The organism is Glutamicibacter sp. NPDC087661 (assembly GCF_044743275.1).
Lineage (GTDB): Bacteria > Actinomycetota > Actinomycetes > Actinomycetales > Micrococcaceae > Glutamicibacter.
This window is the reverse complement of sequence record NZ_JBIUWE010000006.1, coordinates 227861-272636: the sequence shown is the minus strand read 5'-3', so window position 1 is coordinate 272636 and position 44776 is coordinate 227861. Positions and strand designations below refer to the sequence as shown.

General features: G+C 59.5%; 39 protein-coding genes, 3 tRNA genes, 1 rRNA gene and 2 riboswitches (1 of these 45 only partly in view). Of the genes, 24 read left to right on the top strand and 19 right to left on the bottom strand.

The features are described from left to right. Window positions 1-323 precede the first annotated feature (323 nt). Both ACIOTN_RS16415 and rrf read left to right on the top strand, forming a co-directional pair. Complete coding sequence (locus tag ACIOTN_RS16415; protein ID WP_133835104.1) at window positions 324-1106, top strand: SDR family oxidoreductase; 783 nt, start codon at window positions 324-326, stop codon at window positions 1104-1106. Window positions 1107-1250: 144 nt separating this feature from the next. Continuing rightward, window positions 1251-1367 (top strand): 5S ribosomal RNA (gene rrf, locus ACIOTN_RS16410). Between the two features lie 128 nt (window positions 1368-1495). Here rrf and ACIOTN_RS16405 read toward each other — a convergent pair. The 3 genes from ACIOTN_RS16405 to ACIOTN_RS16395 all read right to left on the bottom strand — a co-directional run bounded on the left by ACIOTN_RS16405 (window position 1496) and on the right by ACIOTN_RS16395 (window position 4913). Continuing rightward, window positions 1496-2563, bottom strand: a complete 1068-nt coding sequence (locus tag ACIOTN_RS16405) for an ABC transporter ATP-binding protein (protein ID WP_402735731.1) — start codon at window positions 2561-2563, stop codon at window positions 1496-1498. Between the two features lie 65 nt (window positions 2564-2628). Beyond that, window positions 2629-3408, bottom strand: a complete 780-nt coding sequence (otsB, locus tag ACIOTN_RS16400; protein WP_146112911.1) for a trehalose-phosphatase — start codon at window positions 3406-3408, stop codon at window positions 2629-2631. A 41-nt stretch (window positions 3409-3449) separates the two neighbouring features. Beyond that, window positions 3450-4913, bottom strand: coding sequence for a trehalose-6-phosphate synthase (locus tag ACIOTN_RS16395; protein ID WP_388024933.1), 1464 nt, complete (start codon window positions 4911-4913; stop codon window positions 3450-3452). 400 nt (window positions 4914-5313) lie between these two features. Here ACIOTN_RS16395 and ACIOTN_RS16390 point away from each other — a divergent pair, with 400 nt between their 5' ends. From ACIOTN_RS16390 to ACIOTN_RS16370, 5 genes are all read left to right on the top strand, one after another. Continuing rightward, entirely contained in the window at window positions 5314-6180 is an 867-nt protein-coding gene (locus ACIOTN_RS16390) for a thioredoxin domain-containing protein (protein ID WP_332728156.1), read from the top strand. Window positions 6181-6351: 171 nt separating this feature from the next. After that, a tRNA-Thr gene (locus ACIOTN_RS16385) sits at window positions 6352-6425 on the top strand. A 163-nt stretch (window positions 6426-6588) separates the two neighbouring features. Beyond that, a complete protein-coding gene (locus ACIOTN_RS16380) occupies window positions 6589-7539 on the top strand; it encodes a DUF808 domain-containing protein (protein WP_402735730.1) in 951 nt (316 codons plus the stop codon). 110 nt (window positions 7540-7649) lie between these two features. Continuing rightward, the gene (locus tag ACIOTN_RS16375) at window positions 7650-9296 is read left to right on the top strand and encodes an N-6 DNA methylase (RefSeq protein ID WP_219844353.1); all 1647 of its coding nucleotides are present in this window, start codon (window positions 7650-7652) and stop codon (window positions 9294-9296) included. Continuing rightward, complete coding sequence (locus ACIOTN_RS16370; RefSeq protein WP_105661589.1) at window positions 9293-10225, top strand: hypothetical protein; 933 nt, start codon at window positions 9293-9295, stop codon at window positions 10223-10225. Before ACIOTN_RS16375 ends, ACIOTN_RS16370 begins: the two co-directional genes overlap by 4 nt. Window positions 10226-10229: 4 nt before the next feature. Here the strand turns inward: ACIOTN_RS16370 and ACIOTN_RS16365 are convergent, their stop codons facing one another. Beyond that, a complete protein-coding gene (locus ACIOTN_RS16365) occupies window positions 10230-10847 on the bottom strand; it encodes a GNAT family N-acetyltransferase (protein WP_332487736.1) in 618 nt (205 codons plus the stop codon). Between the two features lie 409 nt (window positions 10848-11256). Between ACIOTN_RS16365 and ACIOTN_RS16360 the strand changes: the two genes are divergently transcribed. Beyond that, window positions 11257-11333, top strand: a tRNA-Val gene (locus tag ACIOTN_RS16360). 56 nt (window positions 11334-11389) lie between these two features. Here ACIOTN_RS16360 and ACIOTN_RS16355 read toward each other — a convergent pair. Then, window positions 11390-12436, bottom strand: a complete 1047-nt coding sequence (locus ACIOTN_RS16355; protein WP_402735729.1) for an LLM class flavin-dependent oxidoreductase — start codon at window positions 12434-12436, stop codon at window positions 11390-11392. A gap of 201 nt (window positions 12437-12637) precedes the next feature. On the opposite strand from ACIOTN_RS16355, the gene ACIOTN_RS16350 reads away from it, so the two are divergent. Beyond that, window positions 12638-14308 carry a threonine/serine exporter ThrE family protein gene (locus tag ACIOTN_RS16350; RefSeq protein WP_105659118.1) on the top strand — a complete coding sequence of 557 codons (1671 nt, stop codon included), beginning with the start codon at window positions 12638-12640 and terminating at the stop codon, window positions 14306-14308. On the opposite strand, the gene ACIOTN_RS16345 is transcribed toward ACIOTN_RS16350, so the two are convergent. Beyond that, window positions 14305-15078, bottom strand: a complete 774-nt coding sequence (locus tag ACIOTN_RS16345; protein WP_105659119.1) for a uracil-DNA glycosylase — start codon at window positions 15076-15078, stop codon at window positions 14305-14307. The two genes, ACIOTN_RS16350 and ACIOTN_RS16345, sit on opposite strands and share 4 nt — an antisense overlap. A 156-nt stretch (window positions 15079-15234) precedes the next feature. Between ACIOTN_RS16345 and ACIOTN_RS16340 the strand changes: the two genes are divergently transcribed. From ACIOTN_RS16340 to groL, 3 genes are all read left to right on the top strand, one after another. Then, window positions 15235-15525 carry a DUF3263 domain-containing protein gene (locus tag ACIOTN_RS16340; protein ID WP_105659120.1) on the top strand — a complete coding sequence of 97 codons (291 nt, stop codon included), beginning with the start codon at window positions 15235-15237 and terminating at the stop codon, window positions 15523-15525. Window positions 15526-15567: 42 nt separating this feature from the next. Continuing rightward, window positions 15568-16173: a LytR C-terminal domain-containing protein gene (locus ACIOTN_RS16335; protein WP_105659121.1), complete on the top strand. Its 606-nt coding sequence runs from the start codon at window positions 15568-15570 to the stop codon at window positions 16171-16173. A 296-nt stretch (window positions 16174-16469) separates the two neighbouring features. Further along, the gene (groL, locus tag ACIOTN_RS16330) at window positions 16470-18107 is read left to right on the top strand and encodes a chaperonin GroEL (RefSeq protein ID WP_402735728.1); all 1638 of its coding nucleotides are present in this window, start codon (window positions 16470-16472) and stop codon (window positions 18105-18107) included. Window positions 18108-18217: 110 nt separating this feature from the next. On the opposite strand, the gene ACIOTN_RS16325 is transcribed toward groL, so the two are convergent. The 5 genes from ACIOTN_RS16325 to ACIOTN_RS16305 all read right to left on the bottom strand — a co-directional run bounded on the left by ACIOTN_RS16325 (window position 18218) and on the right by ACIOTN_RS16305 (window position 22129). Further along, window positions 18218-19108 carry a DUF4031 domain-containing protein gene (locus ACIOTN_RS16325; RefSeq protein ID WP_400343660.1) on the bottom strand — a complete coding sequence of 297 codons (891 nt, stop codon included), beginning with the start codon at window positions 19106-19108 and terminating at the stop codon, window positions 18218-18220. Window positions 19109-19151: 43 nt separating this feature from the next. Further along, window positions 19152-19442 (bottom strand): WXG100 family type VII secretion target, encoded by a 291-nt coding sequence (locus ACIOTN_RS16320; RefSeq protein WP_038990044.1) that lies wholly within the window; start codon window positions 19440-19442, stop codon window positions 19152-19154. Between the two features lie 111 nt (window positions 19443-19553). Beyond that, a complete protein-coding gene (locus ACIOTN_RS16315; RefSeq protein ID WP_105659124.1) occupies window positions 19554-21092 on the bottom strand; it encodes a HAMP domain-containing sensor histidine kinase in 1539 nt (512 codons plus the stop codon). Window positions 21093-21144: 52 nt separating this feature from the next. Beyond that, window positions 21145-21852 carry a response regulator transcription factor gene (locus ACIOTN_RS16310; protein WP_402735727.1) on the bottom strand — a complete coding sequence of 236 codons (708 nt, stop codon included), beginning with the start codon at window positions 21850-21852 and terminating at the stop codon, window positions 21145-21147. 58 nt (window positions 21853-21910) lie between these two features. After that, window positions 21911-22129, bottom strand: coding sequence for a hypothetical protein (locus tag ACIOTN_RS16305; protein WP_105659126.1), 219 nt, complete (start codon window positions 22127-22129; stop codon window positions 21911-21913). 254 nt (window positions 22130-22383) lie between these two features. Between ACIOTN_RS16305 and ACIOTN_RS16300 the strand changes: the two genes are divergently transcribed. Together ACIOTN_RS16300 and ACIOTN_RS16295 are read left to right on the top strand one after the other, a co-directional pair. Further along, a complete protein-coding gene (locus ACIOTN_RS16300) occupies window positions 22384-22767 on the top strand; it encodes a cold-shock protein (RefSeq protein WP_038990235.1) in 384 nt (127 codons plus the stop codon). Between the two features lie 3 nt (window positions 22768-22770). After that, window positions 22771-23379, top strand: a complete 609-nt coding sequence (locus tag ACIOTN_RS16295) for a DUF3027 domain-containing protein (RefSeq protein ID WP_332487716.1) — start codon at window positions 22771-22773, stop codon at window positions 23377-23379. A gap of 74 nt (window positions 23380-23453) precedes the next feature. On the opposite strand, the gene serC is transcribed toward ACIOTN_RS16295, so the two are convergent. After that, window positions 23454-24575 (bottom strand): phosphoserine transaminase, encoded by a 1122-nt coding sequence (gene serC / locus ACIOTN_RS16290; protein WP_402735726.1) that lies wholly within the window; start codon window positions 24573-24575, stop codon window positions 23454-23456. 260 nt (window positions 24576-24835) lie between these two features. On the opposite strand from serC, the gene ACIOTN_RS16285 reads away from it, so the two are divergent. From ACIOTN_RS16285 to ACIOTN_RS16270, 4 genes are all read left to right on the top strand, one after another. Further along, window positions 24836-25534: a metal-dependent transcriptional regulator gene (locus ACIOTN_RS16285; protein WP_105659129.1), complete on the top strand. Its 699-nt coding sequence runs from the start codon at window positions 24836-24838 to the stop codon at window positions 25532-25534. Window positions 25535-25638: 104 nt separating this feature from the next. After that, window positions 25639-25789, top strand: a riboswitch (cyclic di-AMP (ydaO/yuaA leader). A 4-nt stretch (window positions 25790-25793) separates the two neighbouring features. Continuing rightward, complete coding sequence (locus tag ACIOTN_RS16280) at window positions 25794-26840, top strand: M23 family metallopeptidase (protein ID WP_105661597.1); 1047 nt, start codon at window positions 25794-25796, stop codon at window positions 26838-26840. 123 nt (window positions 26841-26963) lie between these two features. Then, window positions 26964-27134: riboswitch (cyclic di-AMP (ydaO/yuaA leader) on the top strand. 3 nt (window positions 27135-27137) lie between these two features. Then, window positions 27138-27965: a C40 family peptidase gene (locus ACIOTN_RS16275; protein ID WP_105661598.1), complete on the top strand. Its 828-nt coding sequence runs from the start codon at window positions 27138-27140 to the stop codon at window positions 27963-27965. Between the two features lie 189 nt (window positions 27966-28154). Continuing rightward, complete coding sequence (locus ACIOTN_RS16270) at window positions 28155-28691, top strand: HNH endonuclease (RefSeq protein ID WP_400291495.1); 537 nt, start codon at window positions 28155-28157, stop codon at window positions 28689-28691. A 38-nt stretch (window positions 28692-28729) separates the two neighbouring features. On the opposite strand, the gene ACIOTN_RS16265 is transcribed toward ACIOTN_RS16270, so the two are convergent. Then, window positions 28730-29140, bottom strand: coding sequence for an NUDIX domain-containing protein (locus ACIOTN_RS16265; protein WP_105659133.1), 411 nt, complete (start codon window positions 29138-29140; stop codon window positions 28730-28732). A 187-nt stretch (window positions 29141-29327) separates the two neighbouring features. On the opposite strand from ACIOTN_RS16265, the gene ACIOTN_RS16260 reads away from it, so the two are divergent. Continuing rightward, window positions 29328-30557, top strand: coding sequence for an ROK family protein (locus tag ACIOTN_RS16260; RefSeq protein WP_402735725.1), 1230 nt, complete (start codon window positions 29328-29330; stop codon window positions 30555-30557). Window positions 30558-30678: 121 nt separating this feature from the next. On the opposite strand, the gene ACIOTN_RS16255 is transcribed toward ACIOTN_RS16260, so the two are convergent. Together ACIOTN_RS16255 and ACIOTN_RS16250 are read right to left on the bottom strand one after the other, a co-directional pair. Beyond that, a tRNA-Arg gene (locus ACIOTN_RS16255) sits at window positions 30679-30752 on the bottom strand. A gap of 67 nt (window positions 30753-30819) precedes the next feature. After that, window positions 30820-31482: a hypothetical protein gene (locus ACIOTN_RS16250; protein WP_402735724.1), complete on the bottom strand. Its 663-nt coding sequence runs from the start codon at window positions 31480-31482 to the stop codon at window positions 30820-30822. Window positions 31483-31565: 83 nt separating this feature from the next. Here ACIOTN_RS16250 and pcrA point away from each other — a divergent pair, with 83 nt between their 5' ends. From pcrA to ACIOTN_RS16230, 4 genes are all read left to right on the top strand, one after another. Further along, the gene (pcrA, locus tag ACIOTN_RS16245) at window positions 31566-33944 is read left to right on the top strand and encodes a DNA helicase PcrA (RefSeq protein ID WP_105661600.1); all 2379 of its coding nucleotides are present in this window, start codon (window positions 31566-31568) and stop codon (window positions 33942-33944) included. A 242-nt stretch (window positions 33945-34186) separates the two neighbouring features. Next, window positions 34187-35359: an ADP-forming succinate--CoA ligase subunit beta gene (gene sucC, locus ACIOTN_RS16240; RefSeq protein WP_105659137.1), complete on the top strand. Its 1173-nt coding sequence runs from the start codon at window positions 34187-34189 to the stop codon at window positions 35357-35359. Window positions 35360-35375: 16 nt separating this feature from the next. Beyond that, window positions 35376-36278, top strand: coding sequence for a succinate--CoA ligase subunit alpha (gene sucD / locus ACIOTN_RS16235; protein WP_105659138.1), 903 nt, complete (start codon window positions 35376-35378; stop codon window positions 36276-36278). A 280-nt stretch (window positions 36279-36558) separates the two neighbouring features. After that, window positions 36559-37062 carry a hypothetical protein gene (locus ACIOTN_RS16230; RefSeq protein WP_402735723.1) on the top strand — a complete coding sequence of 168 codons (504 nt, stop codon included), beginning with the start codon at window positions 36559-36561 and terminating at the stop codon, window positions 37060-37062. Between the two features lie 78 nt (window positions 37063-37140). Here ACIOTN_RS16230 and ACIOTN_RS16225 read toward each other — a convergent pair whose 3' ends face one another. The 3 genes from ACIOTN_RS16225 to ACIOTN_RS16215 all read right to left on the bottom strand — a co-directional run bounded on the left by ACIOTN_RS16225 (window position 37141) and on the right by ACIOTN_RS16215 (window position 43052). Beyond that, a complete protein-coding gene (locus tag ACIOTN_RS16225) occupies window positions 37141-38682 on the bottom strand; it encodes an MFS transporter (protein WP_402735722.1) in 1542 nt (513 codons plus the stop codon). 575 nt (window positions 38683-39257) lie between these two features. Next, complete coding sequence (locus tag ACIOTN_RS16220; RefSeq protein ID WP_146112257.1) at window positions 39258-39542, bottom strand: hypothetical protein; 285 nt, start codon at window positions 39540-39542, stop codon at window positions 39258-39260. Between the two features lie 162 nt (window positions 39543-39704). After that, complete coding sequence (locus ACIOTN_RS16215; RefSeq protein ID WP_402735721.1) at window positions 39705-43052, bottom strand: SNF2-related protein; 3348 nt, start codon at window positions 43050-43052, stop codon at window positions 39705-39707. Window positions 43053-43138: 86 nt separating this feature from the next. On the opposite strand from ACIOTN_RS16215, the gene ACIOTN_RS16210 reads away from it, so the two are divergent. After that, window positions 43139-44329, top strand: a complete 1191-nt coding sequence (locus ACIOTN_RS16210; protein ID WP_105657315.1) for an LOG family protein — start codon at window positions 43139-43141, stop codon at window positions 44327-44329. Between the two features lie 63 nt (window positions 44330-44392). Here ACIOTN_RS16210 and ACIOTN_RS16205 read toward each other — a convergent pair whose 3' ends face one another. Then, on the bottom strand, window positions 44393-44776 hold the end of the coding sequence (locus tag ACIOTN_RS16205; RefSeq protein ID WP_105657316.1) for a VIT1/CCC1 transporter family protein. 720 nt of this gene lie beyond the right edge of the window; 384 of the gene's 1104 nt are visible here — the last part of the coding sequence; the start codon falls outside the window, past its right edge; its stop codon occupies window positions 44393-44395.

The window sequence follows — 44776 nt, the reverse complement described above, 5'->3', positions numbered from 1 at the left end:
TGAGGGTGTGGGAGAGTAGGTCACCGCCGGACTTAACTTGAGTAGATGGTTTGAGGCCCTGGTACCGTTTGGTGCCGGGGCCTCACCTGTTTAACGAGAAGGGGAGGGGGAATTAGGCAGCTGGTGCTGCTTGGTTCCTCCTCCCCTCCTGCTTTAACCTCGATAGCTGCTAAGCGACTAAGGCAACCCCAAACACTTGACTTAGGCATCATTGTTCAAGGGGCCACTCGAAATGGGCATAGTGTGGGATATGAGCGAGGCTGCGACTGACTCATCGACGGTGACTCGACTCGTCTTCCAATTGCGAAAGAGGGAAACCGAACGTGAGAACTTATGTCGTTACTGGCGCTGCTTCCGGTATTGGCGCGGCCACTGCAGAATTGATTCGAGAACGTGGGCACAAGGTCATTGGAGTTGATCTACGCGATGCCGAGGTCACTGCTGACCTATCGACGCAGGCGGGCCGGCTAAGCGCCATCAGCCAGACCCTAGAGCATTCCGAAGGCAAGATTGACGCGGTCATCGCGGCCGCAGGCATCTCGGCTCCTAAGGCGATTACCGTCTCGGTAAACTATTTCGGCGTAACCAGGTATCTGGAAGGCCTGCTGCCTGCATTGGGACTCTCGCAGTCACCACGCGTGGCCGTGGTTTCCTCGATGGCCTCGATCCAGCAGAATTCCGCTGAACTCGTTGATGCGTTGCTTGCAGGCGACGAGGAAGCAGCCCTGGCCATTGGTGCAGCCTTGGAAGCCGCTGGCCCGCGATCCGGTTACCTGAATTACCCGTCCTCCAAGCGTGCGCTGAGCCGCTGGGTTCGCCGCGAGTGCATCTCGGAGAAGTGGGCCGGCGCAGGGATCCCATTGAACGCTGTGGCTCCTGGCACCGTGATCACCAACATGACTCGGGACCTATTGGCGACAGAAGAAGGCAAATCGATGGTTGACCAGAATGTGCCGATGCCATTGAACTACCACTCTGAAGCCGTGGTAATTGCCAAGCTACTGCTGTGGCTAACGAGTGCAGAAAATACTCACGTCACCGGGCAAACGATTTACTGCGATGGTGGTGCCGAGGCTACGCTCCGCGGGGACGATATCTGGAGCTAGCCCAATTAGCCGGGTATGGCGAAGGACACTATTGGTAACGCGTTCTGAAGTGGCGCATCCACTGCGTGCTTGATATAGTTATGGAGTTGTCGCAATCGCGAATGACACCGTAGTTTTCCCATGGCTAGCCATGAGGTATAGAGTTACGGCGATCATAGCGTGGGGGAAACGCCCAGATCCATGCCGAACCTGGAAGCTAAGACCCACAGCGCCGATGGTACTGCACTCGGGAGGGTGTGGGAGAGTAGGTCATCGCCGGGCATAATTTGCCGAAGGCCCCGAACTTTTGTTCGGGGCCTTCGATGTTTAACCGGACTCTCGTGCAGCGGACTTAAAGCCAATGGCGGCTTGGAGTTCAATTTCCAAGCCGCCATTGGCGCTAGCCAGTATTAGGCGTTGTCCAAGCGCAGACCGCTTTCCGTATCAAACAGGTGCGCGTGCTGCAGATTTGGTGCAATATTGATGCGCTGTCCACGTGCGGGAGGCGTACGGCCGTCAACACGAACCACGACTATCTGAGTTTGGCCGCCTAGCTCTGCCGAACCGTAGATGTAGGCATCTGCGCCGAGCTCTTCAACAACGTCGACAACAATCTCCACACCTTCGCCGGCACCGACAATCTCGATGTCCTCTGGACGGAAGCCCAAGGTGACTCCACCCTGTGCCCCAGGCGCATCGATAACAGCTGAACCGAAAGCAACCTGTCCATTGGCAGACTGCAACTGCACCAGGTTCATGGCAGGGGACCCGATGAAGCCTGCGACGAAGACATTGCGTGGGCGATCGTAGAGCTCACGAGGAGTGCCTACCTGCTGCAACTCGCCGTCCTTGAGTACGGCAACGCGGTCACCCATAGTCAAGGCTTCCACCTGGTCGTGGGTCACGTACACGGTCGTGACACCGAGTCGGCGGGTCAGCGACGCAATCTGGGTACGGGTCTGCACGCGCAGCTTTGCATCGAGGTTGGACAGCGGCTCGTCCATCAAGAACACCTGGGGTGAACGAACGATGGCGCGACCCATGGCCACACGCTGACGCTGGCCGCCAGACAAGGCCTTGGGCTTGCGGTCCAAGTACTTCTCCAGATCGAGAAGCTTGGCTGCTTCCAGCACGCGCTTCTTGCGTTCCTCCTTGTCGACGCCGGCGATCTTCAAGGCAAAGCCCATATTCTCGGCAACGGTCATGTGGGGGTACAGCGCGTAGTTCTGGAAGACCATGGCGATGTCGCGGTCCTTAGGCGGAACGTTGGTCACATCCTTATCGCCAATGAGAATACGACCGGAGTTTACTTCTTCCAAGCCCGCGAGCATGCGCAGGGTGGTGGACTTGCCGCAACCCGAGGGGCCGACCAGGACAAGGAATTCTCCATCTTGGATTTCCAAGTCGATAGCGTCGACGGAAGGCACAAGTGCGCCCGGGTAGATGCGGGTGGCCTTTTCAAAGGTCACAGTTGCCATGATGACAATCCTTTCACGGGCAGGTACGTGCCCGACGATCCGTAGTGAAAGTGAGTTGGGACACTTCAGTGTCGCATGGAAATCAGACTTTTCAAAAGGTGTGGTAATTCACTTGGCGAAAGGATATTATGCGCGGCCGCAGTTGGTCCAGGTCCCACCTTGATGCCCAGATCCGCTGCGCCAAGAACCTTGAATCCGTTCTCGTCGGTCACGTCATCACCGACAAAAAGGACCGCTTGGACGTCGAGTACTTCACGCAACCACTGCAGGCTCTGGCCCTTATCGCCGTGATGCACGGTGGCCTCTAGCACCGCTTTGCCTTCAAGCAGTTTGATGCCGTCCAAATCACGTAGCGCCTGCCGCGCCTGTGCCAGGGCCTTGGCGGCAACTTCAGGTGTTGCCTGGCGGACGTGCAGGACCGTGGCCGACGGTTTGTACTCCACGCTGGCGTTCGCGTGCATCGCAGCAACTCGTTCCAGGCGCTTGGTAATTTGCCCGAGCAGCTCGGACTGCCTAGCGGTCAGCGGCTCATCGTGCCAGATCGCGCCCAGCTGTGGCGGAACCAAGCGCTCGGCACCGTGCGAACCAATGCGAATCTCTGGACGAGGTTCAGGATAGACCTCGCTCAAGGACTGCAGGTTACGCCCCGACACCACCGCGGTGTATACCCCGGGACTGGAAGCCAGCTGCTCGAAGGCAGCAGCAGACTCTTCCAGCGGCCGGGCCTCTTGGGGCCGGTCAACCAGCGGGGACATCGTTCCATCAAAGTCCAAAGCAACTAGTACCCGCTGATGGGCAGCAAATTCAGCGAGCGCGGCCTGCAGGGCAGGGTCAAGGTCAGGCAATGGTATTCCTCATCGGAGATCAGGATTCCTGTCGGAATCTTCTAGCGAACGATTTCGTGCACGGAGGTGGCCGCGTTGATCTCGGCCAGCTCGGCTAGGAAATCCTCGGACCACTTCGAGACGTCGTTGAGCGCCAAGTGGCGGTTCATGCGTTTCATCCGGCGTTCCTGCTCTGCCTCATTCATCTGAACCGCTTCAACGATCTTGGCCTTCATCCCGTCGATGTCGTGCGGGTTGACCAGGACAGCCTGGGTCAGCTGATCGGCAGCGCCGGTGTACTCCGAGAGCACCAGTACGCCGCGACCATCCTGGTGCGCAGCGACGAACTCCTTGGCCACCAGATTCATCCCATCGCGCAGGGCCGTGACCAGCAGGACATCGGCTGCCAGATACATGGCGATCATTTCGCGCAGCGGATAGGACTGGTGCAGGTAGCGCAGGGTGGTGTGGCTCAGGGTGTCATGCTGGCCGGTGATCTGCCCGACCATGAGCTCCACCTGGTCACGCAGCTCGATGTAGCTGTCCACGTTTTCCCGGCTGGGGCTGGCTACCTGGATCAGGCAGACATCACCGGCGCGCAGAGTCTGGTCGGAGAGCAGCTCGCCATAGGCCTTCAGGCGGTGGCGAATGCCCTTGGTGTAGTCCAAGCGGTCCACGCCCAGCATGATGGTTTTCGGATTGCCCAGCTCATGGCGGATCTGGGCGGCACGGGCAATGATTTGCGGATCGCGTGCGAGCTTGGCGATTTGCTCGGTATCGATGGAAATCGGATGCGCATTGGCACGGCAGAGATTCTGCATGTCGTTACCGGCTGGGGGCGAAGCCACATCGCCCTTGGTGGAGTAGTCGGTGAACCGGCGCAAGCAGCGCAGGAAATTGCTCGCATCGGTTTCGCGCTGGAACCCGACCAAGTCCGCGCCGACCAGTCCCTGCAAGATCTGGGTGCGCCAGGGCAGCTGCGAAAACAGGCTGGCCGCCGGGAACGGTATGTGCAGGAAGAAGCCGATTTTCAGATCGGGTCGCGCCAGCCGCAGCATCTGCGGAACCAGCTGCAGCTGGTAGTCGTGGACCCACACGGTAGCGTTCGGAGCAGCGATTTCCAGTACGGCATCGGCGAATCGCTGGTTGATCCTCTTGTAGCGGTCCCACCAGGTGCGGTGGTACTCCGGTGGCACGATGACGTCGTGGTAGAGCGGCCAAAGCGTCGAGTTGGAGAAGCCCTCGTAGTAGAGGGTCAGGTCATCCTCATCCAGGGGGACCGGAACCAGATGGATGTCATCCTTGTCGAAGCTCTCCAGCTTCTCGCCGATACCGCCATGCCAACCCACCCAGGCACCTTCGGACGCAGCCATGACCGGTTCCAAGGCGGTAACCAAACCACCGGGCGAACGCTGGAATCCTTGCGATCCGTCAGGATTGGTGATGCGGTCCACCGGAAGGCGGTTGGCTACAACCACAAAATCGTAGGAATTTTCGGTCTTTGTACTCGGCGCTGGGGTACCCACTGCAAACCTCCTGGTTTGTTCAATCTGGTTCACCGGCGTGGTGCAGATTCGTCGGTTCTGAGTGAATGACTTCTCGTCAAATTTCCTCGCTCTTGCTATTTAGCCTAGTGAAAACTGACTGCTAAGGGAACGAAGAGACGGATTTCTCCGTCATATGGGCTACTTCTGCGCATGTGCCGCGTGGTCAGCAAAGGACCGGCAGCAAAGAAACGATATCCGCCGATGACTTGGTTTAACGCTCAACTTAAGGTTTTCGAAGCACTTTGGGTGCTGTATGCGAAAGATATGTGAGTCCTGTGAAGGTGGGGGAATCTTGAGTTTTCAAGGATATTGGCGCTCGGAGTTGGCTAAGCTTGACTCCAGATGATAGTTGTCCGCTGACCAAGGAACCGCCAAATTTATGTCTACAAATAATCCGCGTCCATCGAAGGCAGAGCGAACCGCGAGTGCCCGAGAGAAGGCGGCGCAGATGCGTGCCGCTCAAGATGCCGCTCAGAAGCGCAAGTCGCTTTTCGTGAAGCTGGGCGTATTGGCCGCAGTCATTGTGGTCATCGCACTGGTAGTTACCTTGATCGTGCAGAACAACAACGCAAAGGTGGCAGACTCCGGCGCCGTGCCGCAGGGCGGTACCGCAGCCGGTGGCATCATGGTCACCTCGCCGGACACTGTCGCAGAGAAGTCCATCGAGAATGTGGATATCAAGACGCTCGAAGCACCTGCCGAGGCGCCATCGCCAGCTACCCCACGCGACCTGACGGTGGCTGAAAAGGGCGAACCGATCAACATCGCCATGTACGTTGACGCCAACTGCGTTCACTGTGCAGACTTCGAGGCTACCTACGGGGACCAGATCGAGGAATGGCTGGCCAACGGCGACGTCACCGTTGAATACCGCAACGTCGGCTACCTTGACCGTGGTTCAGCAACCAACTTCTCCTCGCGCGGCGCCAACGCATTGGCTTGCGTCGCCGACGAAAGCCCAGAAGCCTACATGGGCTTTGTCAAGGCGCTGTGGGGCCACTACCCAGAGGGCGAGATGAAGAACGCCGAGCTGGCCGATCTGGCGATCCAGAATGGCGCTGCGCAGTCCGTTGAAAGCTGCATCGCAGATGACAAGTTCCGTCCATTCGTCCAGTACACCACTACTGCCGGCCAGTACGATGGCGTGGCTGGCACCCCATCGATCTTCGTCCAGGGCGAGGTAGTCGATCTGGCAAAGGAAGACTTCCCAACCGCAGTGAAGGAAGCAATCGCTGCCAACAAGTAAGTCGAACCGGTAGCCTCTGGACAATTGTTCGGGATCCGGTAGTATCCTTATTGATCTCGCACCCCGACCGATGGGAAGGAAGCCAATGCTGGCTTCCTTCCCATCGGCATTTAACTCGGAGCATCGCCAATTCGCAGTGCCGCAGGGTTTTCGGATATTCTTATTCGGTACGCCCCCTTAGCTCAGCTGGCCAGAGCGTCTGTCTTGTAAACTGAAGGTCACCGGTTCGAATCCGGTAGGGGGCTCTGACCTGGTCCTGACCAGCAACGGGAACCGTGTCCATGAATCTTCATGGCGCGGTTTCTTTTTTTAGCCCCAGGTCTTGCCCGAGCCAGCGTCGCGCCTATGGCAGGCTCAAAGATCCCGCCGGTAGAATTTTGCGCAGAACCTATATTTGAGGAGCCGACCATGGCCGGAGGCCTTGCAGCACTATTGGACGACGTGGCGGCGCTGGTGAAAGTCACCGCGGCATCGCTTGATGACATCGCGCTGGGCGCTGGCAAGGCCAGCACCAAATCGCTAGGCGTCGTCATCGACGATGCGGCAGTCACCCCGCAGTACGTGGCCGGACTCTCGCCCAAGCGCGAGCTTCCAATCATCTGGAAGATCGCCGTTGGGTCTATCCGGAACAAAATGCTGTTCATCCTTCCGGTGGCGCTGATCCTATCGCAGTTCGCTCCATGGGCGCTGACCCCGATCCTGATGATCGGTGGCGCCTATCTGGTTTTCGAAGGCGCCGAGAAGCTGCTTGAGGCGATGGGCGCGATCAAGCACCACACTCCGGGCGGCAAGGAGGGAGTGCGCGACGAGAAAGCGATCATCGGATCGGCAGTGCGCACAGACCTCGTGCTTTCCGCGGAGATCATGGTCATCTCGCTGAACGAGGTGTCCCACGAGCCATTCTTGAATCGCGCGCTGATCCTGATTGTGATCGCCATCCTGATGACCGTCGTGGTCTATGGCGCCGTGGGCTTGATCGTCAAAATGGACGACATCGGACTGCACATGGCCGCCAAGCCACGCCAGCTCACGCAGAAGATCGGGCGCGGCCTGGTCAAGGCGATGCCCATCGTGATGTCCATCCTGAGCAAGGTCGGCGTGATCGCGATGCTCTGGGTCGGCGGGCACCTGCTGCTGGTCGGCATGGACGAACTGGGCTGGCACGCACCGTACGGCTTCGTGCACCACGTTGAACTGCTGGTCCACGACGCGACCGGCCAGGCCGGCGCCGTGCTGGGCTGGCTGGTGAACACCGCCTTCTCCTGCCTTGCCGGTTTTATCATGGGTACCGTGATTACCGTCATCATCCTGGGCATCGAGAAGCTGCGCCACAAGGGCAAAGCCGAAGCAGACCACTAGGAACAGGAATCAGCCAGATGCCCGCGCACGTAGAATAGAGAAGTTGCCGCCCGGACTCGGTCTACCGGTCCAGCCCAACTGTCTGGCCTACGTGGAAAGATCGATGCGTGTTGAGTAGAGAATTGACAGATCAGGCCACCGCCCGCCATGCGCGCGGAGCCTACTTCACCCCGGAACCCGTTGCCAGCTTCATGGCGCAGTGGGCGCTGGGGGAGCAAGGATCCAAGGTCCTGGAACCCTCCTGCGGTGAAGCACAATTCCTTGCCGCTGCCCATCCGGTGCTTGCAGATGGCCGAGACCGGGTCGAGCTGGTGGGCCTGGAACTGCACGAACCATCGGTGCAGGCCGCCCGTGAGCGGATGAGCGCCGCCGGGATCGACGCGCGCATCGAGCACGCCAACTTCTTCGAGGTCACCGGCAACGCCGAGTACGACGCTGTCATCGGCAACCCTCCCTACGTGCGCTACCAGCTGCACCGCGGGGCTGACCGGCAGCTCTCGCGCGCCGCGGCCAAAGCCTCGGGCGTGGAACTGAATGAACTTGCCAGCATCTGGGCCGCTTTCGTCGTGCACGCCACCAGCTTCCTTGCCGTCGGCGGGCGCCTGGCCCTGGTGCTTCCGGCAGAGCTGATGTTCGTGAACTATGCCGGGCCTGTCCGCCAGATGCTGCTTGAACGCTTCGCCAGCGTGCACCTGGCCGTCTTCGAAGAGCGCTTGTTCGCCGACGCGCAGGAAGAAGTGGTGCTGCTGCTGGCCGAGGGCTACCGCGAAGGGGCTAGCGGTTCCTTCAACCTGCACCAATTCCGCAATGCGCTGGATCTGCAAGCCCTGGGCGAAGGCACCCGCCACACCCCGGTGCGCATGAACGAGCGCTGGACCGGTTCCCTGGTCGGCCTTGAAGCCCAGGGGATCTTGTCGGCGGCACTGGCCGCCGGCCGGATGGCGCCGCTGCAGTCCTGGGGCGAAACCTCGCTGGGCGCGGTCACCGGCAATAATAAGTGGTTCACCCTCTCGGCCCAGCAGATCCAGGACCTGGGGCTGGCCCGCGAGGACCTGATCCGGATCTCGCCTCCGGGCTCGCGCCACCTGCGCGGGCTGGAATTGAGCGAGGACGGCTGGGAAAAGCTCGCCGAGCACGGGGCAGCTGCCTACATGTTCCGCCCCGGCGCGGAACCCAGCGGTGCTGGTGCGCGCTTCGTGGCCAGCGGTGAACTGCAGAACGTCGACCAGGCCTACAAGTGCAAGGTGCGCTCGCCATGGTGGCGGGTGCCGGTGCTCTCGGTGCCGGACCTGTTCATGACCTACATGAACGCCGACACCCCGCGGTTGACCGCCAACGAGGCCGCGGTGCACCACATCAACTCGATCCATGGGGTGTACCTCGGCGCCGATGCGCGCGAGCTGGGCCGCGAGCTGCTCCCGGTGGCATCGCTCAATACCCTGACCATGCTCGGAGCCGAAATGGTGGGCCGCTCCTACGGCGGCGGCATCCTGAAGCTGGAACCGCGTGAAGCCGACCAGCTGCCGGTCCCGGCGATCGGCATGGTGCAGCGCTATGCCCGGCAATTGCGTGCCATCAAGCCGGCGGTGCGTGAACTGCTGGTGCAGGGGCGCAAGCAAGAGGCCACCGACCTGGTGGACCGCGTGGTGCTCGAGCAGCTGCTCGGCTTGGAGCCGGATGCGCTGGAGGCGGTCCGCACAGCGCGAATGAATATGCTCGAACGCCGCAAGGCCAGAAGCAAAGCCGTGAGGGGATGAACGTGGCCAATCCTGCGATCGAAAAGACCTTGGCCTTTGCCGAATTCGATACCACGTTGATGTCAGCGGCGAAGGATTCGCCCTGGCTGGGCAATGGCGCGGTAACCGAGGAATTCAACCCGTCCTTCCCGGTGCTCGAACGCCTGCTGAGCATCCCGGTCCGCAACAAGGCGGTCACCCGATCGGGCCGCTTTGCCCAGGGCGTGGACGCATGGCTGGCCCATGAATTGCGCCGTGCCGGATTCGATGCGGATCTGGTGTGGCCGCGTCCCGAGGCGCCCCGGGTCTTGTCCAGCGACATCCTGGAACTGCTGCGCAAGCTGCCGGAGCGGCTGGCCGACGAGGTGCACGAGTCCATCATGGCGGGCAAGGCGGGCAGCATCGACGCGCGCATCCTGGGCCGCGCCTACATGAAGCAAACCGACGTGGTGATGACCCATTGGTCCACCGGTCCCGAACTGCTGCTCAGCACCAAGGCGATGACCTCATCCTTCGGCAAGAACCTGGCCAACCGCTATGAAGAGGCCTATGGGGATGCGGCTAACCTGCGGGCCCGCTACCCGCTGGCAGCCGTCGGGTTCTTCTTCGTGCAGCGTGCCACGATCCTGGAATCCGAGCCGGCTGCCTTCCGCCGCACCGTGGACATGATCCGCAAGCTGCGCGACTTCGGCGACGGCTTCGGGTACACCGCCACCGGCCTGCTGCTGGTGGATTGGGATGAGAGCGCGGAGCATCCCGAAGTGAAATGCGTCCACGCTCCGGTGCCCGCGGATATTGCCGCGCCGCAGTTCCTCAACGCCATGGTCGATGCGGTCCTGAAGGTCACCCCGATCGACCTGCACGAGGCCGCTCGCGCTCGCCGGGCCGGAGAAGTTGCCCCGCTGCCGGGCCACGGCTCCGTGGACGAACAGCAGGACGCCCTGTTCTAGGCGGTCACATCACCGGCACGGCGGAGGCCGAATCATCGGACCCGAACTGCGCGGCGAATCCCTGGACCGGGGCCGGGCCGGCCATGAGGCTCGGGGCCGGCATCGCACTTTCGGGAAGGTGGATGGCCACGTGGTCCTCGGAGGCCTGCGGCAATTGCGCGGCCCACTGCCATGCGGCCTCGGTGGCCCGGTAGATGAACTTCAGCTGCCCATCGTGCTCGAAGCTGCGCTCGCGCTGCCACAGTTCCGAGCGCTCGTAGAAGGCCCAGGATGCCGGGTTCTGCGAATCGATGACGCTGATCGGGGTTTTGCCCGAACGCAGCGCGTGGGCAAGGCGCAGCGACGTCGCATGCTGGCGGATGCCCAGGCGGCGGTAGTCCGGGCGCACGGCCATGCAACCGAGCTCCACGGCGTTCATCGAAGAAGTCGGGGCAATGATGGAATCATGCACGAGGCCTGCGGCAACCAAGGTGCCCTGGTCGCGCACGGTCACAAGCAGCGAGAGCCGGTCGAACTTCTGGTTCCAACGCTGGTCGACCAGGGGGTAAAGGGTCGCTAATTCGGCGCGCTGGGCCGGCTGAACGCATAGGGATGACAAGGAAAAGTTCAGGTTTTCAAACACTGGGTACGGTCCTAAATTCTAAGAACGAACGAAAGATGAGGCTTTTGCGCGGTGGAAAAATCCACTGCGCGGTTTCGTTGGCCTTGAGGGGACCGATGCCGGCGGCTTCCGGCAACTTCCTTGTAGGGTCCAGTTTGAGCTCGATGAGCTAGAAAAATTATGGAGTCTAAAGTCCCTTTTTGACAAGTGGAAATGGGTACTTTTAGGTGAATCGCAAATAAACTATTCGGCGCTGTTTTTCTGCTCTACTCATTGCCTGAACCGCGACTGTTCGAACCTGCGCTGGAAGCGGCATTTCGGCGAGTTCCGGGGACGGATTCCGGGCGCTGGAACCGGTGGCCGATTTGGAGTGAGGTCCACGGCCCGGTAGGATTGCTTATGCGCTTGGCTTGCAAGTCAGGGCGCAGATGGATCTTTAGCTCAGTTGGTTAGAGCGTTCGCCTCACACGCGAAAGGTCGCTGGTTCGAGTCCAGTAAGATCCACCAAGAACGAAAGCCACCGCAATGCGGTGGCTTTCGCTGTTTCCGGGACAGCCAGGACCCTAGGCGCCAAGCAGCTGGTGCACCATGGGCTTGACCTCTTCTCCGAGCAACTTGATGCTGTTCATCATCGCCTCGTGCGGCAAGGAACCGGCAGAGTACTTGATGTCAACGCGCGACAAGCCCAGCTGCTGGGCCACCTTGGCCATCTTCCGTGCCACAGTTTCCGGGCTGCCGGCCATCATGGCTCCCTCGGGCCCCATGGAAGCCTGCAAGCGCATCTTGCTGGCCGGCGGCCAGCCTCGTTCGGCGCCCAGCCGATTCATGGTGCGCTGGTAATGCGGCCAGAGGGTTTCCAGGGCCTCCTGGTCGGTGGAAGCCAACAAGCCATGGAAGTGCGCCGAGACCGGCAATTCTCCATGGCCGAACTCCTTCAGCGCACGGCGGTAGAGGGTGGCCAAGCCTTCGAAGGCCGAGGGCTGGCCGCCGATAATGGCCAAGCACAACGGCAAGCCATGCCGGGCCGCGCGGGTTACCGACTGCGGGCTGCCACCCACACCCACCCAGGTGGTCAAGGGCTGGTCTTCCAGCAGCGGGTAGATCTGCTGGTTGCGCAAGGCGGCGCGGTGCTTGCCCTGCCAGGAAACCGGCGTGCCGTGGCGGAGCTTGGCCAGCAGATGCAGCTTCTCTTCGAACAGGTCCTCGTAGTCTTCAAGATCCAGGCCGAAGAGCGGGAAGGATTCAATGAAGGAGCCGCGGCCTGCGATGATCTCCACTCGCCCGTTGGAGATCGCGTCCAAGGTGGCAAAGCGTTCGTAGACGCGCACCGGGTCGTCGCTGGAGAGCACGGTCACCGCGGTGCCGAGCTTGATGCGCTGGGTAGTGCTGGCCAGGGCGGCCAGAACCATTTCGGGGGAGGAGATGGCATAGTCATCGCGGTGGTGCTCGCCGACACCGAAGAAATCAAGACCCGAGGCTTCGGCCTGCTGCCCCTCGGCGATGACATTGCGGATCACCTGGGCATGGCTCAGCGGGTTGCCCTGGGCATCCTCGGTGATGTCGCCGAAGGTCTCGGCTCCGATTTCTGGCAATGGGAACTGCGTATTCATTGGATCCTCCGGATTATATGCAAACACATCTAACTTCTGCATGGTGCAACCAACTGCCGAGCGCCGGTATTCCAGTGGCCGAAAATACCCTTAAATGTGTTCGGCGATACCTCCCGAATTCGCCACGTTCCCGACAACTTTTCATGCACGGGTTGTATGGTGAATCCCATGGGAAAAACTTTGGATGAGGGGGCATGATTCGTGGCGCATCGATCTAGCGAGGAACAGGCCGCCTCGTCGAATGCCGTAGGCGAGGATCCGGCTCCGCTAGCTGGCGTCTTGCCCCGCATTGCCACTAGTGAGATCAACATGGGCTTCCATCCGGCAGAGCCCGCCGAAGAGCCGGCAACGGCATCTGAACTACCGCTCAATACGGCGGTCAGCGCCAACGTGGCGGCTGCCGATGTCTCGGATATCGAGTGGCGCACCGGCCAGGTCCACACCACCGATGAGGGCATTACCCTCATGCCTACCCGCGCCAACCCGGTGGCCCGTCGGCTGCTGGCGAAAATGTGGATCTCGGATACCCCTCCCACCGAGGCGCTGAACATCGTTGAGCGCCTGCAGGGCACCCCCTACGCCAACCCCAAGGTCAATGTGGACCAGGACGCGTCCAACCGGCGCACCATGGAGTTCGCGCTGGATTTGGGCGAGACCTTGATCCGCTACGGCGCAGGCGCCTTGGAAGTGGAAACCAGCGTGATCGCGGTGACCGCGGCACTGGGCTTGAGCCACTTGGATGTGGACATCACCAACCAGTCCCTGCATTTGAACTACAGCCCGCCGGACGCCGAAAGCTACTCGGTGCTGCGTGTGGTCCGCTCCTACACCTCGAACTACGCCGGCATGGTGCTGGTGCACGAACTCGTCTCGGATATCATTGCCGGCGGCGTATCGCGATCCGTTTCAGCGAAGCGGCTGAAGGACATCACTCGGCAGCCCAAGCCGTTCCCGCGCTGGATCGTCGCCTGCGGCCGGGCCGTGTTCGCGGCCGCGTTCGTGCTCTTCATTGGCGGCTCGTGGGCTGGTGCGCTGGTGGCGATGCTGTCCTCGAGCCTCGTGACGCAGATCGGCCGATACGGCTCGCGCTGGAGAGTGCCCGAGTTCTTCACTATCGCGGCCTCGACATTGGTGGTCACCGGCATTGCCTTGCTGGGGCATCAATTCCACGCTCCGCTGGATCCGGCGCTGGTGGTCTCTGGCGGCATCTTGCTGCTGCTTCCGTCGGGCAGATTCGTTTCGGCATTGCAGGATGCCATCAACGGCTTCCCGGTGACAGCGGTAGGCCGGTTGTTCTCGGCCAGCCTGATCTACGGGGCGATCCTCTGCGGAATTGCTACGGCCCTGGTGATCTCGGATCTGCTCGGGGGAGAGAAGGTCGACGTTCACCAGATCGTCCAAACCGACTATCCGGCCTGGCTGCTGGTGGTCTTGGTGGGCGTGGCCATTGTCGCCGGTGCGGTCACCGAGCAGAGCGCGCTGCGCCTGCTGCTGCCTACCGCCGGCATTGCGGTCGGCGGCTACCTGGTGCAGCTGCTGGCCGAAAGCATTGGACTCGGAGACCGGGCTACCCCGGCGCTGGTCGCCACGGTGATCGGTTTCGCCGCGCGGCTGGCGGCGGACAAACTCCGCTCCCCGCAGCTGGTGCTAGCGGCTCCTGCGGTCATGTTCCTGCTTCCGGGCCTGATGATCTTCCGCGCAATGTACGGCATCGTCATCAACGTCAATGACACCGCCACGGGACTGGTGGAGATGTTCAACGCCATGGCGATCATGCTCTCCATCGCTGGCGGCGTCGTCTTCGGCGATACGCTGTGCCGTCCATTGACCTCCAGCGCCCGGCGTGAGCGCCGGCGGATCCGCCGACGCTAGGCTTTCGGCAACGACCAGTCAATCGGCTTCTGTCCGCTGTCGGACAGGAGCCGATTGATGCTTGAGAAGGGCTTGGAGCCGAAGAACCCGCGCGAGGCTGAGAGCGGCGAGGGGTGGGCGCTTTGCAGCTGCACGGCGTTGGACAGGGACTCGGAGAGTTTCTGCGCATGCTTGCCCCAGAGCAAAGCCGCCGGAGGCCGCGGACGGTCATTGAGCGCGGTGAGGATGGCATGCAGAATTGGCGCCCAACCCAGCTTCTGATGCGAGCCGGCATTGCCAGCGGCTACGGAGAGCACCTGGTTCAGCAGCAAGACGCCTTCGGAAAGCCATGGACTGAGGTCTGGATGCGCGACCGGCTCCAGTCCCAGATCGGAGTGCAATTCCTTGTAGATATTGGCCAAGGAGCGCGGCAGCGGACGCACCTGCTTGTTGGCCGCGAAGGCCAAACCGTTTGCGTGGCCGGGTGTCGGATATGGGTCTTGGCCAACAATTAGGACCTTGACTTCGGACAATGGCAGGCTCAGTGCGCGGAACATCACCTCCGGTGCCGGCAGGATCTGTTCACCGGCCGCCGAACGGGCCGCCAAATCGGTGGCCAGGGAACGTAGCAGCGAGTCCTGCTCGCAGAGTGCCGGTACCCAGTCTGCAGCGATAAACCCGTGGTCGGCCATGGATTGGGCACCATGGTAGAACGGGAAATCAGCCGCTTCGTACACTGGTGTCCGAGCTGGCTGGGGTGCATCGAAAAGTGCTGGCTGCAAATCGTCCATAGGGGTAATTGTGCCGTTTTTCTGGCGTGCCTGTGCTCGGCCACACGGTGTTAGGCAAGCAGATTGGTTAGAATATCGGTGGTATGTCTACCGATGGTGGATTACATGCATAGCCGAAACCTGAGAAAACTGGTCCAATGACAGAGGTGAGAACGTATGGCTGAGAATGAATTGCTGGTGGATTTCGTCATGAACCCGGATTCGGAATTGGATGAGCGTTCGCAACAGATCCTCAACCTGGAAAAGTTGTGGTGGAAGTATGCCGGGGCCAAGGAACAAGCCATTACCAAGCAGTTTTCGATGTCGCCGACGAATTATTACCAGCTGCTGAACCAGCTGATTGAAACCGACGCGGCACTGGCCTACGACCCGATGTTGGTCAAGCGCCTGCGCAGAGCACGTTCCACAAAACGTCGCGTGGGCGGTAAGGTCGGCACGGGACGATAACCCTGCCTGCCGTGACCAATCAGACCTCGAGCAAGGACAAGAATGACCAACTACCCGCGTGACGAATTTGATCGCGTTCCGGAGTTCAGCACCCGTGTGGGTTCGCACCACGCCCACGGATGGGCGCAGTCCGCCGCGTCGAAGTCAACCGGTGGGAAATTGCGCTGGGTAGTGCTGACCGCTGTACTCGTGCTGGTGATCGGTGCCTTGTCCTTCATCTTCGGCCCTCAGCTCAAGGAGACCCTCGCGACTTCCACGGGAAGCGACACCTCGCAAACCCAGGAAGTCACCGCCGAGCCCTCCGTGGAACCCACACCTAGTGAATCCGCATCGCCAACGAGCACCATCGATGACGAAGACGTGCTCTACGGCCAGCTGATTGGCGTGTACAACGCGGCAAGTGTTGCCGGTCTGGCTAATGAAGGCGAAGACGCCATGGCCGAAGCCGGGTTCACCAGCATTGTGGCCGACAACTGGACCAGGCCCGCAGAAGTCTCCACGGTTTATTACATGTCCGAGTCCTACCGCACTACCGCTGAAAAAGCTGCAGAAATCCTGAATATCGACGAAGTTCTGCAGACCAGCAACATTCCGAACCGGGTCACCGTGGTTCTGGGCTCCGATGACACCCTGGGGCTAAACGAATAATTCGTTCAAAATTCCATTCGCTCAGAGCCGATCGGCTTGCACTCGCCATGCGAGAGTGCCAATATTTGTATTAGCACTCATGCGTTGCGACTGCTAACGCCGGTCGGCTTTTGCGTTCTCCAAGAACTCCATGAAGCACCGGACAGCGGATGCAGGGCGTGGGCGTGGAAAATACCTCAGATAGCGAGAGCTGAAACGGTTGCTGGCCCGATGCCGCACCGGTCCACTCGTCCGTCGCGGGCGCTGTCTGTCGGTTGCATTTTCGCAAAATCGTCCCGAAAGGACCGTACGCCACAATGGCTAAGATGATTGCATTTGACGAGGAAGCACGCCGCGGACTTGAGCGCGGCCTGAACACCCTTGCTGACGCGGTGAAGGTCACCCTGGGCCCACGCGGCCGCAACGTTGTTCTGGAAAAGAAGTGGGGCGCTCCTACTATCACCAACGACGGCGTGTCCATCGCTAAGGAAATCGACCTCGAAGAGCCTTACGAGAAGATCGGCGCAGAGCTGGTCAAGGAAGTTGCCAAGAAGACCGACGACGTCGCTGGAGACGGTACCACCACCGCAACCGTGCTGGCACAGGCACTGGTCAAGGAAGGCCTGCGCAACGTTGCCGCAGGTGCTGACCCAATCGCACTGCGCCGCGGTATCGACAAGGCCGTAGAAGCTGTTACCGCTGAACTGTTCGCCGCTGCGAAGAAGGTCGAATCCAAGGAGCAGATCGCTGCTACCGCTTCGATCTCTGCTGGCGATCCGGAAATCGGCGCACTGATCGCTGAAGCTCTCGACAAGGTCGGCGAGCAGGGCGTTATCACCGTTGAAGAATCCAACACCTTCGGCCTGGAGCTGGAGCTGGCAGAGGGCATGCGCTTCGATAAGGGCTACATCTCCGCTTACTTCGTCACCGACGCTGAGCGCCAGGAAACCGTTCTCGAGGACCCTTACGTCCTCATCGTGAACTCGAAGATCTCCTCGGTCAAGGACATGGTGACCTTGCTGGAGAAGGTCATGCAGTCGAACAAGTCGCTGCTGATCATCGCCGAAGATGTCGAGGGCGAAGCCCTGGCTACCCTGATCCTGAACAAGATCCGCGGCCTGTTCAAGTCCGTTGCTGTCAAGGCTCCGGGCTTCGGCGACCGTCGCAAGGCCATGCTGACCGACATCGCTATCCTCACCGGCGGCCAGGTTGTTTCCGAGGAAATCGGCCTGTCCCTGGATAACGTAGGCCTGGAAGTCCTCGGTACCGCCCGCAAGGTCGTTATCACCAAGGACGAGACCACCATCGTTGAAGGTGGCGGCGAAGCCGACGCCATCGAGGGACGCAAGGCCCAGATCGCAGCCGAGATCAAGAACACCGACTCGGACTACGACCGCGAGAAGCTGCAGGAGCGCCACGCAAAGCTCTCCGGCGGTGTCGCTGTGCTGAAGGCCGGGGCTGCTACCGAGGTAGAGCTCAAGGAGCGCAAGCACCGCATCGAAGATGCCGTGCGCAACGCCAAGGCAGCTGTTGAAGAAGGCATCGTCGCCGGTGGTGGCGTTGCACTGATCCAGGCTGGCGCTGCAGCATTCGAGAAGCTGGTTCTGGAAGGCGACGAAGCTACCGGTGCGAACATCGTCCGCGTTGGCATCGAAGCCCCGCTGAAGCAGATTGCCCTGAACGCTGGCATGGAGCCAGGCGTTGTCGCTGACAAGGTCAAGGGCCTGCCAGCAGGCCACGGCCTGAACGCTGCAACCGGCGAATACGTGAACCTGCTTGAAGCTGGTGTCAACGACCCAGTGAAGGTGACCCGTTCGGCACTGCAGAACGCGGCATCGATCGCTGGCCTGTTCCTGACCACCGAAGCTGTTGTCGCAGAAAAGCCAGCTCCTGCTGGCGCTGCCCCAGCCGGTGGCGATGACATGGGTGGCATGGGCGGAATGGGCGGCTTCTAAGCTTCCCGCACGCACTAAGCACGCACTAAGCACGCAGTAATCGCGCCGATGGCCCGGATCCTTTCGAAGAATCCGGGCCATCGGCCGTTTAACGTGGGACAAGCGTTGCACTACAGCCAGCTGTGCAACAGCTCCAGCTCGGCGCCCAAATTATTCCGCGCGCGCTGCTCCCAGCGCCGGGATCCGGCTTCGGTGCCGTAGATCAGTTCTTTCTCCAACAGGCCGCTGAGGATCTTGCTGCGCCCGGAAGCAAGCACATGGCGGGGAAGATGCCCGTACTCCTTGTAGATCGCCTCGGCGTAGCGCTGGTAGGCCGGAGCGGGGCGGGCCAGGACCTCCAGATCGGCATCGCAGAGGATATGGCCCAGGCGATCGGTTTCTGCCGGGGCATGCTTGGCGGTGAGCATGACCAGCCCGCTGACCTTCGAGACGGCACCAGGGGAGAGGACTCCCCACAGCCGTTCACGGGCCAAGGTGGCCGACTTGAACTCGTCCTCGCTGGTTCCAGCGTAGACGGCGTCGTGGAACCACGCAGCGAGTTGGAGCAGCATGAGCTCTTCGGGATCGGCCTGGCCTTCAGCCAGCCAGTCGATGGCTTCGAGCACCGAGAGCAGATGCACCCGGTCGTGGTAGTGGCGATGGCTCTCGGACCAATAGCCCAACAGCTCGGTTCCGAGCTGAGGCTCGGTGGGCAAGGTGCGGGACCAACGCCGGGTGAGGACGGTGCCCAGCTTCTCCGGACGGTATTTGGCTGGTATCCGAATCCCGGACTTGACCAGTGCGCGGACCAGCTCGGATCCGGAGACTTCAAGGGCGCCAGCTGCCACGAGCCGATCGTAGCGTTCGCGAGGCACATCGTAGTGATCCCGGTCGAAAGCGCGGCGGGAGATTTCTTGCTGCCCGGCGAACTCATGGAGTTCAGCCAATGAAGTATCCGACACCAAGTGGGCAAAGAGCGTGCCGTGGGCAGGCCAGCGCGGCGGGTCGATCAGAATGCTCATAAGGCTAAGCCTACTGATCAACCGGCCGTCGCGTCTGCGGTTTTCAGTAACGGAACAGCGAGGTGTTGACCTGCTCGACCTCTTCGTACTGCATGGAGGCATGGTTCAAGGCCGTGGCAATGCTGCTCAGCGCCTCTTCGATCTGCACATGGGTTGAGCGCCATTCGGCCACGATCGACTGGAAGGAGGCCGCGGCGGAACCCTGCCAGGTGCTTTGCAACTGGTCCAAGTTCATTTGCATGGTCGAGACCTCATTGCGTAGCCGGTCAATGGTGTTCATGACGGCCTGGGATTTAACCTGCATCTCGCCGGTGTTGGTGGAGAACGTACTCACTGGAATCGTCCTTTCTGGAATGAGCGGTTTGATCACTGATGCACTCACCTTAGAAACACCACACCCCGTGCCGGGCAAAACCGGCACGGGGTGTGGAGAAAGCCATCGGCGCTAGTCTTCCGTATCGTCGACTTCCGGTGCTTTCGGTTCGCGCAGCGGCACGTAGGGCATGGAGATGGACATCGTGGCGCCACCGCCAGGGGTATCTGCCAACGCCACCGAACCTCCGTGCTGCTGGACGATGGCCGCAACAATGGCCAAGCCCAGGCCGGAACCGCCGGTCTCGCGTTGGCGCGAGCTATCGGAGCGGTAGAAGCGTTCAAAAATGCGCTTGGAATCCTCGGCCGGGATGCCCGGGCCGTGGTCGCGGATTTCAACGACGGCGTCCAGCGTTCCAGCCACCAATGAACGCACGCCGACGGCAATTTCCAAGGGGGAACCTTCCGGGGTGTAGCGCAGCGCGTTGGTGAGCAGGTTGGCGATGATCTGCCGGATGCGGGCATCATCACCGACGGTGCTCGCTGGGCTGGGGCGTTCGGACACGAGCCCCACAAGTTTGACGGTACGGTCCGGTGCACGGACCTTGGTGTCTTCCACCGCGTCCTGGCCCAGGACCAGCAAATCCACTGGCTGCTTTTCCATGGGGCGTTGCTCGTCCAGGCGGGCGAGCATCAAGAGGTCCTCAACCAGGCGGGCCATGCGCTTGGATTCGCTTTCGATGCGGCCCATCGCCGAGTCCATGGCCTCCGGATCCGCCAGCCCGCCGTAGCGGTAGAACTCCGAGTAGCCCTGGATGGTGACCAGCGGGGTACGCAGCTCATGCGAGGCGTCCTGGATGAAACGGCGCATCTTCTGCTCGGAAGCCTCGCGGTCGTTGAACGCTTTTTCAATTTGGGCCAGCATGGCGTTGAGCGAGCGCGAGAGCCTGCCCACTTCGGTCTCAGCGGGATAGTCCTTCACGCGCTGGGACAGATCGCCATCGGCGATCATCGACGCAGTGCGCTCCACATTGATCAGCGGCTTGAGCGAACGCCCGGTGAGCCCGTAGGCGATCATCGACATCAGCAGGGCCGCAAGCGTGCCGGTGGAGAGCACCAGCACCGCAGTTTGGCTGACGGTACGGTTCACATTATCCAGCGGCATGGACAAGAACAGGTTCAGCTCGCTGCTCTTCAACGGGATCATCACCGTACGCCAACCAGCGGAGGTGGGGAAGGCGCCGGGGACCGTGGCAGGGGAGTTCGGGTGGGCTGCCAGCTGCTGGATCTGTTCCATATTAAGCAGCGGCAGATCCGTGCCGTTGGAAGGACCGACCCGCGAACGCGGCATCACGTAGACGATCTCGCCGTCCTGGTCGCGAATGTCAGCGTAGGCGCTGCTGAGCCCGAGCAGCGTGGCATCGACATCCAAGGCGTCATGGCTGCCGTTGTCCTCGTTCAAGGAGTAGAGGTAGGCCTTGTTGAGCCCGTAGGCCATCGTCGACTTGGACACGTTCAGCTGCTTGTCGATCTGGCTGGTCATCGCGATCCTCAGCGTATGCGCTGAACCGATAGCGGTAGCGAAGATCGCGACGATCATCAGTCCAAACATGACCGCGACCAGTTTGGTCCGCAACGAGGTGCGACGCCACTGGGCTCGAAATGACTTCATATGCTGACTTTACAAGGCCTTCAATTATTGGCGCGGACCGTTACGTGTGCCGTTAGCGGCGGTCTGGGGTGCGCATCAGGTAGCCCACGCCACGCTTGGTCTGGATCAGTGCAGGCCACTCCGGGCGGTCGACCTTGCGACGCAGGTAGGAAATGTAGGATTCCACGATCGAGGCATCGCCGTTGAAGTCGTATTCCCAGACATGGTCCAAGATCTGCGACTTGGACAGTACGCGGTTCGGGTTCATCATCAGGTAGCGCAGCAGCTTGAACTCGGTGGGGGACAGGTCAATGATCTCCCCGGCACGGCGCACCTCGTGGGCGTCGTCATCCAGCTCAAGGTCGGCCACGATGATGGTCGCGTTCTCGTCCTCGCCATTGGCGGTACGGCGCAGGACGGCACGGATGCGGGCGACGACTTCATCCAGGCTGAATGGCTTGGTGACGTAGTCGTCGCCGCCGACGGTCAAGCCGGTGACCTTGTCGCTGGTGTCGTCGCGCGCGGTCAGGAACAGCACCGGGAAGTGGCGGCCAGCGGCGCGCAGTTTACGGGTGATGGTGAAACCGTCCATGTCCGGAAGCATGACGTCCAGAACGGCCAGGTCCGGTTCTTCGGCTTCAACGGCTGCGAGGGCTTCGCGTCCGTTGGCAGCAGCGACAACTTCGAAGCCTGCAAAGCGCAGGGAAGTGGAGAGCAGTTCGCGGATATTCGGCTCGTCATCGACAACGAGAAGTTTTGCCTCAACAGTTTTTGGACTCATGAATTACAGTGTGCCGAAGAAGTCTGGGAGTCCGCTGAGTGAATGCTGAAGCGAGTGGCTAGCTTTTTCGGCGCCTGGCGACGTTTCCGAAGACCACGATGGCGGCCAGGATGAATGCCGTTGGCAAGCCCAAGCGCGCAAAGAGCATCAGCAGCGGCGGGATGGCGATCTCCTGGAAGTAGAAGACGAGGGTTCCGACCAGCGCCAAGGCGGAAAGGATGGCGATGATGATCGCCAATCGGGAAAGTGCAGTCATGGTTTTGGATGAATCGCTCACGCTACCAAGTTTAGCCCCGGAGCCATGGGCGACAGGCGGAATGCGAAGATTGCCGGGCAAAGATGAATTCACCGCACGAGAGATGACATAATCTTAGATAAAGGACTTGAAGCGATCCAGCAGATTGAGCACCCGGCAAGAAGCAGAGAAGAATTCCGGCAGTGGCTCCGCTGGATCGCACATATGAATATGCATGGCGCTGAGCAGGCCTCGGCCATGCAGCTTAGCTACAAGAACGAACGAGGTAAATGATCATGCCTAGCGGCAAGGTTAAGTGGTACGAAAAGGCCAAGGGCTTCGGCTTCATCACCGCCGAAGATGGCAAAGAGATCTACGTCAATGCCGCGGCATTGCCCGAAGGCGTGCATGACCTGCGCCCCGGAACCCGCCTGGAATTCGGCGTTGCCGAAGGCCGCCGCGGTCCACAGGCACTGAGCCTGCGCTTGCTCGAAGCCGCTCCATCGGTCGCACGTGCCAAGCGCAAGAAGCCCGAAGACGAGGCAGTGCTGATCGAAGATCTTATTAAGCTGCTCGACAACGTTTCCAATAGCTTGCGCAATGGGCGTTATCCTGAACAGGCATATGGCAAGAAGGTTGCTACCGTACTTCGTGCGGTAGCCGACGATCTGGACGCATAAATAATGGCCCGTAAACCCAAGTTGGACACCATCCTCGCCGAGGCAGTGGATACTGCTCGCGGCGCGCTCGCAGAAATTGCCGGTGCGTCAGAAATCGGCGAACACCTAGGCGTCACGGCGGAAGGTGAGCGACTTGTCACCCATCGTTTTGTCTCCCATAAGTCGGGATATCAAGGATGGACCTGGTTCGCCACTCTTGCGCGGGTCTCACGGGCAAAATCCAAGGACCTGACGGTTTGCGAAGTAGGCATTATTGCAGGGGAGCAGTCATTGCTCGCTCCGGCATGGGTGCCATGGGCCGACCGCCTGGCAAAGGAAGAGATTGAAGCGGCCAAGGCCGCCGAAGCCGCAGAGGACTTGGCCGGGACCGGCGGGGAAGCCGACGGTCCTGAAGCCACGGAGCCAGCGAAGGAGCCGGATCCATCGGATCCAGGCGCCGAGGCCCAGGATCCGCAGACCGAAGCCGAAGCGGACGGCGCCGAAAATGACGATGACGCTGTGCAGCAGCATAAGTCGCCGGCACGTCGCCAGGTACGCCGCCGTCGCACGGCGCAGCGCACCGCAGCCCGTCGCCGGGCAGCGCAGCGTAATCGCACGCGCAAGGAAAACTAGGCAATAGCGGCAAAGACCTTCGCACAACGATGATGAATCGTTGTGCGAAGGTCTTTGGCTTTAATCGAGGGTTCTTAGAGCTGCTCGATCACGTAGTCGATGCACTTGAGCAGTGCTTCGACGTCGCTTGGCTCGATCGCAACGAAGGTGGCGATCCGCAGCTGGTTGCGGCCCAGCTTGCGGTATGGTTCCACGTCGACAACGCCGTTAGCGCGCAGTGCCTTGGCAATTGCCGAGGCATCGACCGAGTCATCGAAGTCAATGGTGGAGATGACGTTCGAGCGGTGCGCTGGGTCGGCCACATAAGGGGAAGCGATTTCGGAAGCCTCGGCCCAAGCCCGGATCATCCCTGCGGACTGTGCCGTGCGCTCTGCCGCCCACTTCAGGCCGCCGTTGGCATTGATCCACTTGATCTGCGCATCCAGGCCCACAAGAGTGGTCAGCGATGGCGTGTTGTAGGTCTGGTTCTTCAAGGAGTTATCCAGCGCGGTCGCCAGGTTCAAGAAGTCGGGGATCCAGCGGTCGGTTGCTGCAATTTCCTCGATGCGGGCAATCGCGGCGGGAGAAACGAAGGCCAGCCACAGGCCGCCGTCGGAAGCGAAGTTCTTCTGCGGAGCGAAGTAGTACACGTCGGTCTCGGACAGATCCACGTCCAGGCCTCCGGCGGCGCTGGTGGCGTCAATGACTACCAGTGCATCGTCGTTGGCGCCAGCAACGCGCTTGATCGGCGCCGCGGCACCGGTTGAGGTCTCATTGTGCGGCCACGCGTAGAGGTCTACGCCGGCTTCGGCTACGGGTTCAGGTACGGTGCCCGGCTCGCCGACAATGATGGAGGAAGGTTCCAGGAATGGAGCCTTGTCGGTGGCTTTGGCGAACTTCGAGCCGAATTCGCCGAAGGACAGGTGCTGCGCCTTGGAACGGACCAGGCTGAATGCAGCGGCATCCCAGAACGCGGTGGATCCACCCACGCCGAGAAGAACTTCGTAACCCTCTGGTGCGCTGAACATTTCCTTCAGGCCGTCCTGAACCGAAGCTACGAGGTTCTTGACCGGAGCCTGGCGGTGGGAGGTGCCCAGCAGTTCGGCGCCGGCATCGACGATGGCCTGGATCTGTTCTGCGCGAACCTTGGAAGGTCCTGCACCGAATCGACCATCGGCGGGCAGAAGGTTTTCTGGAATGTTGATATCCGTGCTCATCGCGCTCCTCTTGTAGCGATAGATTGAAGTGCCATAACGGCCACCATTACCCATGGTTTGGAATATTGACAGATAGCCTTGGCGTTTCAATAGATATCTTCGCAAATAGCGGGGTGTCGTGAGAAAAGCGCGTCGGTCGGTTACGCCGAGGGCTTGGCGGGTTACAGGGCTTTCTGCAGCTCCGACCAAGTAGAGTGGGATATCGACGCCACGTAAATTTCGAGCGAACTTAATTGTTGTGACTTCCAGGAGCGACTGCCGTGTCTGATCTTATCGATACAACCGAGATGTATCTGCGTACCATTCTTGAGCTTCAAGAAGAGGAAATCGTGGCATTGCGCGCCCGAATTGCAGAGCGTCTTGGCCACTCGGGCCCAACCGTGTCGCAGACGGTTGCTCGCATGGAACGAGACGGCCTGGTTATCGTATCGACCGATCGCCACCTTGCTTTGACCGAAAAAGGTCACGAGCTGGCTACGGGCGTGATGCGCAAGCACCGCTTGGCGGAGCGCCTGTTGTCGGACATCATCGGGTTGGACTGGGAGTACGTGCACGATGAAGCGTGCCGCTGGGAACACGTGATGAGCGAACGCGTCGAGCGTCGGCTCTTTGATCTTCTGGGCAAGCCAACAGTGTCGCCCTACGGCAACCCAATTCCGGGCCTGGAAGTCCTCGGTGGCCCCAATGTGGGCGAAATCTCACATGAAGTAGAGAACTTGGATGATGCTCTGCTGTCCGGAAACATCGGCCCGGTGGCAATTGAGCGCCTGGCCGAACCTATCCAAACGGACCCAATCCTGCTCGGACAACTGAACGAAGGTGGAATCCGCCCAGGTGCGATTGTCACCTTGGAGCGCGCCGACGACTACGTTGTAGTGCGCGTGGACGGCATCGAAGGCGCCCTGGAGCTGCCGGTCGAGGTCAGCGCACACGTATTTGTAAAGTCTCAGAAAAGATAACGAAATTGTAACTTTCGGCGTTGACAGGTAGCGTTAAGCCTTGGAGCTAGCGATCTAGTTAGCTCTATCCATTTTTGGTGCGACCGCCTAGTGTTGCCCTGCGCCAGAAACGGTCACCAAGTCTTGAGGGCAATAACGGGGGACCCACTTTCCGGCGTGCAAACGCCTTGGGGTGAAGTTCTGCGACAAGCAGGCCGGCTGATTCTCAATAGCCGAACCCGACAGCTAACTTCGTAGGCGCAACAGTGAGAGGAATGTTTTGGTAGAAACCAAGACTGCGGGACGTCGCCGCGCTGCCGGCGTCGAAGTAGATGTGATTGCAGAAGTCACCGCTTCGACTGCTGAGCGTAACGGCGGGCGCCGAGCAGCACGTGCCGCTGCCACCGTCCCGATGATTGCACCGGTCAAGCCGGTACATGAAGATTTCGTTGGTCGACGATTCGACTCGATGCAGCGCTACGGTGTTGCTCCTAACCAGACCCTGCTGGCCGGCAAGGATACCGCGAGCAACGTCGTTGCATTGCCAGGAGCTGTTCAAGCCCCTGCCAGCAAGCCTGCCCCGATCGAAGCAGCAGGCAATGTCGAGTTCATTTCTAGCCTCAAGTCCAAGGTTCAGAAATCCACCCACCGTGGATTCGCCCACAAGGTGGCAGCCGTAGCCGCCGTTTCGGGTTTGGCGCTTGCCGCCGTAACTCCACAGCTCTCCGGCAGCGCGGAGGAGAACAAGGCCGTTGAGGTCGCAGCTCAGCGCACCGCCACTTCCGCAGTTGTAGATGTAACTGCACCTACCGGCAATGCGGAACTGTCCGTGGAGCGTGCAGCTTTGACCTCCGAGCTGAACACCGAAGTTGCCAAGGAAGAGAAGTTCGCCGAGATCATGACCGCTTCGGGCGGTAGCGTCACGGCCATCAAGGACACCTCGGGATTGCTCGGCGCACCGGTCACCACGAAGCGCATCACCTCCACGTTCGGGCACCGCAAGAATCCAACCGGTCCAGGTTTCATGATCCACAGCGGCACCGACTACGGTGTGCCAAGCGGTACCAAGGTCTACGCGGCAGCTGACGGTGTTGTGACTGTCTCGGGTTGGGCTGGGCACTCCGGCAACCGCATCACCCTTGACCACGGCAACGGCCTGGAGACCGGTTACAGCCACAACAGCCAGCTGGTTGTGAAGGTTGGCCAGAAAGTTAAGCGCGGTGACGTTGTTGCGTTGGCCGGCAGCACTGGCAACTCAACCGGTCCTCACGTGCACTTCGAAGTGATCGTTGACGGTCAGTTCAAAGACCCAGCAGGTTGGTTATAACGACGTTCGTCACCATTCCGTGATCAAAACGTGACATTTCAAAAAACTTCCTATAGTCTTGTATGCGTGCCATGGGGATCCCTGGGCATCATTGCGTGAGAACCGAGCACTGCCAACACGCAATGAGTAGTTATACACAACTCGTACGGCAGTGGCGGGGGAACCAATATCGGGTCGTTAGTTTTGGCTAACAACCCTAGGGGTGAAGTGGATAGAGAAGGCAACTTCGAATCCACCGAGGTAACTCCACTTCGAACCCGACAGCTTACCTCGTAGGTATCAAGGAGAGGCAATATTTTGACCAAGAGTCATGCACGCGGACGTCGCCGCGCCGACGTTCCACGCACCAACTCGCTACAGGCGATTTCGCAGGCCGTAGCATCCAACGCTGGCTCGGTAGGCCGCCAGGCCGCCGTTGTAGCTGCAGCATCCGGCTTGATCGTCACTCTGGGCGTGCCTGGCCAGGCAACTGCACCACGTGACGTTTCTGCATCGCCTGTTGACACCATCAATCCAGAGCGTGTTGCAGTCAAGGCAGTAAAGGTAGCTGCTGACAAGAAGGCTGATGTCGCAATCGAGCGCGCCAGCTTCACCGCTGAAGAGAAGCCAGAGCCTGTTGTCATTGCAGTTTCGAATGACATCACCCCAACTACCCGCAGCAGCAACTCGGGTAACTCTGATTCGATGGCCCCGATGACTCGTCAGAGCCGTTCGGGTGGACAGGAATCGGCTCCGCAGCAGAAGGCTCAGCCAAAGGCTGAAACTCCTGTTCAGACCTCCAACCTTTCCGGCATCGCAGGCACCGCTGCCAAGTACGTGGGCGTTCCATACGTATGGGGTGGCAACGGTCCAAGCGGCTGGGATTGCTCCGGCTTCGTCAAGTACGTCTACGCGCAGCACGGCATCAACATTGCTCGAGGCACCTCGGCCATCCTCGGATCCGGCCAGTTCGTCCGCACCAGCAACCCTAAGCCAGGCGACTTGGTATTCCAGAACGGTGGCGGCCACGTCGGCATCTACCTGGGCGGCGGCCAGATGATCGGCGCGCAGAACCCAACCGTGGACACCATGATCCACTCGGTTTCGCGCAACCCGCTGTACGGCTACTACACCCTAGCTGGCTAAGCTTCAAAGCTTTTCATAGGCCATCGGATGAAAAAGACATCCGATGGCCTATGTTCGTTTAACCAGTTGAACTCCGGGCAACAGAACGATGAAAAGAAGACAATTTCTTGGTTAGGTACCCACCAATAATCCGAAGCATCGCATAGGCTAGCGCTTAGAGACACTCCGAGCAGAACGCGAGCTCCATCAATGCCAGATGGTGGCCATCGGTTCATGAAGGTAGTACGAGCAATGCGAACTTTGGTATTAAACGCAGGATACGAACCACTAGCAGTTGTGACGTTCCGTCGAGCACTAGTGCTAGTCATGACCGAAAAAGCGAGCATCGTTCTCCAAGATGATCTCGCCCCCATCCGCAGTTCTCATGGAGATCTACCTCGGCCAACTGTCATCGTTCTGAAACGCTATGTACGACGCCCCTACAGGGACATGCAACATGTCACTCGTAGGGGCGTTCTGCGTAGAGACGCTTTTACCTGCGCGTATTGCGGCAAAGCTGCCAATACGATTGACCACGTGATTCCCCGCAGCAGGGGAGGCCAGAACACCTGGGAGAACCTCGTGGCCGCTTGCCTGCTATGCAATAGCCGCAAAGCGGACAAGATGCTCTCGCAACTGGGCTGGCAACTGCGTATTACACCTCATCGTCCACGCGTTGCTGGCCATCTGGTTTCGGGACTGCAGCACGTTGATGCGGCATGGGACGAATACTTGCACGCAAGCTAGCCGCTGGCCTGATGCTGCTGGGAGGAACCCAGCGGCGCCTATTTCTTGCTGCGTTCAATGGCTAGCGGCAGGACGCGGTCGCGAAGCAACGGAGCTAGATCGTCGCGTTCCAGGGCCACCTGCGGGTCGATCCACAGCAGCTCCTCCAATTCCGCTAACGGGACGAGTTCGCCATCGAAGGCTGCGCTGTATAAAGAGGCGCGGATCATCGTCTCCGCCTCGTTGGCAGCCGGTCCGATCCATTCGCCGTCGTATTGCAGCTCGTCAGCGGTGAAGCTGAGGCCCAATTCTTCACGAATTTCTCGAATGATAGTTTGTAACGCTGTTTCCCCGGCTTCGGGTTTGCCGCCAGGTTGCATGAACTTCGTCGTTCCACGCTTGCGAACCAGGAGAATTTCTCCTTGGTTGTTGATTAAACACGCCGCTGAGATCGTCAAATTTTTCTTCACTAAAACACAATATCGCGTGTTTACAGGAGTTAGAGATGGTAACGTGCTTAATTGGATCTCCAACGGTTTTAGTTCTAGTTCACCATGGTTACTTTACTCGCAGTATCTAACCGAAGTATTGATGACTACCGAAAACGTTGGAATTGAAAGATCGATCCATCAACTTTACAGATCTATGGAGCAATAAATGCGACGGGGTACAAATCTAGGACGCTTGGGAGACTTCAACCAAGCCGTAATTCTTGAGTCAATTCGACGGGCACCAGAGGGAATTAGCCGCGTTGAACTGGCCGGTTCGACTGGTCTGTCGCCACAGACCATTTCCAACGTTGTCCGCCGTTTGCTGGATGACGGAATCGTCCGAGAAGACCGCACGATCGTCTCCGGACCAGGCAAGCCTCGCACCGTTCTGGAGCTCGAAGGCAACCGTCTTGTTTCCATTGGCATCCACCTAGACCCCAGCTTGCTGACCTTCGTCGCAATGAACCTGCGCGGCGAGGTCCTGCGCGAACGCCGCATCGAAGTTCCCAACCTCGAAGTAGCTACCGAAACTGTCCAGCTCATGGCAACTACCGTTAAGGAACTCATTGCCGAGATCCGCGTGCCGAAGAAGCACATCGTCGGTGTCGGCATTGCTGTTCCGGGTCCAGTAAACGTCGAAGAAGGAGTGGTGCTGAACCCGCCACTGCTCGATGGCTGGGCAGATGTTGAACTGGTGAACCCGCTGCGCAAGCTCTTGCGCCTGCAAGTCATCATCGAAAAGGACACCATCGCTTCAGCAGTTGGCGAACTGTGGCAGTCCAAGGAAGAGAAGAACAACGACTTCGTCTTCATTTACTGCGGTCACGGCTTCGGCGCTGGCCTGGTATTCAACGGCGATGTCCACCACGGTGCAAGCAACAACGCTGGCGAAATCGGCCACTACTCAACCGGTTACAAATCTGTGGCCTGCGAACAATGCGGTGCGGAGGATTGCCTCGCTTCCGGCACCTCCTACGAATTCATCGCCGCGCAGGCCAAGGAACGCGGGCTGGAACTGCCAAGCTACGAAATCGTTGGCCCGGAACAGCGGGCTGCCGGAATGAACCGCCTCTACGAGCTGGCTCACGAAGGAAACAAGGTCGCCAAGGAACTGGTCACCGAAGCCATGATCAAGGTTGGTGAAGTTGCCGGCCAGCTTGCCAACTCGCTGGACGTTCGCGAAGTCGTCTTCGGCGGTCCACAGTGGGAAAAGGTATCCGAACTGGTCGACGATCAAGTCCGCGACGCCATTGGCCGCCGCTTCGCTCTGCGCGGAGTGCATGAAATCGAAACCCGCACCTCCGAGCTCGGCTCCAACGTCGGCGCCATCGGTGGCGCTTGCGTGGTCATGGACGCTTCGCTGTCGCCAAAGGCGACCGCATTGCTGCTGCGTTAAGCGAGACTCATACTAAGCACTGCGGGTACGTTCCAGATGGAACGTACCCGCAGTGCTTAACTCCGTAGTAACGACAAGAGCCTTGTTTCCCGTCCGAGGACTGGAAACAAGGCTCTAGTTGTGCCCCTGGCCGGAATCGAACCGACGGCCTACCCTTTAGGAGAGGGTCGCTCTATCCTACTGAGCTACAGGGGCATGGGCGTGAAAACACCAACAACACTATCTTACTAGGATGTCCCGGGTGTAATTCCCACGCACTGGCTTAGGCAGTACCCTCGCGAATTGCGAGCATCTTTGCCTTGAGCGCACGATTGGCACGGATAGCGCCAAGACCCACAACAAGACCCGCAGTGATGATCAGCAGTGCCCAGCGGATGGTCGTGAGGATCGATGCCAAAACGACAGCTCCTTCACTGAGGTCTCCAGTGAACAGGGCATCAATTGCGAAGTTCTCCCAAATATCGATTGCCGCGAAGCCCAGCGGGGCAACCCAAGCCAGCCAACGCGTCTGGCGGTTAGGAATCCAGCGGATGAACAACAGCATGGAGAAGACCGCAGTAAACATCGGGAAGAGGAAACCAGCGGTCTTGTGCAAGTAGTTGAGCTGGCCAACAGCATCTTCATCCATGGCGCCCCGCAATGCTTCTATGTCGCTTACGGTGTAGCCGAAAATACGCTGATCGGGCATCGCCAGGGAATCGCTGAGGTCCTGCATCTGCACCATCGTGAGCAGATGGTAGTACGCGAATAGCGCAGCGCATATGATCAAGCCCGCCGAGATCAGCAGCATCGGGTTCGAACTGTTCTCGTGGGAGGTGCTTTGCACCTTGCCTGGCCCCATGTTCATGCCGCGCGGCGCGTTCGGCGCCTGGGCGAACTGCTGGGGCTTGCGGTATTCCTTGGTTTTCCTGACCTTCTTTGCCATATCTTCTATTATGCCCGGCCAATAGCGTGGGCTTTCCCGCTCACACTGAAAGTGTCCGGCGCTCCACGTAGACTGGCTACATCATGGATTTCCTTTTTGACGATTTCGCCCCGGATACCGCACAGCAGGTCATGCCCACTGCTGAGGAGCTTTTGGTCGGCATGAACCCGCAGCAGGAAGAAGCAGTTCGTTATGCTGGGGGCCCGTTGCTGATCGTGGCCGGCGCTGGTTCAGGAAAGACCCGTGTGCTCACGCACCGCATTGCCTACCTCCTGGCGACCGGCCGTGCTCGGCCGCACGAAATCCTGGCGATCACCTTCACCAACAAGGCCGCTGCCGAAATGCGCGAACGAGCCGCTGAGCTTATTGGCGACGAGCAAGCGAAGAAGATGTGGATCTCTACTTTCCACTCCTCATGCGTGCGTATTTTGCGTCGCGAGGCGGCCACCATTGGAATGAAATCCAACTTCTCAATCTACGACTCCACGGATTCCTTGCGCCTGATCACCTTAGTCGCCAAATCTTTGGAGATCGACCCGAAGCGTTTCACGCCCAAGGCGATTGCCCACAAGATCTCCTCGTTGAAAAATGAGCTGATAGATGATGAAGACTACGCGGCGACGATCAATACCAATGATCCGTTCTCGCGAGCCGTTTCCGAGGTCTACCGCGGTTACACCCGCCGCCTGCGCGCTGCCAACGCCATGGACTTCGACGACCTGATTGGACAGGTCGTCTACATGTTCCGTGCGTTCCCGCGAGTGGCCGATAACTACCGCCGCCGGTTCCGCCATGTGCTTATTGACGAATACCAGGATACTAACCACGCCCAGTACTCGCTGGTGCGTGAACTCACCGGTGCCGAAGGTGATACCGTCCCAGGCGAACTGACCGTTGTCGGCGACTCCGACCAGTCGATTTACGCTTTCCGCGGTGCCGATATCCGCAACATCGTCGACTTCGAAAAGGACTATCCGAACGCGGCAACCATCAAGCTGGAACAGAACTATCGTTCCACCCAGACGATTCTGTCCGCGGCCAACGAGGTCATCAAGCGAAACCCCGACCGCAATGACAAGAAGCTGTGGACTGCCAGCGGCGACGGTGAGAAGATCACCGGTTATGTTGGGGAGTCAGAATCCGACGAAGCACGCTGGATTGCCGAAGAAATACTTCGCTTGAATGATGACGAGGATGTCCGCCCGGGCGACGTGGCGATCTTCTACCGCACTAACGCCCAATCGCGTGCACTGGAAGAACAGCTGATGCGCGTGGACCTGAAGTACCGCGTAGTCGGCGGCACCAGGTTCTACGACCGCAAGGAAATCAAGGACGCACTGGCCTACCTGCGCGCCTTGGTGAACCCGGATGATGACATCAACGTCCGCCGAATCCTCAACGAGCCCAAGCGCGGCATCGGCGACCGTGCCGAAGGCGCCGTGGCAGCGTTGGCTGAACGGGATCGCGTTTCCTTCATGGACGCATTGCGCCGTTCGGATGAAGCACCAGGCTTGGGAACCCGCGGAATCAAGATGACTGCTGCGTTTGTCTCCATGATGGATGACTTGAAGACCGTGGCGGAAGGCTCAGGGCCGGCAGAGGCCCTTGAAGCAGTGCTGGAGCAGACCGGATACCTGGAGACCCTTCGGCTCTCCTCGGATCCGCAGGATGAGTCGCGGGTGGAGAACCTCGCCGAATTAGTCGCCGTGGTCCGGGACTACGTGAACGAAGAACCGGAAGGCGGTCTCGAAGGGTTCCTGGAGCGCGTGGCGCTCGTAGCCGATGCCGACCAGATTCCAGAGGCTCCCAGCGATGATGAGGGAGCAGCAATGGCCGTGCAGGAAGGCGTGGTCACCTTGATGACCCTGCATACTGCCAAGGGCTTGGAATTCCCGGTGGTCTTCCTGACGGGCATGGAGCACGGTGTCTTCCCGCACCAGCGTTCCATGACCGACGAAAAGGAACTGGCCGAGGAACGCCGCCTGGCCTATGTCGGACTGACCCGTGCCCGTGAACGCCTGTACCTGACCCGTGCCGAACAGCGCAGCCTCTGGGGGCAGGCCCAGTACAACCCTGCGAGCCAGTTCCTGGAAGAGGTTCCGGGCGAGCTGATCGACTGGAAGAGCGAGGGCTCTGGCGGTGGAATGGGCTTCGGTTTCGGTAACGCAGCGGTGAATTTCGCCACGAGCAGATATGAACGTGGCAGCCACTGGGGTGCAGGTTCGGCATCGGCGCAACCGGTGCGAGGGCACAACGCCGCCCCTATTTCCAAGACGCGAGTTGTGCAGAATAAGGACATTACCATCCCTGAAGTCGGGCAGAATGTTAAGCATTCCTCGTTTGGCTTGGGCACTGTTATTGCTTTAGAAGGCGCAGGCGACAAGACGGTGGCCAAGGTGCAGTTCCCGGACTCCGAGAAGAGGCTATTGCTGCGCTATGCACCGCTAGAAATCGTGGACTAGCCGACGGGCCCTCCGTGTTTCCTGCGTCACATTCGGCTGCTTTGATGCAGGACCCGCGAGTTTCTCTACGTGTTGTAAAAGTGGGAAGTTTGCGAAAGTCGGGATAGTCTGAGAGGTGCGCACGGGCTACGGCGCCTAACGACGTCCCGGTAGTTGCGGTGCGCTCTCTTTGGCATGGCATGGATTTCGGTCTGTGGCCGTGCCGCGAGTCAGCATGAACTTCGAACGAAGGACACAAACCCGTGGACCTGTATGAGTACCAGGCGCGCGATCTATTCGAGGCACACGGCGTTCCCGTGCTTGCCGGTATCGTCGCTTACACCCCGGAAGAAGCAAAAGCCGCAGCTGAGAAGATCGGCGGCGTTGTTGTAGTAAAGGCACAGGTCAAGGTTGGTGGCCGTGGCAAGGCTGGCGGCGTCAAGGTCGCTAAGACCGCCGACGAAGCTTTCGAGCACGCTTCCAACATCCTCGGTATGGACATCAAGGGCCACACCGTAAACAAGGTCATGATCGCTCAGGGCGCCGACATTGCTGAGGAATTCTACTTCTCCGTACTGCTGGACCGTGCAAACCGCAACTACCTGGCCATGTGCTCGGTAGAAGGTGGCATGGAGATCGAGGTGCTCGCAGTTGAGCGCCCGGATGCTCTGGCGAAGGTTGCCGTTGACCCAATCGTCGGCATTGATGCCGCGAAGGCCGCTGAAATCGTTGAGGCAGCTAACTTCCCTGAAGAGCTGCGCGCAAAGGTTGCAGACACCATCCAGAAGCTCTGGGTTGTATTCAAGGAAGAAGACGCCACCCTCGTAGAGGTAAACCCACTGGTGAAGACCGGTGCCGGTGACATCGTTGCACTGGATGGCAAGGTTTCCCTGGACGACAACGCATCTGAGGTTCGCCACCCGGCTCACGAAGAGCTCGAGGACAAGGGCGCAGCCGATCCGCTGGAAGCCAAGGCAAAGGCCGCTGGCCTGAACTACGTCAAGCTGGACGGCGAAGTAGGCATCATCGGCAACGGTGCTGGCCTGGTCATGTCGACCCTGGACGTTGTTGCCTACGCTGGCGAGAACCACGGTTCGGTCAAGCCTGCTAACTTCCTTGACATTGGCGGTGGCGCATCGGCTGAGGTCATGGCTAACGGCCTTGACGTCATCCTGAATGACCCACAGGTCAAGTCCGTCTTCGTCAACGTCTTCGGTGGCATCACCGCATGTGACGCTGTCGCAAACGGCATCGTTGGTGCGCTGAACACCCTGGGTGACGCAGCGAACAAGCCACTGGTTGTCCGCCTGGACGGCAACAACGTTGAAGAGGGTCGCGCCATCTTGGCCGAGGCCAACCACCCGTTGGTCACCCTGGCAGCAACCATGGATGAGGGCGCCGACAAGGCTGCCGAGCTCGCCAACGCAGCGAAGTAAGAGGGATAAGCGAACAATGAGCATTTACCTGAACAAGGACTCCAAGGTCATCGTCCAGGGCATCACCGGCGGCGAAGGCACCAAGCACACCGCCCTGATGCTCAAGGCTGGCACCAACATTGTTGGCGGCGTTAACGCCCGCAAGGCCGGCACCACCGTGACCCACGGTGACCAGGACATCAAGGTGTACGGCACCGTGGCTGAGGCCAAGGCCGAGACCGGCGCAGACGTATCGATCGTCTTCGTCCCACCTAAGTTCACCAAGGACGCAGTCGTTGAGGCTATCGAGGCCGAAGTTGGCCTCGTTGTAGTCATCACCGAAGGTGTTCCAGTACAGGACTCCGCTGAGTTCTGGGCTCTGGCACAGTCGAAGGTTGACGCCGACGGCAACCAGATCACCCGCATCATCGGCCCTAACTGCCCAGGCATCATCACCCCAGGTGAAGCACTGGTTGGTATCACCCCGAACAACATCACCGGCAAGGGCCCAATCGGCTTGGTTTCCAAGTCAGGTACCCTGACCTACCAGATGATGTACGAACTGCGCGACTTGGGCTTCTCGACCGCAATCGGCATCGGCGGCGACCCAGTCATCGGCACCACCCACATCGATGCCCTGGCTGCTTTCGAAGCTGATCCAGAAACCAAAGCCATCGTCATGATCGGTGAAATCGGTGGCGACGCTGAAGAGCGCGCTGCTGATTACATCAAGGCCAACGTCACCAAGCCAGTTGTTGGCTACGTGGCTGGCTTCACCGCTCCTGAGGGCAAGACCATGGGCCACGCAGGCGCCATCGTTTCCGGTTCGGCTGGCACCGCCCAGGCGAAGAAGGAAGCACTGGAAGCTGCAGGCGTCAAGGTCGGCAAGACTCCTTCGGAGACTGCTGTGCTGCTGCGCGAAGTTTACGCAGCTCTCTAAGCTGACGCTGAACCAGGGCTGACGCCCTGGAGCATACGCCGGAAACGAACGGTCGCCGTTTCTCCTGAATCTTCAGGAAAAGCGGCGACCGTTTCGCATTTAATTGAAATCTTCTAGTCAAACCGCTGATGCACTCATAAGCTGATTAGAATATATGGTTCCAGGGTCTAATGAAAAAGGATTGCCGATGATGCGGAGAAGCTACTGGGCAACACTAGCGTGCTTATCCCTGGCATTGGCATCATGCACGAGCCCGGAGGTCGGCGAAAGTACGGGGCCGATGCCTTTGAGCCCCGAAACGGCAAGTTCCTGCGATCGGCCGTACATTGCCAGTGGCGGTCAGTTGCGTGGCGCACCGCAGCTGATCCGGGTCGACCGGTTCCACGATCAGCAGATGCGCCAAACTCTGATCGACGCACCCACCGGCTCGACTATCAGCTTCAGCCCTCGTCCCAAGTGGGACAACGTCAATGAAGTGCTCATGGCAGCCAGCGCCGTCTCCGAAACCACTGTCGCCGAAGAGCCCTACGATGCCAGTGACGGGCTGGAATCGTTGATCAGAAGCTCCGACCAGTCTGCGGGGCTTCTGGGCTACTGGGCAGCGCGTCCCGTGACCTACACATATAGCGTTCAATGCCTCAACGAGCAGCAGAGCCGCTACACGCTGGTCTTCGATACCTGGTCCGACTCCGAATTCGGAATCCTTGACTGCAAGCTGAGGCTGGATGCGATGGCTCAATGGGCTGCGCAAGCAGCCTATGAATCCTACTGCCAATCCTCCTAGCCGTTGAGCCGGATACAACAATGGCGGGGCTGGTTCCGCTTGGAACCGGCTCCGCCATCGCTTAACCCTATTGCGAGGCTATCTAGCCTCGGACTGCTCCGCCTCGGCGTCTGCAATCTCCTGCTGGTAGTTCATTTCCAATTCAGGAACCTGCTCGAAGAGCGCTTCGACATCGAGGTCAGGGTTCTCGTCCTGGGTTTCAACTAGCTCAATGGCTTCCGCTTCCGACGCGACCGAAGGCAGCGAGCCGGGCAATGGCTTGCGAGCGGATTCGCGCAGGTAGCAGACCGCAATGAAACCCGCGACCGAGGTGCCCATAACCCAGAAGGCCGGAGCCAGGGAGGATTTGGTCAGGGTCACCAACGCCTGCATGATGAACGGCGCGAAGCCACCAAAGATGGCTACGGCGAAGTTGTACGAGATGCCCATGCCACCGTAACGCGAGGCGGTTGGGAACAGCGCTGGCAACGACGAAGCCAGATTGGCAACGTAGAAGACTACCGGGACAGCCAGCAGCGCAAGGCCAAGCAGGGTGGACCAGATCTGGCCATGCATCATGAACAGGAAGGCCGGGATAGCCAGGACGATGGCCGAAACCGAACCAATGAACAGGACCTTGCGACGGCCCACGCTATCGGAAAGCTTGCCCGCCAACGGGATGCACAAGGACATGCCCACCAGGATCGGCAGGGTCAGCAGATTGCCGTGCACCGGATCGTATTCCAGCGTCTCGGTGAGGTACGTAGGCATGTAGCTGGTCAGTGCGTAACCGGCGGTGTTGGCAGCCGATACCAGTACGAAGCCGGTGAGCAATTCGCGCCAGTAGGCCTTCACCAGGTCGATGACGCCCTTCGGGGCATCGGCAGCGCTCCGTGCGTCCTCGCTCGCGCGGTTAGCGGCTTCCTGGGCTTCCTTGAAGGCTGGAGTGTCTTCGATCTTGGCGCGGAACCACAGTGCGATAACACCCAGTGGAAGGGCCACCAGGAATGGAATGCGCCATGCGAAGCCTTCCATGACATCGTCGCTCAGGGTCAGCTGGAGGATGGAGACGAAGGCGGCACCCAGGGCGAAGCCCATGTAGGAACCTAGATCCAGCAGCGAGGCGAAGAATCCACGACGCTTGTCCGGGGCGTATTCGGTAATGAACGTAGTAGCACCGGCGTACTCGCCGCCAGTGGAGAAGCCCTGGGCAAGCTTCAACACGACCAGGAGAATTGGTGCTGCTACACCCCATACCGAGTAATCCGGGAGGATTCCGATGCCAAACGTGGCCGTTGCCATCATGAGCAGGGTGAAGACCAGAATCTTCTGGCGTCCTACTCGGTCACCCAGCTGGCCCAAAATCACGCCACCAAGCGGGCGCGCGACGAAGGTGACAGCGAATACGCCTAGGCTGAACAGGGTTTGGATTGCAGGCTCGACGGTGTCGGGCATGAAGAGCTTGCCGATAATTACTGCAAGATAGCCGTAGACACCTACGTCGTACCATTCCATCAAATTGCCAACGACGGTACCGCCGATGGCTTTCTTGAGCATCGAATTATCGACGACGTTGACGTCTTCTACCTTCAGGCGGCGTTTCCTCAGGAATCGCTGCTTCCGTGTGTTTTTTGCTTCCATAGTTTCACTCCTCATATCTTTCTTGATCTTGTCCCGGTGCCGGCGACCATATTCATCCACAAGAATGAGGAGCGAAATAGCTGCTCCTTGAGCTGGTTGCGGTCGCCGTGTGACTCGTCGAAATCGATAGATTTCTACTCAAAAATCCGGCGAAAAACCGGCATTGAGCGATGAAACGCTTAAGCGGACAATCATTAAGTTTACCAAAAATTGGATTAATTCCCTGATCGAGGGGCTCTCCAGGGGCGTATGCGTGCCCATGGGAGCAGTCGAATCCTGCGTGGACCTACCGCCGAATACCCACGGAAGCATGGGGCAAACGAGCCATTGGCCAAGTTGTGGATCGAGGTGCGCGAAAAGCCGAAATTGTGTCGAAGGACTCGGAGCGCCAGGGGTTGGAAATCAGCGAAACAACGCGAAAACGGTGCACTTGAAGGTCCTGAATCCGGTGGCAAATGGGGGCTTCCGACGGTAAAAAACGCACGCTGTTCAGCAGCGGTTGGCGCTCAGTCCACAGGGCACAAAAATGCCCCAAGATTGCTGGTGGGCAGCTTGGGGCATGTAGTCGAAGCAGGCTAGCCGCGGAGGCCGGCAGCAGCTTCAGTATCAACTCTCAGGAATGAAGAGCCGATGGCAGCGAACGCGCCCGGAATCAGGAGCATCCGGTGCTTCGGGTTATAGAAAATCTCTTCGAGCGGAGACGCCAGAACTCTGCGAATCTTTTCCAGAAGCCGGTCGTTTTCCAGGGACAGGCGTTCCTGTTCGGTTTCAATCACCACACGATCGTTGTTGATACTCACCGATGCACTCATCCAGTCATCATCGGGGGTACTGAGAGTCTCCGATTTAATCAGGGACACGGTTATTACCGCCTTTGTCGTTCGTATCGCCCGGACGAGGATCCGTCTGGGCGCTTGCCCGATGAACGCACTATGTGTGGCGTAGCGCACATCATCGGTCACTTCGAATATACAGGGTTTTACTGAGCGCCGCCTGCTAATACGGCGGATTTAATCAACCTGTTACTCAAGCAGTCCTCGGATATCTTGGGCGGTCAAGGCCTTGGAGAATCCATCGGCTTCATCCATCACTGTCGAGATCAGCTTGCGTTTGCTTTCCTGCAGCGCCACAACCTTCTCTTCGATGGTGCCCTGCGAAATCATTCGGTACACCATCACCTGTCGCGTCTGGCCGATGCGGTGCGTACGGTCGATAGCCTGGGCTTCCACGGCTGGGTTCCACCATGGATCCAGCAAGAAGCAGTAGTCCGCTTCGGTCAGGTTCAAGCCGAATCCGCCGGCTTTCAAGGAGATCAAGAACAGCGGAGCTTCGCCTTCCTTGAACTGCTCGATGACCTTGGCGCGGTTGCGGGTATTGCCGTCCAGGTAAACGAACTTCACGCCACGCTCGGTCAGCTTGTCGGCAAGCACCTTCAGATACGAGGTGAACTGGCTGAAGATCAGCGCACGGTGGCCTTCGCCCACCACATCATCGAGCTGGTCGAAGAGTGCTTCCAGCTTTGAACCAGGTACGTCCGACAGCGCTGGATCCACTAATGAAGGCTCCAGGGCCAGCATGCGCAGATGGGTCAGCGACTGGAAAATGGTGAAGCGGTTGCGATCCAGATCTTCAACCAGGTGCAAGATTTTCTGGCGTTCGCGGTTCAGATGGGTGTCGTAGACATGCTGGTGCTCTTCGGAAAGGCGCACCAGAAGCTGTTGCTCCTGCTTGGCCGGAAGATCCAGCACCACGGATTCCTTGGTGCGGCGCAGCATGAATGGCTTGATGCGACGCTGCAGCAATGCAAGGGTGTCCTTGTCGCCCAGCACTTCGATGGGGCGGGCGAATTGGCGATTAAAGCGTGTTGTGTTCAGGAACAATGCCGGAGCAATCAGCGACAGCAAAGCACCGAGCTCGGAAAGGTTGTTTTCCATCGGGGTACCAGTGACGGCCAATTTGAAATTGGTCTGCAGGTTCACCGCGGTGCGGTGCGCCTTGGTGGATTTGTTCTTCACGAACTGCGCCTCATCGAGGATCAAGCCGGCAAAGCGCTGCGCCTCGTAAATCTCGTCGTTCAGACGCAACAGGGTATAGGTCGTGAGAATGACATCGTAATTCTCGGCCAGTTCCCTCAGCTGCCGTGGCGAAGGCAAGGTGCCCTCGACGCTGACTACCCGCAAGGATGGGGCGAACTTGTTGATTTCCATTTCCCAGTTGGAAACCACCGAGCTCGGTGCGACGACCAAGAACGGCAGACGGGTGCGCTGGGTTGCGGGCAGCTGAGCACATGCCTGCGGATCGGCCCAGAGCTTGTGGGCATGGAGAATCAGGGCAATCGTTTGCAAGGTCTTGCCCAAGCCCATGTCATCGGCGAGGATTCCGCCGAATCCGCCTTCGTACAGGCGAGAGAGCCAGTGGAACCCTTCAACCTGGTAAGGGCGCAATTGGGCGTTCAGCGTGTTCGGCACCTGCGCGTGGTGGGCTTCAGCGACCTTGAGCAGTGAACGCATGCGTGCGATAAACAAGTCCGCGCCGTCAATGCCTTCAGCCATCTCATCAAGTTCTTCGAACAATGAGATTTGGAAGACCGTAAGCTTCAGGTCTCCCTCCTTCGGCTTGTCATTCATTGCCTGCGCCTCGTCAACGAGCGCCTTGAGCTTGGCGAACATGGGGTGGTTCAACGAGAACCAAGTGTTATCCGGCAGGCGCAGCTTCATCTGGCCATTGCTCATGGCCTCGACGATCTGCGAGAAAGGAACCTCGTGGTTGCCCACGGTGATCAGCAAGCCAAGGTCCAGCCAGTCGGTCCGTTCATGATTCACGGCATTGATCTTCAGCTGAGGAAGTTCACGCAGCTGACGGAATTTCGGCCGGGTACCCTTCTCAACCAGCTTGACTTCAGGAATGCGTTCTAGCGCGGGGAGGATCTCGGTGACGAAATCGATGGTGTCATCGCGGGCGTAGAACTTCGGCGACAAGTTGGGATTGCCGCTTTCTTCATGGACCAGGAAAACTTCATGCACTGCGGCCTGAAGCAGTTCCTCGGCCTCAAGGTCATACACTTCCTGGTCGCCAGGGATCCCCGGGTAGAGGATCTGGAAGTCCAGCGCGGCGGTGTCGTTCGGTTCGTTATTCTCGTTGAATTCGCGCTTGTAGACCACGGTCGCCTGCACATAGGGCGGTTTCAAAGCAGGCAATTCCAGCTCGTCGCTAACGCTACGCAGCTCGAAACGGCGGGCCAAACGCGGGTAGGAGGATTCAAAGAAATCGTTGATCTCCGGCCTAGGCACGGTGACCGGACGGCGGTCAACATACCAGCGGCGGTGCGCGTCAGGAATCGGCTCAACACTTGGCGCGAGCCAAATCTCATCAGGCTGAGCCAACTGGGCATAGAAACCATGCTCGGCGATGACACCGCTTGGTGCCTCCGGATCGAGAATGAGATCCTGGTTTGCAATGTGCAGGACACCGTCCAATTGCAACCGTTGCTCATCCAGGGAGGCCTGCATGCTGAAGCTGGCTGGAGCAACGATGCGCACGCGCTGCTCGGATCGGGTCGTGATCAGCGGAATTCCCAGCTCATCAGCTTGGTCAAGCAGTGGCCAGAGCAGCTCGGAAGCGTACTCGTCCAGGAACAGCCAGTCTTCATCCACCTTGAACTGCAGCTGGCTGTCGCTGCGCGCCATGGAGGCAAAGCGGGTAAACCAGTGGTGCTGCGCCCGCAGCAGGTTCCAGCCGTAGGTCTTGAAGCCCAGGGTGGTCCAGCGAAGCTGGCCACGAACCCAACGGCCTTCGGTGTTGCGAACCATTGGGCGCACTCCCAAGCGGAAGCGCTTATTGCGGGTCGGGTGCGGGATGGTTCCGGTCGGCATCCATTGTTGCTGCTGGGTGGCGTCCTTCGAATCGAAGAGCAGGAACTGAAGCGCCATCGGCACTACCGGATCGTGCTGCGAACCAAGCAGGCCATCGGCCGGGCCCGGCTCGGACTCTTCAAACCATGAATCGATTTGCTGCGACCAAACTGTGTTCGGCTTCTCTTCCCGGGCAGGCACGGGGCGTGGCTGGGAAGCGATCTTGTTGGAGACAATAGCCAGTGCCGCGATGTGCGAGCAGATGCCCGGTGCGTCGCAGGTGCACTCGCACGATTCGATCTTCCACTCTCCACCGTCCATGAGGACCTGGATCATCGGAGAATATTCTTCGCCAGAATCGGTGACGGTGCCTTCGATCTGGTGGGTGCTTTCGTCGAATTCCACGTCAACCACGGAATTTGCTTCTGCAGCCAGGTTCTTTCCATAGAAGAAAGGAACGTTGCCCAGAAAAGCCAATAAGTGGCGGGCATCAATGGTTGGTGGAACAGATTCAATCATCCTCTCATCGTTTCACGTTCCGGGCCTTCGCGAAAGTTGAAGGGCCTTTCTGTGAATAATCACTATCTATGACGTAGCGTTGACGCATGTCCCAAGTGTGGCCCTACCTTCCAGCACGCGCAGTGAACATAACGACGCTCGTTGAATTCGACCGTCTCGCAGCCGAAGCGCTGGCTTCCCACCGCGCACGCGGAAAAGGCTGGCGAGTGCACCGTGTTGATCTGCGCGAACGGGATACCGTGCTGGAATCCTTGGATCTTTCCGAAGCGCTATTCATCGATTGCCAGTATTCCGCGCAAGGAGCGCAGATCGTGCAAGCCACTGGCGGGCTGTGCATGAGCTCGGGGGAGGAGCTTCCCTTCGAGACGGTGGCTCGCGGTTTGTATTCGCCGCATGAGTTGTACTCGGGGATCCGGACGCAGACCTACGAGCATGTGCCTGATGCGAAGATCTACGCGTACTCCCAGCAGCATGCAGCGGTGAATTCCGATAGCGATAGCAATGCGCTGGCAAGAACCCTGCATGATCACCACATTGGCCAGGCGCTGGTCTCGGCGGTGTACGAGGGCACGTTCAAGGAAACCCCGATTATCGGGGTGATGGGCGGGCATGCGATGAGCCGGGGCACTGCGCAGTATGCGCAAGCTTTGGAGCTTGGGCGCATGATTACCCGGGCCGGCTACGCGGTCGCCACCGGTGGAGGCCCCGGCGCAATGGAAGCCGCCAATGCCGGTGCGTGGCTGGCCGATTACGGACCAGAAGATGTCGCTACGGCATTGCAGATGCTGGCCGAAGCGCCAGATGCGATCCATCAGCGCACCGGCTGGGCGAGAACTGCGTTGATGGTCAAGGAGCGTTTCCCGAGCCAGCGGCAGTCCCTGGGCGTGCCAACCTGGTTCTACGGCCATGAGCCGCCGAATCTGTTTGCCACCCAGATTGCCAAGTTCTTCACCAATTCCATTCGTGAAGCGATTCTGCTGGAGCAGTCCAACGGCGGGCTGGTAGTTCTGCCCGGGGCCGCTGGCACGGTGCAGGAAATCTTCCAGGATGCCTGCGAAAACTACTACGCTACCGGTGCTCGCGTGGTGCCGATGGTGCTGATCGGCAAGGACTATTGGACGAGGGATCTGCCTGCTTGGCCGCTGCTTCAGGCCCTGGCCAAGGACCGTGTCATGGAACAGAAGATTGCTCTGGTGGAAACCGCCGAAGAAGCGATGGAGTTCATCCAGAGCATGCAAACCCTGCGCCGGCGTACCCGGCGGCCGGAGAACAGCTAGAGCACGGCATGGAAAATGCCGGTAGAGCCAAAGCTGTACCGGCATTCGAATCGCAGCAGGCTGCTATCCGATGCTGACGTCGAAGATCAGGCCCAAGCAGTAGGTGATGGCCGCTGCGCCCCAGCCGATGGCTAGCTGGCGCAGGCCGCGCTTGAGCGGGGAGGCACCGGAAAGCAGTCCCACGATCCCTCCGGTGATCATCAGGGCCACGCCTACCAGGACTACCGAGACGAGGATCGCGGTCATGCCGGAGAGCCCAAGGATATAAGGCAGGATCGGCACGACCGCGCCGGAAGCGAAAAGGATGAACGAGGTGGCCGCCGCGCCGGTGGCCGACCCCAGTTCCTGGTGCTCCTTCTCGAGTTCTTCGCCGCGGCCTTCCGGGTTCAACGAGAAGTCGGGGTTGCAATCGCAGGTGAACAGGCCCATGCGTTCTGCGGCCCGGTG

Bases quoted from the DNA above. Each gene is read 5' to 3' on its own strand.
- pcrA (WP_105661600.1), top strand. From the start codon at position 31,566: ATGGATTTCCTTTTTGACGATTTCGCCCCGGATACCGCACAGCAGGTC.
- ACIOTN_RS16225 (WP_402735722.1), bottom strand. From the start codon at position 38,682: ATGGAAGCAAAAAACACACGGAAGCAGCGATTCCTGAGGAAACGCCGC.
- ACIOTN_RS16295 (WP_332487716.1), top strand. From the start codon at position 22,771: ATGGCCCGTAAACCCAAGTTGGACACCATCCTCGCCGAGGCAGTGGAT.
- ACIOTN_RS16370 (WP_105661589.1), top strand. From the start codon at position 9,293: ATGAACGTGGCCAATCCTGCGATCGAAAAGACCTTGGCCTTTGCCGAA.
- ACIOTN_RS16300 (WP_038990235.1), top strand. From the start codon at position 22,384: ATGCCTAGCGGCAAGGTTAAGTGGTACGAAAAGGCCAAGGGCTTCGGC.
- ACIOTN_RS16250 (WP_402735724.1), bottom strand. From the start codon at position 31,482: ATGGCAAAGAAGGTCAGGAAAACCAAGGAATACCGCAAGCCCCAGCAG.
- groL (WP_402735728.1), top strand. From the start codon at position 16,470: ATGGCTAAGATGATTGCATTTGACGAGGAAGCACGCCGCGGACTTGAG.
- ACIOTN_RS16340 (WP_105659120.1), top strand. From the start codon at position 15,235: ATGGCTGAGAATGAATTGCTGGTGGATTTCGTCATGAACCCGGATTCG.
- ACIOTN_RS16380 (WP_402735730.1), top strand. From the start codon at position 6,589: ATGGCCGGAGGCCTTGCAGCACTATTGGACGACGTGGCGGCGCTGGTG.
- serC (WP_402735726.1), bottom strand. From the start codon at position 24,575: ATGAGCACGGATATCAACATTCCAGAAAACCTTCTGCCCGCCGATGGT.
- ACIOTN_RS16345 (WP_105659119.1), bottom strand. From the start codon at position 15,078: ATGGACGATTTGCAGCCAGCACTTTTCGATGCACCCCAGCCAGCTCGG.
- ACIOTN_RS16315 (WP_105659124.1), bottom strand. From the start codon at position 21,092: ATGAAGTCATTTCGAGCCCAGTGGCGTCGCACCTCGTTGCGGACCAAA.
- ACIOTN_RS16335 (WP_105659121.1), top strand. From the start codon at position 15,568: ATGACCAACTACCCGCGTGACGAATTTGATCGCGTTCCGGAGTTCAGC.
- ACIOTN_RS16230 (WP_402735723.1), top strand. From the start codon at position 36,559: ATGCCTTTGAGCCCCGAAACGGCAAGTTCCTGCGATCGGCCGTACATT.
- ACIOTN_RS16210 (WP_105657315.1), top strand. From the start codon at position 43,139: ATGTCCCAAGTGTGGCCCTACCTTCCAGCACGCGCAGTGAACATAACG.
- ACIOTN_RS16270 (WP_400291495.1), top strand. From the start codon at position 28,155: ATGCCAGATGGTGGCCATCGGTTCATGAAGGTAGTACGAGCAATGCGA.
- ACIOTN_RS16260 (WP_402735725.1), top strand. From the start codon at position 29,328: ATGCGACGGGGTACAAATCTAGGACGCTTGGGAGACTTCAACCAAGCC.
- ACIOTN_RS16405 (WP_402735731.1), bottom strand. From the start codon at position 2,563: ATGGCAACTGTGACCTTTGAAAAGGCCACCCGCATCTACCCGGGCGCA.
- ACIOTN_RS16390 (WP_332728156.1), top strand. From the start codon at position 5,314: ATGTCTACAAATAATCCGCGTCCATCGAAGGCAGAGCGAACCGCGAGT.
- sucD (WP_105659138.1), top strand. From the start codon at position 35,376: ATGAGCATTTACCTGAACAAGGACTCCAAGGTCATCGTCCAGGGCATC.
- ACIOTN_RS16215 (WP_402735721.1), bottom strand. From the start codon at position 43,052: ATGATTGAATCTGTTCCACCAACCATTGATGCCCGCCACTTATTGGCT.
- ACIOTN_RS16355 (WP_402735729.1), bottom strand. From the start codon at position 12,436: ATGAATACGCAGTTCCCATTGCCAGAAATCGGAGCCGAGACCTTCGGC.
- ACIOTN_RS16325 (WP_400343660.1), bottom strand. From the start codon at position 19,108: ATGAGCATTCTGATCGACCCGCCGCGCTGGCCTGCCCACGGCACGCTC.
- ACIOTN_RS16310 (WP_402735727.1), bottom strand. From the start codon at position 21,852: ATGAGTCCAAAAACTGTTGAGGCAAAACTTCTCGTTGTCGATGACGAG.